Consider the following 56452-nt stretch of genomic DNA (forward strand, 5'->3'; position numbering starts at 1 on the left):
CGTATTCGGCCCACCCGGTCAGTGCGGCAGTGGCGCTGGAAGTCCTGCGGCTGTATGAGGAAGGGGGCATCCTGGCCAATGGGCAGCGTGGCGCGGCAACCTTCGCAGCCGGACTGGATGCGCTGCGCAGTCATCCGCTGGTGGGCGACTCGCGCCATCGCGGGCTGCTGGGCGCGCTGGAACTGGTCAGCGACAAGGCCAGCAAGCGCGGCTTCGACGCATCGCTGGGCCTGTCCGATCGCATTGCCGCGACCGCCTACCGCAACGGCATCGTGTTCCGCGCCTTTGGCGACAATATCCTCGGCTTTGCCCCGGCGCTGACGTACACGGAACACGAATTCGAGCTGATGTTCGCGCGCGTGAAGCAGACGCTCGACGACGTGCTCGCCTTCCCCGAGGTGCGTGCCGCGCTTGCGAGCTGAGATAGCAGCAGTCAGACCATTGTTCCAAACCAACGCCGAGCCGCCGCCCATGCCCGACAACGCTCCCCCACTGCCTGCGCGATTCATGCGGCTGGCAGAATCCGACCGTCCCGCCATCACCCTGCGCATCGATGGCCAAACTGCCACTGCACTGGCGGGTGACACCCTTCTGGTCGCCCTGCTGCTGCATGGCCGGCGCGTGCGCGACAGCGAATTCGGCGACGGCCCGCGCGCGGGCTTCTGCCTGATGGGCGCCTGCCAGGACTGCTGGGTATGGACGCCCGCCGGCGAGCGCCTGCGCGCCTGTTCCACGCCTGCCGAGGCCGGCATGGAAGTGCTGACCCGACCGCCCGCGCACCACTGGCCCGCGACGCCAGACCTGCAGGAATCGCTCGCGCGCCACGCGCCGGGAGCCGCCGCATGAACGCGCCATCAGTATCGCCCCGCATCGTCGTGGTCGGCACCGGCCCCGCCGGCGTACGCGCGGCCCAGGCACTGGTGCAGGCCGGGCTGCGCCCTACCGTGATCGACGAAGGCCGGCGCGACGGCGGCCAGATCTACCGCCGCCAGCCCGAAGGCTTCAAACGCTCCTACGCCAAGCTCTATGGCAGCGAGGCCGACAAGGCCCAGGCGCTGCACCGCGACTTCGACGCACTGCGCGCGCAGATCGACTACCGCCCTAACACGCTGGCGTGGAACCTGACCGAGGGCGAGCTGCACGTCGTGCGCGAGGACGAGCCGCAGACGCTGCCCTTCGACGCACTGCTGGTGTGCTCCGGTGCCACCGACCGGCTCATGCCGGTGCCTGGCTGGCACCGCGCCGGCTGCTACAGCCTGGGCGCCTCGCAGATCGCGCTGAAGGCACAGGCCTGCGCCATCGGTACGCAAGTCGTCTTCCTCGGCAGCGGGCCGCTGCTCTACCTGGTGGCCTCGCAGTACGTGCAGGCCGGCGCGCGCGTGGCGGCGGTACTCGACACCGCCCCCGCTAATAAATCCTGGGGCGCCATTGCCGGCCTGCTGGCGCGCCCCCGGCTGGCGCTGCGCGGGCTCGGACTGATCCGCGGCCTCAAGCATGCCGGCATACCGGTGCTGCAGGGCGTGACCCCGCTGGCGATCGACGGCGATGACCGCCTTGGCGTGCAGGCCGTGACCGTGCGCGATGCGCGCGGGCGCGAGCAGCGCTTCGAATGCGACGCCGTGGGCCTGGGCTGGCACCTGCGCGCCGAGACGCAACTGGCCGACCTCGCGCGCTGCGAGTTCGCCTTCGAACCCGTGAGCCGCCAGTGGCTGCCGCGCATCGACACGGACGGCCGCAGCAGCACGCGCGGCGTGTACCTGGCCGGCGACGGCGCGCGCATCCTCGGTGCCGATGGGGCCGAGGCCGCGGGCCGGCTCGCGGCCCTGGCGGCGCTGGCCGACCTCGGGCATGAGCGGGGCCGCGCACAATATGCCGCGGAATCGGCTGCGCTGCGCCGCACGCTGGGCCAAATGGATCGCTTCCGCCAAGGGCTGGCGCGCGCCTTTCCGTGGCCGCACACGCAGGCCGCCGCCCTGCCCGATGCCGCAGTGGTATGCCGCTGCGAGGCCGTGACGGTGGGCGAGCTGCGCCGCTGCGTGACCGAGCTGGACAGCCAGGAAGTCAATCGGGCCAAGGCCTTCAGCCGCGTCGGCATGGGCCGCTGCCAGGGACGCTTCTGCAGCCATGCCGCGGCCGAGATCGTGGCGCAGGCCTGCGGCATTCCGGTCGAACAAGTCGGTCGCCTGCGCTCGCAGGCACCGGTCAAGCCACTGATGATGAATACACATGAGGTGCAGCCATGAGTGGCACCAAAACTAGCACGACAGCGAGCACGGCAACCAGGACGCACGACGCCGATGTGCTGGTGCTCGGTGGCGGCCTGATGGGCACTACCACCGCTTTCTTCCTGCGCCAGCAGGGCCTCTCGGTGGTGCTGCTGGAGCGCGAGCTGGTCGGGCGCCAGGCCAGCGGCACCAACTTCGGCAATGTGCGCCGCCAGGGACGTGCGCTGCACCAGATGCCGCTGGCCAACCGGGCGCGCGCCGTCTGGGGCCGCGTGAAGGAACTGCTGGGCGAGGACCTCGAGTTCGTCCCGTACGGCCACCTGCGCGTGTGCTACACCGAACAGCAGGCCGCCGTGCTCGAGCAGCACGCGCGCGACGTGAAGCCGCTCGGGCTGGACCTGGAGCTCTTCAGCGCCGAGCAGTTGCGCCGGCGCTGGGGCATCTTTGCGCCCGGCGTGGTGGCAGGTTCGTACTCGCCGCAGGACGGCCATGCCAATCCGCGCCTGGCCGGACCCGCCTTCGCACGCGCCGCGCGTCGCGCCGGCGCACAGATCGTCGAGCACGCCGAGGTGATGCAGGTCGAGCGCGACGCCAATGGCTTTGTCGCGCACACCGCGGATGGCCGGCGCTTTCGTGCTCCGCAGATGCTGGTGGCGTGCGGCGCCTGGTCCAACCGTATGGCCGAACAGTTCGGCGAGGCCGTGCCGATGGACGCGCGCGGCCCGCAGATGGGCGTGACCGAGCCGCTGCCCTATGCCATCGGCCCCTCCATCGGCATTTCGTCGCCGATCGAGCATGAGGGCCTGTACTTCCGCCAGATCTCACGCGGCAACATCGTGTTCGGCGGCGGCCTCAAGGGGCCGGCCTACACCGACCGCATTCGCGCCTACGTGAAGCCCGACAACGTGCTGCGCCAGCTGCGCGAACTGCGCCGTTTCGTGCCGGCCTTCGAGCATGTGCAGCTGATTCGCGTGTGGAGCGGCATCGAAGGCTATACCGCCGACTGGCAGCCCGTGATGGGCCCCAGCGCCACGGTGCCCGGCCTGTACTACGCCTTCGGCTTCAATGGTGAAGGCTTTGCGATCAGCCCCGGCGTCGGCGAAACCATGGCGGAGCTGATCGCCACGGGGAGTACCTCGATTCCCCTGGAGCCTTATGCCATCTGGCGCTTTGCGCGTGCGCAGGTGCTGCTGGAAACGAACTGATCCGCGTGGCTTTGATCCGATGACGCGGGTGTGCGATGCGCGAGCGTGCGGTGCACGCTTGTTTGCTCCCCTCTCCCGCTTGCGCTTGCCTTTACCCACATCTCGATAGGAAAGGTTGTAAACCGGATTGGACGGTGTTAACTTCGGGTGAAGTTGACAATCAGTGGTGGCAATTTTGCCTGATACGGAAGATCTGGAAGATTGGGCCAGCGACGAATTCGGTGGCGCTCAGTTGGGCGATGCACGTCGCACGCAGCGCCTTGTGGCATTGGCGCGCGGACTGGCGCAAAAGGCCCATGTTTCGTTCCCGCAGGCCTTGAGTGGTGCCCAACTCAAGGCGGCATATCGCTTCTTTGATAATGAGGCGGTTGACCCGGACGGAATACTGGCGAGCCACGTCGCTCAAACCGTGGGTCGCATGCAGCAGGTGCCTGTCGTCCTGACGGTGCAGGACACCACGGAATTCAATCTGGCAAATTTGCCCGCGACTGAGGGACTTGGTCACGGCACGGGCGGCAATTTGCACGGATTCATGTTGCACAGCGTGCTGGCGGTGACGCCTGAGGGCCTGCCACTGGGCGTGTTGAGCATGAAGACGTGGGTGCGTGCGCCGCAAGCATCGGGCAAGGCCAGGCAGCGCCGGGCGCTGTCCATTCGTGACAAGGAAAGCGTGAAGTGGCTGGAGGGGCTGGAATGCCTTGAGCCGCTCAAGATGCAGTGTCCGGACACGCACCTTGTTGCCGTCAGCGATCGCGAGGGCGATGTGTATGACGTGTTTCTGGCGCCGCGCCCAGCGGGGGTGGACTGGTTGGTGCGGGCCGCCTGGAATCGGGGCGTGGACCACCCAGAGAAGTATCTGTGGGAGACGGTTGCCGCGGCTCCTGTACTTGGGGAGACCGTACTGCACGTGCCCAGGTCCGGCGCCAGGCAGGCACGTAGTGCCCGACTGGCTTTGCGCTGTGTGCCGGTCCAACTGCGAGCGCCGCGCAGCCGCGGTGCAGAGGGGCTACCGAGTCTCGAAGTGTTTGCCATTCACGCGCTGGAAATCGAGCCGCCCGAAGGCGTTGAGCCGCTCGAATGGATGTTGCTCAGTTCGATGCCCACCCAAACGCTGGAAGATGTGCTCGAACGGCTGAGCTGGTACGCCCGGCGCTGGACCATTGAATCCTGGCATCGTGTCCTGAAAAGTGGCTGCCAGATCGAGGCCCGGCAGTTCGGGACGCTGGAGCGGTTCCTGCGGGCCACGGCGCTGTTCGCCGTGATCGGCTGGCGCATTATGTACGCGACCATGCTGGGCCGGCTCGAAGCCGATATCCCTTGCTCGGTGCTACTGCAATCGCTCGAATGGCGGGCTTTGTACTGCCGCACGCACGGCACCACCAAGCCACCGGAGCAGGCGCCCAAACTCAGCGAAGCTGTCCTTTGGATCGCCAAGCTCGGTGGCTACCTGGGTCGCAAAAACGACGATCCCCCGGGAGCCACCGTCCTGTGGCGCGGCTTCCTCGCCCTGCACGAAATCACCGAAATGTATCGGATCTTCCAGAAAAACGAGTAAGCCGCCGGAAGTTGTGGGTAAAGGCAAGCTTGCGGGAGAGGGGCCGGGGGAGAGGGCAGGCGCTGGCAACACCGGCGCGCGTTACTTCGTTGACGCTCCAGCCCTCACCCCACCCCTCTCCCGCACGCGGGAGAGGGGTGCGTATGCGTGAACTCGCGACTTTGTCAGATGCGCGAGCGTGCAACGAGCGGCTTTCGTCCCGCTCGCGTTCCGATCACTGCAGGATCACATAGACCTTGCGCAAGGGTTCCAGAATTTCCCAGATGCCGGTCGTGTTCGCCGGGAAGAACAGCGTGTCGCCGGCCTTGATCCGGATCGGCGTGCCACCCGCCGGCGTGAACAGGCACTCACCGGCAAGGATGTGCATGACTTCGGCTTCCTCGACTTGCCGTTCGTAGGAGCCGACCGTGCATTCCCACAGTCCGGTCCGGTTCTGTCCGGCCCCCTCGAGGTCAACCTTGAAGCTGCTGGTGCGGCATGGTGGTTGGCTTAACGGCCTGCCGACAGGACCGTCGTCGGTCAGGTCGCTGCAAGTCACGGATTGCGGAATGATAGTGATGGGCATGTAGATCAGGGAGCGAGAGAAGGGAAAAGATAGGGAACGAACAAGGCGGTGCGACGCAGCGACACCGCCCCCCCGGATGGGACTGCCTTACTGGTTGTCCTCTACAGCGTCCGCCAGTTGTGCCAGCGAATGGAAGTGGTAGTCCGGCTTGGTCAGCTCCGGCACTTCCATGGTGCCGCCGAATCCCTTCTGCGCATGACGGCGCTCGATCCAGCAGGTCTTCAGCCCAAGCTTCTTCGCAATGCCGATGTCGTGGTATTGGCTCTGCGCCACATGAAGATTGTCTGCCTGCTTGTAACCCCATTTGCCGTCATAGCGGCCACGCGCATAGGCGAAGTACTGCGGATCGGGCTTTTCCGTCAGGGCATCGTCACAGGTGACGGTGTCGTCAAACGGGAAGTCCAGCGTCTTCTCGAAGTGAGTCAGTGCCCAGCGCTGGGCGTTGGTCATCGCCACCAGCTTGAAATGCTTGCGCAAACGCTTCAGCGCTTCGACCGAATCCGGGAACGCCTTCCAGTTGACCACGGAGTCCCGCAGGCCACAGGCGAGTTCGTCGGAGTCGGGGAGGCCAAGGCTCTGCGCCATCAGGTGCCAGCAACGTTCCAGGTCATCGGGATACCACATCGTCTTGTCAGCGGCGCGGGTACGGCGATAGGCGGCCAGGAAATCCTCATCGCTGATGGCGCTGCCGGGCACGGCGCGACGGAAGTAGTCGAGCATCCCGCCCTCGAAGTCAATCAGCGTGCCAACCACGTCGAACGTAAGTACCTTGAAGTCTTTGAGTGCCATGAAATACCTCTGCTAGTAAAGAAGAGAAAAAAAACTGCCTACTGGTCGCGTATGGAGGCGACCGCGGTGCCAGACATCGAAACAAAGCTTGCTTGCGCCACTTCCGTTACAGTGGGCTCACGACACCAGGTCCTTGAGCTTGAAGTACAGGCCGACGGCGGGAAGGAACCACGGCGGTCCCAGATGGCCCGGGATGGCCGGCCAGTCGCGCGTGCGCCAGGGGTTGGCCAGGATATCCCCCGCCATCACGCGGGCCATGCGCTGCCCCATCAGCACGGCCATCTGCGTGCCATGCCCGCTGAATCCCATCGCGTAGTAAAGGCCGTCGCGCTCGCCGGCGTGCGGCAGGCGGTCTTGCGTCATGTCGACCAGCCCGCCCCAGCAGTGCGTGATCGCCACGTCGGCAAGCTGCGGAAAGGCTTCCAGCATGGTTGCGCGCAGGATTTCGCCGCTGCGGCTATCGGACTGCGGTAGCGAGGCGGTAAAGCGCGCCCGGCCGCCGAACAGCAGACGGTCGTCGGGCGTGAGGCGGAAATAGTTGTGCAGGTTCGCGGTCGTGACATAGGTACGCCGCTCCGACAGCAGCGCCTGCGCGCGAGCGCGGCCCAGCGGCTCCGTGGCCATGACAAAGCTGCCGATGGGAACGATGCGCCGGCGGATCCATCCGAAGCTGCGGTAACCGCCGTGCTGCGTCGTGCCGGTGGCCAACAGCACCTGATTGGCCTGCACCGTACCGCGGGTCGTGTACAGGCGGTGTCCCTGCGCCTGCCCGATACGCTCGATCTTCTCCACGGCCGTGCGCAGATGAATTTGCGCGCCCTGGCGTGCAGCTGCCTGCGCCAGCCCGTGGGCAAAGCGGCCCATGTGCATCTGGCCGCTCTTGCGGTACAGCAGCCCGCCGGCGTAGCGGTCGCTGGCAACTTCCTGCCTGACGCGGCTTGCGCTCAGCAGCTCGACATCCGGGTCCACACCCGAACTCACCAGTTGTTCGCAGCTGCGCGCCAGCATGTCATAGTGCTCGGGCCGCGAGGCGAGCTTGAGCTTGCCATGGCGAACGAAATCGCAGTCGATGCCCTCGTCCCGAATCAGCGCCTCCACGGCATCCACGCCGGCGTCGTACGCGTGGTACCACTCGCGCGCCTGGTCGGCGCCGACGCGCGCGGCAAGCGTGGCGTAGTCGACGGCCAGGCCGTTGTTGACATGGCCGCCGTTGCGGCCGGACGCTTCCGCTGCAATGGACGCCTGCGCTTCCAGGACCACGACATTCGCCCCTTGCCTGGCCAACGCCAGCGCCGCGGACAAGCCGCAGAATCCGGCGCCGACGATTGCCACGTCGACTTTGGTGGGCAGTTCAGTCGCCGAGGTCGGGAATGGCGCGATGCCATCGTGCCAATAGCTGTCAGCAGAGGAATGCGCGCTCGACCGAGTGCGGTCTGACAGGATGCCGTTGCGGGTGATGAGAACGTTTCCCCATTTGCCGGCGCCGGGTGATGCTTGCGCCGGTTCTTGCCGGACCGTGCTGGTGCTCAATGTAATAGGCGTGTTGACGACGGCCTCGCCTCTCTTCTCGCCGGAAAAACCCACCGCCGATAACCCCATGTGACGCACAGACACGGCATTGCTCCGATAATCCGTTGTACGATGCACAAAGTGTAGGGAGCCCCCGCCAGCACGACAACTTCCTAATTGTTGGGGCGAACATAATCTGAGGTTATGGCTGATTTCCGGCGAAAACTTCCCAGCGCCAACGCATTGTTTGTCTTCGAGGCCGCCGGGCGATGCGGCAGCCTGACCAAGGCCGCCGCCGAGCTTTATGTCAGCCAGCCTGCCGTCAGCCGGATGCTGGCGCGCATGGAAGACCGCATGGGCGTGCAGTTGTTCGATCGGGTACGCGGCGGTGTCGAACTGACCGAGAATGGCCGCCTGCTACATCGCGCCATCACCGAAGGCTTCAACGTCATCCAGGCGTCGATCAGCGAGATTGAAGCGCGCGCAACGGGAATGGAGACCATCACACTCTCCGTTTCAACGGCCTTTACGACGCACTGGATCATGCCGCGCATGGAGAAGCTGCGGCGGGACTTCCCTGGCGTCGACCTGCGGTTCCAGCTGATCTCCGGCAAGGTGGGCGGGCCGATGCATGACGTCGACCTGGGGCTGCGCTTTTTCTCGCCCGGTGAAGCACCGTCGAACAGCGTACTGCTGATGCCGGAAATCATCCTGCCGCTATGCAGCCCGGCCTATCGGGACGATACCGGCCGCGACAGCGACGTGCTCATCAACCTGACCGACAGCAACCGGGACTGGCCGACGCTGTTCCCCGAGCTCGGCCAACGTAGCCGGGACTTGTACAACCTGAATTTTTCCGACTATTCGATCGTGGTACAGACAGCGATGCTCGGCCAGGGCATTGCGCCGGGCTGGCTGAACGTAGTTACCCACTGGATGAGACAGGGGGCACTGGTACCGGCCATCAACCAGGTCCACGTCGCGAACCGACAATGCTATCTGGTGCAGCAAGCGACCCCGTCACCTCGCCCTACCGTAACCAGGCTGCGCGACTGGATCCTCGAGGAGACCTACCAGGATCTGGTGGAGATCGACCGCATGTATCCGGGCCTGGGCCTGTTGAAGCTGGTCGGACGCTAATGATGCCCCTTGTGGCGCAGTCCATTGCGCAGCGCATCAGAGGCACCATCAAATAAAAAGCCCACAGGCATGACCGCCTGTGGGCAAGGCTTCACAGTGAAGCGGAGACCACCAGTGAACGTCAACGGCTCGCAATACTAATTAGGCCGGCCGGAAAATTCCATAAACCTTGGTCACCTGCTCACGGCTATCCCAGCTGCACTCCGCATTCTGTTCGACCAGGAAGATATCGCCGCGCGAAAATGTCCCGCTACGGCCGGTTTCATCTTCAAACGTCACGCTGCCTTCCAACAGATACATAAGTTCGTAGTGGGGATAGAACATCGCCCGACGATGGTAGGGAGTGGAATCCCAGGTGCCACAGACGAACTGCCCGTCCTGAGAGCGATAGTCTGTGTAGTTGCGACAAGCTGGAGTCGGCGTGAGCAGCAACTCGGCCGAAGGCGCGCCGGACGGTTCCAGTGCCGGCTCTTCCGCGATCGGCAGCAGCGCGCATACCCCAGGGCGGCTGTAGTTGTAGCGCATGAAGATGATCGACACCGAACAGTCAGCAGACCAGGCGAACTCTGCGTCATGTAACAGCACAGCGCTGTTGCCCGGACCCAGCACGGCCGTGCGATCCGGATGGGTCAGCGTCAGCTTGCCCTCGCAGACGATGATGAATTCATCTGCCGGCTGTGCCTTTACCGACCCGCGCCCGCTGTCCAGTGTGATAACGCCCACCGTTACCGGTCCCGGCGGCAAGTCCAGCATGCGACGGCGGAAAAGGAAGTCGTTCTCCTCGGAAGCGTCGGTGAAGGGTACACCGAGGGAACGGTCTTGCGCAAACGCGCGCAAATTGACAAACGTGGCCGGCGTGGCGCGCACGGTGGCACCCTGCTGCAAACTCGACATGACTTGTTCTCGCGATTCGATGAGGATTACGCTGCGTGAGACATGAGCCGCGCAAGCCTTCAATAGGAAAAAGTTCGATCGGTGTAGGTGTTGCCCGACATGGTTCAGCTTCGCCATGACGTCGCCTACGCCCCGGACAGAATTACAGCACTATCGAGCCTCTGAAGTATCGTGTTTGGACAGCGTTCAGGCATAGAAACAGTGGCATTTAACGTGCCGATCAGCAGAATTTGCTGCATCCGGAAAAAGTCGCTGATGATGGGCGTCGGTCAATCCCCTGCTGTGGGAAAGCGGGCTGCATCTCGCAAGCCCATTGCAGGTGCGCTGGCGTAGCAATTTGTGCGGTCTGGCGCGGGCCCAACGGCATAAGCTCTGCGTGACGAAGCGGCAGTCAGACGATCATGTGGAATCGCATTTCCGCCGTATAGAGGCGGGAACACTGTGGCAAGATTGCTTCAGTTCATAGCCCTGCCAGACGTGTTGCTGATTCGGCTTACTCAAAAGGAGGACACCATGCCAAGCCACGCTATCCTTGCTCCAGTTACCTACCGCGCGATGAGCGAAGAGGACGTGCCCGCGGCACATGAGCTGTCGCAAGCCTTGCGCTGGCCGCATCGTGCCGAAGACTGGCAATTTGTCCTTCGCCATGGAACCGGCTTTGTCGCCAAGGAAGCTGGCGTGGTGATCGGCACCGGGCTCTGCTGGAAGCAGGGACAGCAGGCATCGCTTGGAATGATCATTGTGTCGCCGGCGCATCAAGGCAAGGGCATCGGCAGTGAGTTGATGCGCCTGGTGCTGGAAGCGCTCGGCGACCGCTGCACGCTGCTCAATGCAACCCCCGCCGGACAGCCGCTGTATGAGCGCCTCGGCTTCGTCGCGACCGGCACCATCAACCAGCATCAGGGCACGATGAATGGCGTCGACCCGGTTGCACTTGACGGAAGGGAAACTCTGCGTCCATTCGAACCAGGCGATATCGAGACGATCATCGAACTGGGGAATCGCGCTACCGGCATGTCGCGGGGCGAAGTGCTGAAGGCATTGCTCTCCATGGCCGAGACCGTGGTGCTGGAGCGCAATGGCGAAGCGGTCGGATTCTCGGTCATGCGCCCCTTCGGGCGGGGCTATGCGATCGGGCCGGTGGTGGCCTCCGACAGTGAACGCGCGAAAGCCTTGATTGCCTGCTGGTCTGCCGCCTACACCGGGTCTTTCGTGCGCGTGGATGTCACGGGAACGAGCGGCCTGCAGGACTGGCTCACGCAGGCGGGACTGGTTCAGGTGGATACCGTCGTGGCGATGGCACGTAATGGCGTACCGCCGGCGGATAGCACGCTCAAGCAGTTCGCAATCATCAACCAGGCGCTCTGCTGAGCCACGTCGAAACAGCCGCCATCTTATGAATCGGGAAAAGGCAGGCGAATACCCAATGTCGAGTAGTCATCCCACCGATGAAGCATTCTGGGAACGCATTCGCGACGCGTATCCCAGGCAACAGCCGTTGCTGAACCTCAACAATGCCGCGGTCAGTCCCCCGCCGCTTGTGGTCGAACAGGCCATGATTGATGCCTATCGCCTCATCAGCCATAACCCGGATGTCAACATGTGGAGCAAGCTCGACGCCGCTCTCCCTGCCATCAAGCAGCAGCTCGCGCAACTGGCGGACTGCAGCCCGGAAGAAGTCGCGTTGAACCGCAATACTTCGGAGGGTCTGAGCACTGCCATTTTCGGCATACCGCTCACTGCCGGCGACCAGGTCCTGATTTCCGCGTGGGACTATCCGAGCGCGTGCGCGGCATGGCAGCAGCGCCAGCAAAGGGAGGGCATCGAGGTTGCGTGTGTCGACTTCGACCTGACGGCCAGCGACCAGGATATCTTCAAGGCGTACGAAGCGGGCATCACGCCGAAGACGCGAGTGATGCAGATCACCCACATGTATCACTGGAACGGCCGCGTCTTGCCGGTGAAGCGGCTCTGCGAGCTGGCCCGATCCAAAGGCATCATCACCATCATCGACGGCGCCCAGACTTTCGCCCAGATGCCGGTCAGCTTCCGCGATCTCGACTGCGACTACTTTGTTACAAGCCTGCATAAATGGCGCTTGGCGCACCGGTCGGCAACGGCATGTTGATCGTCAGGGAAAGCCGGATCGACAGCACCTGGCCGTTGCTGGCACCGTTCGATCCGCCGCCGCTGCGCATCAACAAGTTCGACCACTGGAATCTGGGCACCTATAACTCCGCGGTACAGGCGGGCATTGCGCCCGCGATCCACTTCCACCGGGAAATCGGCACCGAGAACATTCACGCGCGGCTGCGCGAGCTGACCCGCTATTGGGTGAACCAGGTTCGCGACCTCCCCGGATTCCGGCTATACACGCCGATCGATACGGACGAACTTGGCGCGGTAAGTTTGTTCTCCATGGATCGTCTGGATGCCAGGAAGATCGAGCAGGAACTCCGGCAGACCCACCGCGTGCACGTCAAGTTCCGCCAGGCCAGGCATGTCGCCGGACTTCGCGTATCTCCACATGTTTATATGCTGAAAAGCGATCTCGATCTCTTCGTGGATGCACTCAGGCGGGTCATCAGGCATGCCTGAGCATGCCGCGCTCCGCCGTCGACTTGGATGCTGCGGGCACGGTTCCCTGCGTTGACCAGTGCGCTGTCGGTCTTGCCGACAGCATGCACCGACGATGCAGGCGCTTACTCATCGCCTGCATGGAACTCTGATACGAATGCCGGCGCCTCTTCCATGCGATAGCGTCCGTTCTGGCACACGTAGTACATGGCCTGCTGGCCGCTGCGTGCGAACGTCACACAGCAGGAATGCTCGAAGCGTCCGAAACGGGTGATGCCGATCCCCGGCGAACCCGGCCACTCCCATACGCGCTGTTCTTCAACGCAGTCCAGCACGCGATGCTGCGTCCTGGGATGCATCGACGAATTGAGCATCATGTCGATGTACCCGAATACACCCAGCGATGGATAGCGCTGCCGCATTGCCGTCCATCGTTGCTTAGGCGACATTGCGGCCCTCCATGTCCGGCTTGATGTTCGCGGCCTTCAGCATTGCAATTGCCTGCAGATGATGGCTCCAGTGCCCGTCCTTGATCGTTTCGAGCATACGCATGGACTTGAAAACGTTCGTCATCAGTTCCTGAGTCTCTTCATATAGTCGCTTGTTGACAAACGTGCAGCGACCGGCAGCCCCGCCCGCTGTGCGGAGCGCCGGTCGGATTGCACGATTACTGCGCTTGCCTGAGTTGCTCCAGGATGCCAGCATCCTCAAGGGTCGACAGGTCTTGCGTAATCGGTTCGCCCTTTGCGATGGCGCGCAGCAGCCGGCGCATCACCTTGCCCGAGCGGGTCTTGGGCAGGTTGTCGGCAAAGCGGATTTCCTTTGGCTTGGCGATGGGGCTGATCTCCCTGGCGACCCAGTCGCGCAACTCCCTGGCGATCCGCTGCGCTTCATCGCCCTGAGGCCGAGTGCCCTTCAGCACGACATAGGCGCAGATGGCTTCGCCGGTGGTATCGTCCGGCTTGCCCACCACGGCGGCCTCCGCGACGTGCGGGTTGGCGACCAGCACCGATTCGATCTCCATGGTGCCCATACGGTGACCGGAGACGTTGAGCACGTCGTCGATGCGACCTGTAATGCTGAAGTAGCCGGTCTTTTCATTGCGCACCGCGCCGTCACCTGCCAGATAAAGCTTGCCGCCCAGCTCCTGCGGGAAATAGCTTGACTTGAACCGTTCCGGATCGCCCCAGACCGTACGAATCATGGACGGCCACGGGCGCTTGAAGACCAGGATGCCGCCTCGCCCATGCGGCAGTTCGTTGCCGGCTTCATCTACCACCGCGGCCATGATTCCCGGCAACGGCAGCGTGCACGAGCCCGGCAGCAACGGCGTCACGCCAGGCAACGGGCTGATCATGTGCCCGCCGGTTTCGGTTTGCCAGAAGGTGTCGACGATCGGGCATTTCTCGTTGCCAACATTCTTGTGGTACCACATCCACACTTCCGGATTAATCGGCTCGCCCACCGAGCCGAGCAGCCGCAGGCTGGACAGATCGTAGTGCTTCGGATGCAGGTCCGGGTCCTTGTCGCAAGCCTTGATCAGCGCGCGGATCGCCGTCGGGGCGGTATAGAAGATCGTGGTTCGATGCTTGCGGACCATGTCCCAGAAGCGATCGGCATTGGGGTAGGTCGGCACACCTTCGAACACGACCTGGGTCGCGCCCACCGCAAGCGGGCCGTAGGCGATATAGGTGTGGCCGGTGATCCAGCCGATGTCGGCCGTGCACCAGAATACGTCAGAGGGCTTAATGTCGAAGGTCCACTTCATCGTCAGCATCGCCCACAGCAGATAGCCACCGCATGCATGCTGCACCCCTTTGGGCTTGCCGGTAGAACCTGACGTGTAGAGGACGAACAGCGGATGCTCGGCTCCGACCCATTCCGGCTCGCAGGTGGTGAGCTGATCGACGATCAGCGAATCCAGCCAAAGGTCACGTCCGGGGACGAGATCGATGCTGGCGCCGGTGCGCTTGTAAACGATAACGTTGTTGACAGTGTCGCAACCGCCCAGGTCCAGGGCTTCGTCGACGATGGATTTCAGCGGCAGATGCTTGCCGCCACGCACCTGCTCGTCGGCCGTGATCACTGCCACCGCGCCAGCATCCGCAATCCGTTCGCGCAGGGACCTGGCCGAGAAGCCGGCGAAGACCACGGAATGCACCGCACCGATGCGCGCGCAAGCCTGCATGGCGGCGATACCTTCGATGGACATCGGCATGTAGATGACTACGCGATCACCCTGCCCGATGCCAAGCGCCCGCAAGCCGTTGGCAAACTGACAGACCCTTGCGTGAAGCTGCGCATACGTGATCCGCGTGACATGGCCGTCGTCGGCCTCAAAGATGATGGCTGTCTTCCCGGCATTGCCGTTCGCCAGATTCCGGTCCAGGCAGTTGTACGAAACGTTAAGCTCACCGTCCTCGAACCAACGGTAGAACGGGGCTCGCTCCTCATTCAGCGTCCTGGTGAACGGCTTATGCCAGCTGATGAGGTCATGCGCCTGCCGGGCCCAGAAGCCTTCGTAATCTCCTTCGGCTGCGGCGCATATCGCCCGGTAGCCATCCATGCCGGAAATGTTCGCGTTGTTGACAAACAGCGCGGACGGATTGAACAGCTCGGGTTCCCGTTTCAGGGGGGCGATGTCGGACATGGCTACTTCTCTGAGCGTTTTAGAAAATTTCCAACCGATGATCCAGCGTGCTGGTATCACCAGTAGCGATGTCTAAATGGCATCATGGCGACGAGGGGATCGGCGCAGCGCATGACAGTGATGGCTGTCGGCTACGGCGGTACGTACTTTGTATGTCCTCGGCATGAAGAGCGAGAGCAGGCTCGCGATCCGGATGAAGTATCGCATCGCAGCTCTGGCAGAAGCTGCCGAATACGCTTTGAACTTGCAATTTCCGGTGTTTTCTCGCCCGCTGTTGGAGGCCTGAACGCTGCGCCCCTGTGGCTGACAGGATGCGGAGGCCGGCGGCCAACGCGAAGCCGTCCCGGGACGGACGGCGCTCCAAACCTGGCAACCCTGAAGCAGAGCGGACTTGTATCAAAAACCCGGAGATGCCCCGGGTCTGCACTAACGGACTTAAGCTCAGAACTTGTGGCGGATGCCAACGACAGCGCCAAACTGGTTTGCACCCGGCTGCACGGCTTCGCTGCTCGCACCCAGCTGGTCATTGAACCCGTTCACCCCCAGGTTCGACTTGCCGCGGTTCAGTGCGTACGAAACCGTGGTGTAAAGATCCGTGCGTTTCGACAGTGCATAGTCAACCAGCGCAACGAACTGCCACGGGTTGCCGGCGTTCGACTGACGCAGGTTCTGGTAGTACGCAGAGCCGCTGACCGACAGCGCCGGCGATACCTGGTAGCCAACGCCGACCCAACCGAGGTTCGACACTGTGTTGGTCAGCGCAACGCCAGGCAGGGTGGCACCGTTGAACGCGTGGGCATATCGGTAACCGCCGTAGAGCTTGGCAGGACCGAATGTGTATGTCCCGGCGACTGCGGCCCGTCTGATCAGACTATTGGTCGACAGAGCCGTGGCCGCCGACCGGTTCGACTGGTCGTAAATGGCACCAACGGCGAATCCGCCTGCGGCATAGTTCACGGCGAACGAGTACTCACGCCCGTTGGTGAAATTGCCGGCGCGCTCCTGGTTGTTATTGTTGAAGCTATACAGGGCAGTCACGCTCAGGCCGCCGAACGTCCCCATATACTTGGCGGAGTTGTCGGCACGAGCCCCGCCCATGAAGGGGTCCTGTGCACCGATAGAATAGCGGCTCGCGATCGACATCGGGTCGTAGGTTACGCCAAAGTCATAGAATGGGGTCGTGTGCCGGCCCAGGGTCAGCTGGCCCCACTGGTTCTGCAGACCGACGTAGGCGCCGCGGCCAAAGAGTCGACCACCCTGCCCCGAGGCGCCGGTATCGAGGTTGAAGCCGCTTTCCAGCAGGAAAATGCCCTTCATGCCGCCGCCCAGGTCTTCTACGCCGCGCAATCCCCAGCGCGACCCGGACTGGTTGCCCGATTGCAGGGCCCACAGATTGTTGCCTTGAGCACCGGCGGGTACGGTACCCGTCGAAGCAACAGCCTTGTTCAGGTATTCAATACCCACATCAGCAACACCGTACAGCGTGACGTTCGATTGCGCATACGCGCTGGGGACCACCAGCAAGGCAGCCGCAATGGCTGACAGTTTGAATTTCATGAAATGATTTCCTCGAATAATGGTAAGTAGCCCATTCGCATCGGTTCGAATTCGGGCGAAGCAGATTCTGCATTAAATCCTCAAGACTTAACAATCTGCATTCAAGCCAGAATGTTGGTATTACATCTAAAGCTATTTTTAGGCCGGTGCTTATTTTCTTTTCAGAATTATCAGCCTAGAATGTGCGGGAGCTCTGCTGTCGCGTGTATGTCATCAGCATATATCGACACTTTCCATGGCTTTGCGGTAGAGCCCGTCCGGGGCTGCCCTTGGGCAGCCCTTCTTTTTATCAGCAACGGTTACACACTGCAGCGCTTGTAGTCAGGACGGGATCACCGCATGCCTGTGCTTCACCAGATACAACGCCAGTTCTATTTCATTTCGCAGCCCGAGCTTGCTCATGGCCGAGCACTTCTGGACGCTGATCGTCTTGACGCTGCGCTGGAATTTCCGTGCAATCTCCTGCAGCGGATAGCCTTGCACCAGAAGGCGAAGAACCTCGCGTTCGCGTGGGCTAAGACGATCGTCGCGCTGGTCTGCGCAATGGCGGGTCGGAGCAATCAACAACCCCTCAGTGGCCGGGTCTATGTACTTGGCACCTGAGAGGACGGTTTGGCATGCATCGGCCACGAACTGCAGACCCATCGATTTTGCAACAAACGCGTCGGCACCTTTCGCCAGCAATTGACGAACCAGACCGTGTGGACGCTCCCCCGAGAAGACCACGATCTTCACCTTCGGGTACATCCGGTGTAGCCGTTCGATCAAGCGCAACCCGTCGACCTCTCCACCATAGTCATAGCCGGTGATCACGATATCCGGCAGTAGCAGTGCATGCTTCCTGAGCTCCGAGAGAAGCCCATTGACGCTATCCGCGATGGCTATGACGTCAATGCCTTGACGGGCCATGTACGGCGCCAGTCCGGCGAGCACCACGGGATGATCGTCGGCAATCACAGCGGTAGTTTTGGTGCTCATTGCCCGGAAGCAGAATAGAGCCGCACAATCTTTCAGTATCCGTTTGCACGGTCGGCAAGACCGCTGAGCGGCTCACCGCGCTCGCCGCGGCGCAGATTGTCCAGGTCGGCCAGGACTGCCGTATCGTCTACCTCGTGCGGGGTCGTGGCGTATGTCATCGCAGTCGTAGCAGCGCCGGGCGAAAAAGGGGAAATCATGATGCGATGAACACGCCAGCATCTGATAGGAAAAAATTACTGCATCCGGGCACGCACCAAGATGACGCACTCCTAGGGTAAATCCCGACGAATATTGCGGTGCACATGTACGCGCGCTGTGCGCACGGCATGCAATGCCAAACGGGACACATGAAACCGCAGCTATTACTGTCATGGCCCGGAATACCCCACCAAGCGCGTGGGCGCACATGCTTCAATGTCGCATCCCACAAAGACCCTGGCCCCCGGTCCAGGAGTCGTTGCCATGTCAGAGAAGAAGCCGTTCGAGAGCTTTATCGGCCAAGACGAATCAACCCGGATCATGAGCGCCCTGCACCACCGGATTTCGGGATCTTGCAGCGCGAGGCGTTCCACACTGCAGCGGAAGCCGATCCAGGGCATTTGCCTGATCCCGCCGGGCGTCTGATGGGTGATTCGTCAGTCGATCACGTGCGACTCGCGGCCTGATTTATCCACTAAGAAAGGAGACACCGTGAACCCCTTCATCTTGCGTCTGCTGGCGCGGCGCATCGGTCTGGCGCTGATCTCGCTGCTGGCCGTCTCGGCCATCGTCTTCGCCATCACCGCGGTATTGCCCGGCGATGCCGCGCAGGAACAACTCGGCCAGGACGCCACACCCGAAGCCCTGGCCGCGCTGCGTTCCCAGATGGGCCTCGATGTCCCCGCGCCGGTGCGCTACGCGCAATGGCTGGGCGGTATGGTGACCGGCAATGCCGGCGAGTCGCTGGTCACCCGCATGCCGGTCTCGGAGGCCATCGGCAGCCGCCTACCCCAATCGCTGCTGCTGGCCGGCCTGACCGCGCTGATCTCGGTGCCGGTGGCGCTCGGCCTCGGCATCCTGGCGGCGGTCTACCGCGGGACCTGGTTTGACCGCAGCGTCAGCCTGGGCGCGGTGGCAGTGGTTTCCGTGCCGGAGTTCCTGGTCGCCACGCTGGCCGTATTGCTGTTCGCGGTCCACCTGCGCTGGCTGCCGGCGCTCGCCTATATCGGCACCGACGATTCCTGGGACAAGATCGTGCGTTCGCTGGCCATGCCGGTGCTGAGCCTGTGCTGCGTGATCGTCGCGCAGATGCTGCGCATGACCCGCGCGGCGGTGATCGACCAGCTCAACGCGCCCTACATCGAGATGGTGCGGCTCAAGGGCGCATCCTCGACCCGCATGGTGCTGTTCCACGCGCTGCCCAACGCCATCGGCCCGATTGCCAATGCCGTGGCGCTGAGCCTGTCTTACCTGCTTGGCGGCGTCATCATCATCGAGACCATCTTCAACTACCCGGGGATCGCCAAGCTGATGGTGGACAGCGTCGCCCAGCGCGACATGCCCGTGGTCCAGGTGTGCGCCATGATTTTCTGTTGTGCGTACCTGATCCTCGTCACGCTTGCCGATGTGTGCGGCATCGTCGCCAATCCGCGTCTGCGCCACCGCTGAAGCCTTGAACGCCATGCAGGAGCTGCAACTCATGTCCCCTACCTCCAACACGCACGCCACCCCCGCCGTGAGTGCCCCCGACCAAGGCGGTCGCCGCCCGCGCCTGCCCAAACTGGGCATCACCGGCTGGATCGGCAGCCTGATCCTCATCGGCTGGCTGGTCGCCGCCATTGTTGGCCCGATCCTGATCAGCCATGACGGCACGCCCACGGGCGAGATCCAGGTCTTCGGCCCGATCAGCGCCGCGCACTGGCTCGGCACCGACTACCTGGGACGCGACATGCTGACGCGCGTGATCCTGGGCGCGCGCTACACCGTCTGCGTGGCCCTGGTCTCGACCCTGTGCGCCAGCGGCATCGGCATCACGCTGGCATTGCTGGCCACCGTCAGCGGCCGCTGGATCGATGCCGGCCTGAGCCGCGGCCTCGATACGCTCACGGCGATCCCGAGCAAGATGTTCGCGCTGATCATGGTCGCGGCCTTCGGTTCGTCAGTCTGGATGCTCGCCCTCACGGCGGCGATCATCTACATCCCGGGCGCCTATCGCATCGCGCGCTCGCTGGCGGTCAACATCAATGCGATGGACTACGTGACCGTCGCGCGCACCCGCGGCGAAGGCACTGCCTACATCATGCGGCAGGAAATCCTGCCGAACATCCTCGGCCCCATGCTGGCTGACCTGGGGCTGCGCTTCGTCTACGTCGTGCTGCTGCTCGCGAGCCTCAGCTTCCTGGGCCTGGGCATCCAGCCGCCCGATGCCGACTGGGGTTCGCTGGTGCGCGAGAACATCGGGGCACTGTCCGAAGGCAGCATGGCCGTGGTGGCGCCGGCGCTGGCCATCGCCAGCCTGACCCTCGCCGTCAACCTTGTTATCGACAACCTGCCGGGTCGCTCGGCACGTAACGGAGTCAAATAAATGGGCACGTCCGTAAAGGTCAGCAATCTGCGCATCACCGCAGGCCAGGCGACGTTGGTAGATGGTGTGGACTTCGAGATCGAGCCCGGCAAGGTGCTGGCACTGATCGGTGAGTCCGGCTCGGGCAAGACCACGACCGCGCTGGCGCTGATGGGCTTCGCGCGCCACGGCTGCGAGATCTCCGGCAGCATCCGGGTCGGCACCACCGACGTGCTGCACCTGTCGCCGGGCGAACAGCGCCGGCTGCGCGGGCGCGAGATCACCTATATCGCGCAGAGCGCGGCGGCCTCGTTCAACCCGTCGCGCACCATCATGGACCAAGTGGTCGAACCGGCGCTGATCCACCGGCTCATGGATCGCAAGGCTGCCGAGAAGAAGGCGGTCGCGCTGTTCCGCGAACTGGCGCTGCCCGACCCTGATTCCATCGGCGAGCGCTACCCCCACCAGGTTTCCGGTGGCCAGCTACAGCGCCTGATGGCCGCAATGGCCCTGATCACCGATCCCGACCTGGTGATCCTGGACGAGCCGACCACGGCACTGGACGTCACCACGCAGGTCGAAGTGCTGCGCGTGTTCCGACGCGCGGTGCAGGAACGCCGCACCACCGCGGTCTATGTCAGCCACGACCTGGCCGTGGTGGCCCAGGTGGCGGACCACATCCTGGTGCTGCGCGAAGGCAAGATGCGCGAGCTGGGCGAGACCGACCAGATCCTGTACCAGCCCGCCGACGACTACACGCGCTGCCTGCTGGCCGCGGCGCGGCCGACCGAGCGTCCCGGCGCGCCGGTGGACCCGGACAAGAGCCCCCTGCTGCTCGAGGTCCGCGATCTTTCCGCCGGCTACGGTGCCGTCGATGCGCACGGGCAGCCGGCCTCGAAGATCCTGGAGGGCGTGGGCCTGAAGCTGTACCGGGGCCAGGCGATCGGCGTCATCGGCGAGTCGGGTTCGGGCAAGACCACGCTGGCGCGCGCGATTGCCGGCCTGGTGGCGCCGTGCTGTGGCAGCATCGCGTTCAACGGCCGTCCGCTGAAGCCGACAGTGGCCGAACGCAGCCGCGATGAGCTGCGGCGCATCCAGATCGTGTTCCAGATGGCCGACACCGCGCTCAATCCCGCGCGCACCATCGAGGAGATCCTGGCGCGGCCGCTGCAGTTCTTCCACGGCTTGCGCGGCGAAGCCCAGCGGGCGCGGATTCGCCAGTTGCTCGATCTGGTGCGGCTGCCGATCGGCGTGGCCCAGCGCACGCCCGGTGGCCTGTCCGGAGGGCAGAAGCAGCGCGTGAACCTGGCCCGGGCACTCGCGGCCGATCCTGAGCTGATCCTGTGCGACGAGATCACCTCGGCGCTGGACACCGTGGTCGGCGCGGCCATCCTCGACCTGATGGCCGAGCTGCGCAAGGAGCTGGGTGTCTCGTATCTCTTCATCAGCCACGACCTGCACACCGTGCGCTCGATCTGCGACGAGATCGTGGTGATGCAGCATGGCCGCAAGCTGACCCAGGTCGCGCACCAGGACTACGACCGCGGTCCGCACCACCCCTACTACGCGCTGCTGGCGCGCTCGGTGCCCGAGTTGCGCCGCGGCTGGATCGATGAAGTCGATCTCCATGGCGAAAGTGGGATCGCGGTTGGGGTCGCCGGCCCCGAATTCCACTACAAACAGCCGCGCATTGCATGCCCGCGCATCTGAACAAAGCCACGAGCCGACGCATACACTCCCCTCTCCCGCAAGCGGGAGAGGGGAGCAAACCATCATCCAGGGCTTGTCAGTAATCCGGGCCGGCTTGCGCCGGCCGCTTGTGAGGACTTCTTTTAAAGTCACTGGGTTCCCGCGCACGTGCCCCGGAGGGGTATGTGCGGGAACGACGGTCGTTAGCTAAACGACGTTAGCGCCGTCGCGCCGGATCTGCGAGAGCACGGTGGAGCCAAGGCCTACCGCACTCCCTGCCCCTTCAAGCTCAGGCATCCAGCCAGACGTTCTCAGCAAACGAATAGCCCATCAGCCCACCCAGCGGGATCGGCGACAAGCCTTTGAGCTTCGACGAATGTGCGTCGATGCTGGCCAGGAACAGCGGGATGCCGATGCCCGCTTCCGCATGGATCATGGTCTGCATGTCGGCATACAACTGCTTGCGTTTGGCGGTATCGGTTTCGCCCCGCGCGGCCACCAGCAGTTGGTCGAACTTGGGGTTCTTCCAGCGCGATTCGTTCCAGGGCGCATCGGACTTGTAGAACTGCGTGAGGATGGTGTCGGCGCTGGGGCGCGGGTTGACATTGCCGAAGCCCACGGGGCTGTTGAGCCAGTGGTTCGACCAGTAGCCGTCGGCAGGCATGCGCTTGATGTCGAGGTCCAGGCCGACGCGCTGCGCTGTCTGCTGCAACACCGTCGCAATCTCCACCGAATACAACGCGGCCGGCGAGGTCACCACCGGCACCTTGCCCGTCACGCCGGCTTTGCGGAAATGAAACTTCGCCTTCTCCGGATCGAAGGGTCGCTGCGGCAAATCCTTGAAGAAGAACCGGTTGGTGGGGTCGATTGGCTGGTCGTTGCCGACCATCGCATAGTCGAGCGCGATAGCTTTTTTCATCTGTTCGCGGTCTTGCAGGTACTTCATGCCCATCAAGAAGTCCGGGTTCATGCCTGGACCCGCGTCCTTGCGCATGATCAGGTCTGTGTACTGCCCCGATTGCGTGACGAGGATGCCAAAGCCCGGTGTACCTTTGACGCGGGCCACGGCGCGGGGGTTGACCATGGCCACCAGGTCCATGCCGCCCGACAGCAGCGCGTTGACACGCGCACTGTCATCGGCGATGCCGACGAACTCGATTTCGTCGAGATAGGGCTTGCCGGGCTTCCAGTAGGCGCCGTTGCGCACCACGAGCGTGCGCACGCCGGGCCTGAATTCCTTGATCTTGTAGGGTCCGGTACCGATGCCGGCACTGAAGTCGGTGGTGCCGTCCTTGACGATGTGGAAATGGAAGGTCCCAAGGATCACCGGCAGGTCGGCATTGGGGCTGGTGAGCACCACCGTGACCTCGTTCGGGCCGGTGGCTTTCACGCTCTCGATCTGCTCGGCCAGCACCTTGGCCTTGGAAACGGTGGCGGGATCCTTGTGGCGCATGATCGAATACACCACGTCAGCCGGGGACAACGCCTTGCCGTCGTGGAAGGTCACGCCCTTGCGCAGCGTGAAGATCCAGGTCTTGGCATCGGTGGTGTTGAACGACTCGGCCAGGGCAGCCCGCGGCGTCAGGCTTCTGTCGAGCGAGGTCAGCCCGTTGTAGACCATGTTGCAGCGCACGTAGTCGCTCTGGTTCGACTGCTTGGCCGGATCGAGCGTATCTGAGGCGGCTGCGGTGGCGACGGCCACGCGGATACGGCCGCCGCGCTTCGGCGTCTCTGCATGGGCCGTGGCGGCTACGCCGGCAAGGCTGCCAGCCAGCGTGGCCTGCATGCCGCCTGCCAGCAGCATCGCCAGCACGTCACGCCGCGTGGCGCCGCGCTTGAGCAGATCCATCACACGAAGGCTTTCGCCGGGGCCGACAATGTTCTCGAACTCGTTACCGCTATCGTTCATGGTTGGTTGTGCTCCTGATTATTCTAAGAGGGGAACAGGGGGACCGCGGCGAAAACCCAACAGCTGCGCAAGGCTTAGGCAAGCCGGTCCTTGAGCTGGTAGTACAAGCCCACGGCCGGCAGGAACCAGGGCGGGCCGAAATGCCCGGGAATGGCAGGCCAGTCGCGCTCGCGCCATGGATTGGCAGCCGCGTCGCCGGCCATCACCGCAGCCATGCGCTCGCCCATGTGCACCGACATCTGCGTGCCGTGGCCGCTGTAGCCCATGGAGTAGAAGAGGCCGTCGCGCTCGCCGGCATGCGGCAGGCGGTCCTGCGTCATGTCGACCAGTCCGCCCCAGCAATAGTCGAGCCTGACGTGGCCGAGTTGCGGGAAAATCTCGGCCAGGCCGGCGCGCAGGATCTCCCCGCTGGCGGCATCCTGCTGGGGGCTGGAAATGGCAAAGCGCGCCCTCCCGCCGAACACCAGCCGGTGGTCCGGCGTGAGGCGGAAGTAATGGTGAATGTTGGCCACCGTGACATAGGTGCGGCGTTTGGCCAGCAGTGCATTAGCACGCTTGGCGCCCAGCGGCTCCGTGGTCACGATGAAGCTGCCGATCGGCACGATGCGCCGGCGCAGCCACCCGAAGCTGCCGTAGCCACCGTGGCGCGAAGCCCCGGTGGCGAGCAGCACCTGCCGGGCCAGCACCGTGCCGCGCGCGGTGTGCAGGCGGTGCACCTGCCCCTGCACGCGTTCAATGCGGCTTACGCAGGTGCCAGTGTGGATCTGTGCGCCGTGGCGCTCTGCGGCCACGGCCAGGCCTTGCGCGAAACGGCCCATATGCATCTGGCCGCTGCGCTTGTACAGCAGGCCGCCATGGAAGCGCTCGCTCTGTACCTCGGCACGTACGCGCGCCGCGCTGAGAATTTCCACATCGGTATCCACGCCGTCGGCGATCAGGCGCTCGGCGCTGCGCCGCAGCGCGTCCATTTGGTGAGCCTTGGTGGCGAGCTTGAGCTTGCCGTTGCGCTGGAAGTCGCAGGCGATGCCCTCGTCGCGCACGATGCGCTCCACTGTATCGACTGCGTCGTCATAGGCGTGGTACCAGCCGCGGGCGCGTTCCACGCCCACCCGGGCGGCCAGTTCCGCGTAATCCACCGCGAGCCCGTTGTTCACATGGCCGCCATTGCGCCCCGAGGCCTCGGGCGCCACGGTGGCGCCGGCCTCCAGCACCACCACGCTGACGCCACGCCGCGCCAGCGCCAGCGCCGCCGAGAGCCCCGTGAAGCCGCCGCCGATGATGGCCACGTCGACCTGCGGCGGCAGATTGTGCGCGTCCAGTGCCAGTGTTGGCACTGAATCGTTCCAGTAGGAATCAAGCTTCATGGTGGGGACGGAGCTGTGGAAGCTAAATTCAAAGGCCGACGACGCCGGGCAGGCCACCGATGTCCTGGATCTCGGTGTAGCGGTACGCCGCGTTGCCCGGGCCGTGGCCGCGGTTCACGAATACCTTGTTGACGATGCCGATGTCGTCGGCCGACATCAGGTCGTAGCGCAGGCTCGACGACACGTGCAGCACATCTTCGGGATTGCAGCCCAGGGAGTCCAGCATGTACTCGAAGGCCTTCAGGCGCGGCTTGTAGGCCTGGGCCTGCTGCGCGGTGTAGACGCGGTGGAACGGCGCGCCGAGCATGGCCACATTCTTCTGGATCTGGGAGTCCGAGGCGTTCGACAGGATCACCAGCGGAATCTCCTTGGCCACCTTGGCCAAGCCGGCGGGCACATCCTCATGCGGGCCCCACGTCGGCACGGCGTCATAGTACTGCTGGCCATCGGTGTCGAAGTACTGGATCTTCCACTTCTTGCACAGGCGGCGCACGGCGTTCTTCAGCACCACTTCGTAGGGCTGCCAGTCGCCCAGCACCTCGTCGAAACGGTAGGCGCTGAAATCGGCGATGAACTGCTCCATCTGCTCGGCAGGGATGCGATCGGCGAACAGTTCGCGCGTCATTTCGCTCATGCGGAAACGCGTAAGCGTGCCGTAGCAGTCGAAGGTCACATACTTGGGACGGAAGGTCATGGTCTCTGATCCTCAGGGTTTACCGGTCGTCGACCGGGGTGGAGCCGCGCCTTGTCCGGCGCAGGCGACAGAATTATTGCGAAGGAATTAAAGCACGCGGCCGAACAGTGTTTGTACGGAAATGAGAGCGTGGCACGCGGCGAAACTGCGGTTTGTCATGGGTCCCGCGGCATGTCATGCGGTCGGCACCGCGGGCGAGCGCAGGCGAGTGATGACGCACCGCTAACGCGCCGCAGCAAAATCGATCAGCACGCTTTTGAAGCGCAAATTCGCCTCTACGGCCTGGCGCCCCAGATCCTTGCCGATGCCCGACTGGTGGTAGCCCCCGGTGGGAATCACGAAATCCGAACTGCGCCCGTAGCGGTTGATCCACACCGTGCCGGCGGCGATGCCGCGCATGGCGCGCAGCGCTCTTCCGATATCGGCCGTGTGTACGCCGGCGGCCAGGCCGTAACGCTCGTGCGAGGCGAGCGCCAGGCCCTCTTCTTCGTCGTCGAAGGTTTGCACCGTGAGCACCGGACCGAAGATTTCCTCCTGCACGGCAGGATTGTCCGCGCGCACGCCCTCGATCAGCGTGGGCTGGAAGTATGCGCCGCCCGGCCCGCCGTCGAACAGCCCGCCGCCGCTGCGCACCTGCGCGCCCGGGCCGCACGCGCGCTCGACGATGTCGAGGATGCGCGCCGCTTGCGCTGCGGAGATGATGGGCGGCAGCGTCGCCGCGTCATCCCAGGTCGCACCGGGCCGCAGCGCGGCAAAGCGCGCCGCGATGCGCTCGATCAGCGCCTCGGCGATGCCGCGCTGCACAATCAGGCGCGAGCCCGCGACGCATACCTGGCCGGCATTGCCGGTGATGGCGCCGGCAATAATGCCAGCCAGCCGATCGAGGTCCGGCGCATCATCGAATACCAATTGCGGGCTCTTGCCGCCCAGCTCCAGCGTGACTGGCTTGGGGCCGTGTAACGCGCAACTGGCCATGATCGCGGCGCCCGTTTGCGTCGATCCCGTAAAGGTCATTTTCGAGATCAGCGGGTGGCGCGTGAGCGCATCGCCCGTGGTCCGCCCGTCGCCCTGCACCACGTTGAACAAGCCCGGCGGCACGCCCGCCTCGATCGCCAGTTGGGCCAGGCGCACGGCGGAGAACGGCGTCAGCTCGGAAGGCTTGAGCACCACCGCGTTGCCGGCGGCAAGCGCCGCACCCACCTTCCACGACACCATCACCAGAGGGAAATTCCACGGGGTGATCGCACCCACCACGCCGTACGGCTCGGCCACCACCATGCCCAGGTGATCGTGCTGCGTGGCCGCCACGTCGCCACCGAGCTTGTCGGCATATTCGGCGAAGAATCGCAGGCCTTCGGCGGTGAAAGGCACATCCCAGGCCGAGGCAGCCCGCACCGGCCGCGTGGAGCACACGGCTTCGAGCGGCGCGAGACCCTGCACATCCGCTTCGATCAGGTCGGCCCAGCGGCGCAGCACGCGCGCCCGCTCACGCGGGGCACGGCGCGCCCAGTCGCTGGTGCGCCAGGCCTTCCACGCGTCCTGCACCGCTGCATCCACGGCGGCGGCGTCAGCCAGCGGCAGCTCGGCATGCACCTCGTTATCGGAGGGGCGCCGCACGGGGATGCGGCCGGCATCAGGCACGAGCCGTCCGCCGATGAAATGGCCCGAGGGAACGGAGACAGTCTGGGGGTCGAATAGTTGCACGGAAAGCGGGGCGCCGGGGGTCGGCACCGATAGTGGATTCATGCCTCCATGCTAGACAAGAAGCCTCAGCATTTGTCTCCGTTACGGACCGCGCTACCGCATCGAATTGCGAAACTGCCACCCCACGCGGACGATTCTTGCATCCTCCGGATAAACCCGAGGGCGTCCTGGCTCCGCGCGAACGATATGGTCCAGGATAAGTCCGATCGATCACCACAACGACATCGCCATGCCTGCGGCAGCGGGCCGGCCCAATGGCTGGACAGCTTTGACCTGCCGCGCCAGGCTGCCGGAAGCCTTCTGCCAAACATTCTGCTGCCACGGCCCGCATAACAGCAGCGTGCTTCATTCAGTCCCCTGAATGCAGCACCACGCCATGTGCCACCCGTCCTAAGCTTGAGGCAAAGACCTGCCTGTTGTGAAGTCCGCAAAGCGCGTTCTGTCAGTCCGGTCAGACCCTTGTTCCAAACCAACGCCGAGCCGCCGCCCATGCCCGACAACGCTCCCCCACTGCCTGCGCGATTCATGCGGCTGGCAGAATCCGACCGTCCCGCCATCACCCTGCGCATCGATGGCCACAGTGCCACCGCACTGGCGGGCGACACCCTTCTGGTTGCACTGCTGCTGCATGGCCGGCGCGTGCGCGACAGCGAATTCGGCGACGGCCCGCGCGCGGGCTTCTGCCTGATGGGCGCCTGCCAGGACTGCTGGGTATGGACGCCCGCGGGCGAGCGCCTGCGCGCCTGTTCCACGCCTGCCGAGGCCGGCATGGAGGTGCTGACCCGACCGCCCGCGCACCACTGGCCCGCGACGCCAGACCTGCAGGAATCGCTCGCGCGCCACGCGCCGGGAGCCACCGCATGAGCGCGCCGTCAGCATTGCCCCGCATCGTCGTGGTCGGCACCGGCCCCGCCGGCGTACGCGCGGCCCAGGCACTGGTACAGGCCGGACTGCGCCCTACCGTGATCGACGAAGGCCGGCGCGACGGCGGCCAGATCTACCGCCGCCAGCCCGAAGGCTTCAAACGCTCCTACGCCAAGCTCTATGGCAGCGAGGCCGACAAGGCCCAGGCGCTGCACCGCGACTTCGACGCACTGCGCGCGCAGATCGACTACCGCCCTAACACGCTGGCGTGGAACCTGACCGAGGGCGAGCTGCACGTCGTGCGCGAGGACGAGCCGCAGACGCTGCCCTTCGACGCACTGCTGGTGTGCTCCGGTGCCACCGACCGGCTCATGCCGGTGCCTGGCTGGCACCGCGCCGGCTGCTATAGCCTGGGCGCCTCGCAGATCGCGCTGAAGGCACAGGCCTGCGCCATCGGTACGCAAGTCGTCTTCCTCGGCAGCGGGCCGCTGCTCTACCTGGTGGCCTCGCAGTACGTGCAGGCCGGCGCGCGCGTGGCGGCGGTACTCGACACCGCCCCCGCTAATAAATCCTGGGGCGCCATTGCCGGCCTGCTGGCGCGCCCCCGGCTGGCGCTGCGCGGGCTCGGACTGATCCGCGGCCTCAAGCATGCCGGCATACCGGTGCTGCAGGGCGTGACCCCGCTGGCGATCGACGGCGATGACCGCCTTGGCGTGCAGGCCGTGACCGTGCGCGATGCGCGCGGGCGCGAGCAGCGCTTCGAATGTGACGCCGTGGGCCTGGGCTGGCACCTGCGCGCCGAGACGCAACTGGCCGACCTCGCGCGCTGCGAGTTCGCCTTCGAACCCGTGAGCCGCCAGTGGCTGCCGCGCATCGACACGGACGGCCGCAGCAGCACGCGCGGCGTGTACCTGGCCGGCGACGGCGCCCGCATCCTCGGTGCCGATGGGGCCGAGGCCGCGGGTCGGCTCGCGGCGCTGGCGGCTCTGGCCGACCTCGGGCATGAGCGGGGCCGCGCACAATATGCCGCGGAATCGGCTGCGCTGCGCCGCACCCTCGACCAGATGGACCGCTTCCGCCAGGGGCTGGCGCGCGCCTTCCCGTGGCCGCACGCGCAGGCCGCCGCCCTGCCCGATGCCGCGGTGGTATGCCGCTGCGAAGCCGTGACGGTGGGCGAGCTGCGCCGCTGCGTGACCGAACTGGACAGCCAGGAGGTCAACCGGGCCAAGGCCTTCAGCCGCGTTGGCATGGGCCGCTGCCAGGGCCGCTTCTGCGGCCATGCCGCGGCCGAGATCGTGGCGCAGGCCTGCGCCATCCCGGTCGAACAAGTCGGTCGCCTGCGCTCGCAGGCACCGGTCAAGCCACTGATGATGAATACACGTGAGGTGCAGCCATGAGTGGCACCAAAACTAGCACGACAGCGAGCACGGCAACCAGGACGCACGACGCCGATGTGCTGGTGCTCGGTGGCGGCCTGATGGGCACCACCACCGCCTTCTTCCTGCGCCAGCAGGGCCTCTCGGTGGTGCTGCTGGAACGCGAGCTGGTCGGGCGCCAGGCCAGCGGCACCAACTTCGGCAATGTGCGCCGCCAGGGACGCGCGCTGCACCAGATGCCGCTGGCCAATCGCGCGCGTGCCGTCTGGGGGCGCGTGAAGGAACTGCTGGGTGAAGACCTCGAGTTCGTCCCATACGGCCACCTGCGCGTGTGCTACACCGAACAGCAGGCCGCGGTGCTCGAGCAGCACGCGCGCGACGTGAAGCCGCTCGGACTGGAGCTGGAGCTCTTCAGCGCCGAGCAGTTGCGCCGGCGCTGGGGCATCTTTGCGCCCGGCGTGGTGGCGGGTTCGTATTCACCGCAGGACGGCCATGCCAACCCGCGCCTGGCCGGCCCGGCCTTCGCACGCGCCGCGCGTCGCGCCGGCGCACAGATCGTCGAGCACGCCGAGGTGATGCAGGTCGAGCACGACGCCAATGGCTTTGTTGCCTACACCGCCGATGGCCGGCGCTTTCGTGCTCCGCAGATGCTGGTGGCCTGCGGCGCCTGGTCCAACCACCTGGCCGAGCAGTTCGGCGAGGCCGTGCCGATGGACGCGCGCGGCCCGCAGATGGGCGTGACCGAGCCGCTGCCCTATGCCATCGGCCCTTCCATCGGCGTTTCGACGCCGATCGAGCATGAGAGCCTGTACTTCCGCCAGATCGCACGCGGCAACATCGTCTTCGGCGGCGGCCTCAAGGGGCCGGCCTACATCGACCGCATTCGCGCCTACGTGAAGCCCGACAACGTGCTGCGCCAGCTGCGCGAACTGCGCCACTTCGTGCCGGCCTTCGAGCATGTGCAGCTGATTCGGGTGTGGAGCGGCATCGAAGGCTATACCGCCGACTGGCAGCCCGTGATCGGCCCCAGCGCCACGGTGCCCGGCCTGTACTACGCCTTCGGCTTCAATGGCGAGGGCTTTGCGATCAGCCCCGGCGTGGGCGAAACCATGGCCGAGCTGATCGCCACGGGCCGTACCTCGATTCCGCTGGAGCCCTATGCCATCGGGCGCTTTGCCCGCGCGCAGGTGCTGCAGGAAACAAACTGATGCTTCCCTCGCCCGCTTGCGGGAGAGGGACCGGGGGTTGAGGGCAGGCGTTGGCAACAACACCGAAGCGCGTTACTTCGTTGACGCTCCAGCCCTCACCCCTCTCCCACTTCGCGAGAGGGGGAAAAAAACACTCGCAGCTATCAGGCCCTTGCTACCGCACGAGGCGCCACCATGTTCTCCGGGCGCAAGATTTCGGCCAGAAGCTCACTACTGATGAGCCGCTCGGATTGCACTAGCTCCACGACGGTGCGACCAGTCTCCTGTGCTAGCCTTGCGATCCGCGTAGCATTCTCATATCCGATGTACGGATTGAGCGCTGTCACAATACCAATCGACCGCTGAACCAGCGCGGAACACCGATCCGGGTTCGCGGTAATGCCCGCGATGCACTCGCGGTCCAGCATACGCACCGCCCGATCGAGTAGCCGGATGGAGTCAAAAAGCTTATATGCAATGAGGGGTTCCATGGCATTAAGTTGCAACTGACCGGCCTCGGCGGCCAGGGTCAGCGCCGCATCGTTGCCTGCGATTTCATAGGCCACCTGGTTCACCGCTTCTGGAATAACCGGATTGACTTTTCCGGGCATGATCGAGCTACCAGGCTGGCGCGGAGGAAGGTTGAGTTCCCCAAGGCCAGCCCGGGGACCGCTCGACAGCAAGCGCAAGTCATTGCTGATTTTCGAGAGCCGCAGGGCGGTCTTCTTGATCAGGCCTGAAAGCAGTACGAAGTCGCCCATGTCCGATGTTGCCGCAATGAGGTTGGCTGCGGAACGAATCGGGAAGCCGGAGAGCGCCGCCAGTTCCTCGATGGCGATCGCCTGATAGCGCGGGTCTGCGTTGATGCCAGTGCCGATCGCCGTACCACCGAGATTAACGGCGCACAGCGCAGCGGGGATGAGCGTGTGAAGCTGCTCGAGGTCCGCGGATACGGTGTCAGCCATGGCCCGGAACTCCTGTCCAAGCGTCATGGGAACCGCATCCTGGAGCTGGGTGCGGCCCATCTTCAGGATGGTGTCGAACTGCTCCGCCTTGCTCGCCAGGGTCGTGGCGAGGTGGCTGAGGCTCTCCAATAGCGGGAGATGGGCAAGCAGCAGCCCCACGCGGATGGCGCTCGGATACGCATCATTCGTCGATTGCGACATATTGATGTCGTTGTTGGGATGGAGGTGCCTGTAATCGCCTTTTTCTTGTCCCAGGTGTTCCAGTGCACGGTTGGCGAGCACTTCATTGACATTCATGTTCGAGGAGGTGCCAGCGCCGCCCTGAATCATGTCAACGACAAACTCGTCATGTAAGGCACCGTCGATGACTTCCGCGCACGCCTTTGCAATGGCCGCATGCTTGGCCGCATCCAGCAGGCCGATCCGGTAATTGGCATTGGCGGCCGCATGCTTGACAAGGGCCAGTGCCTTGACAAATTCTGCGTACTCGCCAATGCGGCGGCCGGAGAGATGAAAATTCTCCTTTGCTCGCAGCGTTTGAACGCCGTAGTACAAAGTGTTATCGAGATTTCTGACGCCCAGGAAGTCCTTTTCCTGGCGAGTGGATTGAAGTGCGGTCATAGTATGGCTGGAGTGCTGATCTGTTGAATTACGGCGCGGCCACCAGCGCCCGCCGGGCGACTTCGCAGAACCAGCGCACGCCCAACGGCAGCGCATCGTCGTTGAAGTCGTAGCAAGGGTGGTGCAGTGGACGCTCGCCGTCGGGCCCCGGTTCGGCACGGCCCTGGCCCAGCCAGAGATAAGCGCCGGGCTTGCGCTGCAGCATGAAGGCGAAGTCCTCCGAGGTGAAGGCGGCACGCGGAGCGATCTGTGCCTGCAAACCGATGGCGCGTGCCGCGTCCAGGGCCAGCGCCGCCTCGGGCGGCGTATTCACGGTGGCCGGATAGTAGCGGACGTAGTTGACTTCAACCTGCGTGCCGCTCCCCCGCGCCACGCCCTCGGCCATGGCACGCAGCGCGCTCTCGATGCGGTCCTGCGACGCGGCATCGAAGCTGCGCACCGTGCCGGTAATCTGCACTTCGGCCGGCAGCACGTTGTGGCTGTGCCCGCCCTCGATACGCGTGACCGACAGCACGGCCGATTCAGCGGGGTCGATGCAGCGCGCCACGATGGTGTGCAATTGCGACACCAGTTGGCTGGCGGCAAGAATGGCGTCGGGGGTGTGGTGCGGTTGCGCGGCATGTCCGCCGCGCCCGCGCAGCACGATGTCGAACCGGTCGGCAGCCGCCATGATGGCGCCTGGGCGCGTCTGCGCGTGGCCCAGCGGCAGGTCGGGCCAGTTATGCAGCGCATAGACGCTGTCGCAGCGAAAGCGCTCGAACAGGCCGTCTTCGATCATCCGGCCCGCGCCACCCTGCCCTTCCTCGGCCGGCTGGAAGATGAAGTGCACCGTACCGTCGACGCCGGTGCGCGCGAGCTGGCGCGCGGCGCCGACGAGCATGCTGGTGTGGCCGTCGTGCCCGCAGCCGTGGTGCTTGCCGGGCGCGCGGCTGGCATGGGCCGCACGGCCAAGTTCCATCATAGGTAGCGCGTCCATATCTGCGCGCAGGCCCACGGTCCGCTTGCCCTGGCCGCCGCGCAGCGTGCCCACCACACCGGTGCCGCCAATGCCCTCTTGCACCGTAAGACCAAGCAGGCGCAACGACTGCGCCACGATGCCTGCCGTGCGATGTTCCTCGTAGGCCAGTTCAGGATTGGCATGGAGGTCGCGGCGCAGCGCGACCAGGTCCGGCAGCAGATCGGCCACCGGTTCGGCGATCATGCTCCAGGTCACAGGCCGGCCTCCGCAGCATCAGCGAGTTGCGCCAGCGTGTGAAAGTGATAGTCCGTAGTAGGGACTTTGAAATCCCGAAGGGCCATGAGAACGCTCCTGAAAGGTTGGATGCCAAGAAGACACAGCACAGCGGCGCAGTCATGCTGCGTAACCCAAGCTTAAGAGCAGTCGCACCGACGATGGTACCGATCGCAGCGCACCGCACCGCAGTGAATTGCGTTTTGCCGCACCGTACGAGCAGATTGTTGGGCGCCTCAAATGGATCGCTTGTTGGCGTCGAAGCGTCGCGCCTGTTCATGGGTATGGATATCGCCTATTCGAACCTGGCGACGAATCCGTACGCGATTGATATCTACGAGCCGGTGTACGGGCAAGCGAAACCGCCGGTATCGCCAAACATACCGACGCGTGAAAACCAGCGTAATGTCGGCGCCTATCTTCAGGATGAGGTTTCGCTTGGAGAGCGATGGAAGCTGCTGGCAGGCGTCCGGTTCGACAACTACCACCAGTCGGTCGATAACCTCCTCACCGGGAGGTCGACCAACCAAAGCCAGACAGCCGTTTCGCCAAGAATCGGGCTGACGTGGTTGCCGACCGCCCAGCTCTCGGCGTACCTGTCCCTTGGCAAGTCTTTCCGCCCCAACAGCAGCGTGGACGAAGCTGGCAATGCGTTCGATCCTCAGCATGCACGCGCCGTCGAGGCGGGCCTGAAGTGGCAGTCCAGCGACGCGCGACTGGGAGCGACACTTGCGGCATTCGATATCCGCAAGAACAACGTCCTGACGCGCAGCCCCACCAACCCCAACTTCAACGTCGCCGCCGGCGAAGCCACGAGCCGCGGGCTGGAGGTGGACGCATTCGCGCAGCTCGATCAGCATTGGCGCATCAGCACCAGCTTCGCCCTGGCCAACGCCAAAGTCACCGAGGACAACTTCATTGCGCCCGGCACCCGCCTGACCAACATCCTCAAAGGTCAGCGCCAGTCTGCTGGCGATTCGGGAAGATGCCATGCCTTGGTCCGGCGGACGCTATGGCGTCGGCACGGGTATCGTCTATGTGGGATCGCGCTCGGGCAACGCCACTGATACGTACTCGCTACCCGCCTACGCCACCGTGAAGCTGATTACTTACTGGCAGATCGATCGCCGCACGCGCGTCTTCATGGACGTCCATAACGCGTTCAACAAGAACTACTATCCTGCGTCGTGGGGCAACCTTGCGGTCATTCCGGGACTCGGCCGGCAATTTGTCGCCGGACTGCGATATCAGTTCTGATTTCGGACCGATGCCATCGGCAAAGGATGGCCCGGTGCCAGCATGCAAGCATGCCAATGCACCGGAACGCTCGGACTGGCGCCTTCAGCCAATCTGGAATCCGGAGCGCAGGTTCCCGTCGCTGTTTGAGCCGGTGCATGGCTCTGCGCCCGACATCTATGGGAAGAATCTGGCGAACCCCATCGGGATGATCTGGTCAGGCGCCATGATGCTCGATTTCCTCGACACGGATGGCGATGCAGGGCGGAAGGCGCACGATGCCATTCTTGCCGCCATTCAGCATGTGCTGGTTCACGGCCCGCGCAGCGCCGACCTCGGCGGCAACGCGTCGACAACGGAACTGGGCATGGCCATCGCTGCCGAAGTGGAAAACGCCGGGCTGTGAAGCCAAGGGTAACCGTTGCGTTTCAGTGGCCCCGGCGGCCACGCTTCCGAGTCCTTCGGCATCAGGACAAAATCTCTTGCAGCTCTTTTGCCTGACGCCAATCCACGGAATCAAGCCCCTCCCTGAAGAGGCCTTGTATCTCGGCAAGCATCTGCCGCGCTGCACGGTTCCTGCCCTGGCTGTGCCAAAGCCGGGCCAGGCTCAGCGCGCACCGGAACTCGATCGACCTGGCCCCTTCGTCCCGGGCGAGGGCAATCGCTTTCCGAAAACACGCTTCCGCTTCCTTGTCCTCCGCCGTCATCAGCAGCAGCTCTCCTTTAAGCCGAATCAGTGTCGGTTCATCGAACCGCTCGCCGGTGCAGCTTACCAGTGTCAGCGCCTCGCTCAGCACGCGAAGTGCCGCCTCGCCTTGTCCGGCCCTTCCATAAGCATCGGCTAGCAGTCCCAGAAGCGAGGGCCGCCCGAGTACCGCTCCGGTGGCTTCGAGAGCGCGGAAGCCTTGCCGCATTTGGGCGATACCGTCCTCATGGGAACCGTGTTCGGCGAGCGCCCAGCCGCGGAGGATCGTTCCCCACGCCAGATAGAGCTGGAACCCATGGTCATTCGACAGTGCGATCGCTGCGTCTGCACACTCCAGTGCCCGTTGCACGTCGCACCGGCGCTGATGCAATTCGGCCGCGAAAATCAGGCTCAGCGCCAGGCCGAACGGATCGGAGGCCTTCCTGGCCAGGTCCATTGCCTCCTCACTTCGGGTGCAGGCCTGGTCCGCCAGGCCCAGATACCAAAGAATCCAGCTCAAGGTGCTGCGCATATGAACGGCCGGGTTTCGCGCATAACGCAGCAGATGTCCGTATGACTGCCGATCGGGGCGGTGCAGTGTCAGCGCCTCTTCCATGTGGGTGCGGGCCATGCTTATCTTCCCCTGGCGGAACAGCGTGACTCCCAGAACGCGGTGCGCCTCCGCGAGCTGTTCCGGTTCCTGCGTGTCCTGCGCGAGACCGTGCAGCCGCTCTGCCAGAGCCTGTGCCGTTTGGAGCTGTCCCCGCAACAGGTAAAAAGACCACATCCCCAACTGCGCGGAGAACACCTGTGGTGTTTCCCCGCCCTGTTCGCACAAGGCTAATGCACGTGTGTAGATCGTCTGCACCTCCGGCGCTCCGTGACCTCGAGCAGTGATGCAGGCAATGCCAAGGCTCAGCAGCAGGCTGAGTTCCTGGCGTGCGCGTTCGGGAGTGTCAGGCAACGACTTGAGGAACTCGAGAGCTGCGCTGAGATGACGGATCGCTTCGAGATGAGCCGACTGCTGCAAGGCCTGCTGGCCCGCCAGGTGCAGATATTCGATTGCCTTCCGGGTATTTCCGCTCTTGCTGTAATGGTGAGCCAACTCGCTACAGTAGTCCCTCAGCCGGCCTGGAAACAGTATCTCAATGGCCCGGGCCGTGCGTTCATGCAGCACACTGCGCCGGTCAGTCAGCAGCGAATTCGCGGCTACCTCCTGGGTAAGCGCGTGCTTGAACGCGTACTCCACTTCGGGGAATGCGGGACGCTCATAGATGAAATCGCCGGCCTGCAGGTCGCCCAGAAGCGAGCGCAGTTCATCATCCGGCAGTGCGGTGACATGTTGGATCAGACTTAAGGGAAACTCTTTGCCGATGATCGCGAGCGTCTGCAGCAACTCCTTCTGCGCGACAGCAAGCCGGTCCATGCGCGCTGCGAGCACCCCCTGCACAGTGGTCGGAATATGAAGTGAAACCAGGCCCTTCTCGACATGGAAGCTGCCCGGCTGGCCAAGCAAGACGTTTTCTTCGGCCAGCGTCGTGACGACTTCTTCCATAAAAAATGGGTTGCCCTCCGTCTTCGCCAGGATTTGCAGTTTCAGCGGCTCGAGCGAGAGATGCTCACCCAGCAGTGCCGTGAGGAGGCCCCGTGCCTCCCCTTGCCCCAGTGGTTCCAGATGCAATCGGGTGTAATAGGGCTTCCGGCCCCAGTCATGGGCGTATTCGGGACGGTAGTTGACAAGCAGAAGCATTCTCGCGCCCGACACATGTTCGATGAGGAGTTTGAGAAAGGTCTCCGTCTCACTGTCCAGCCATTGCAAGTCGTCGAACAGCACCATCAGCGGCTGATTCTGGCTCTCGCGCACCAGCAGCCTGGCAATGGCTTCGAACGTGCGCTGGCGCCGAAGGAAGGCGTCCATCGCGGGCAATGCCGAGCCCGGTTCGCTGATACCCAGCAGATAGAGCAGATAAGGAAGTTGGTCCTCCAGCGTACGATCCAGAGTGAGCAGCCTGCCGGTGACCTTCTCGCGATTCAGCCGTTCGTCATCCTGCGCGGTGATCTGAAAGTAGTTTCTCAACAGATCGATCAACGGCAGATAGGGAAACGCCTTGCCATGCGAAACCGAGAAGGTTTCGAGCACCTTGTATCCCTGCTGCGAGCGTGCCTTGAACTCGTGAAACAAGCGCGACTTGCCAACGCCCGCCTCGCCGACCACGCCGATGATCCGCCCATGCCCAGCCTTGGCCGACTCCAGCGCCTCGTGCAGGCACCCCAGTTCGGGCTGCCGGCCGACAAACCGCGCCAGCCCGCGATGCGCCGCCACTTGCAGGCGTGTGCGCAACACGCCGGGGCCAAGCACCTCATACACCGAAAGCGGATCCCGGAGGCCCTTTACGCGCGTAATCCCCAGGGCTCTGAATTCGAAGTACCCCTCGGTGAGCTTGTGGGTCGATTCGCTGACGAGGATCGACGACGGTGTCGCGACGCCTTCCATCCGGGAGGCGATATGGATTGTGTGCCCCACCGGATCGTAGTCCGTGCGCAGGTCATCCTTGCGAATCGAGCGCACCACGACTTCGCCGGTATGCACGCCAACCCGGACCTGCAGCGGGATACCCATCTCCAGGCGGACCCGGTCACCATGGCGGCGCATCGCTTCCTGCATGCGCAGCGCTGCGTACAACGCCCTCAGAGCGTGATCCTCGTGCGCAATCGGCGCACCGAACAGCGCCAGGATGCCATCACCCAGGCATTTGGCGACGTAGCCCTCATAGTGGTGAACGGCCTCCATCATCAGCGCCACCACGGGGTCGATCAGCCCGCGCGCCTCTTCCGGGTCGAGGTCCTGGATCAGGGCCGTCGAGCCGGCCATGTCCGCAAACAGCGCGGTTATGGTCTTGCGTTCGCCGGCAGCCTGTCCCCTGGCTTCCATCGCCGCATGCTCGGCAAGAATGCGCTCGGCGAGACGGGAGGGCGTGTAGTGAACCGGTGCAGGAACGACGGGCGTTGCGGCTGCGGCCGGCCTCGTAAGCAGTACGCCGCACGCGCCACAGAATTTTGCGGTCGGACCTGACTCGTAGCCGCATTGCGCGCAGATCTGCACAAGGCGTTCCCCACACTCCTCGCAGAATTTTCCTCCCGCAGGGTTGTCGAACCCGCACTTGCTGCAGCGCATATCACCCTCTGACAGTTACTGCCTGTCAATAGCCCATTAGAGGCGCAAGGATCGCGACGCGCAAGAGATAGGCGGCGCGCTTGCCACCTTGCCACGGGGGCAGGGTCTGGTGAGAGGGCCTGGAGCCGGGAGTGAACAGAGTCATCATGTATCATCCCGCTTCCGCTGACTATTCGGTCCTACGGGCCAGAACGAAGGAAGTCAGGTTCGCGTCACTCGTGGCGTCGGACTGAGAGGCTGTTCCGTTCCGTGGTGGTAGGCGATGTAATCAACAGTTCTCCTACATCACTACCCCAGGTGGTCTTGGCTGCCCCGGGGCTCTTCGGCAGCTCGTAACAGCTAGCAAGAACAGACCCCATCGGAACGCTGTGCCGACATTGCCGAGCGCGGCCTGATGCTGACCGGCGATGGCGCGCAGCCGCGTGACCTGGATCGCCTCCTGGCCGGGGAAACCAGCCTACCCAATGCTGGTGGCCGAAGATCCGTTGACCTGCGCAGTGCGGGGCGCCGCCATGGCGCCCAAACGCATTGACAAGCTCGGCAGCTTCTTTCTCGTACGAGTAATGACTACGCCGCAATGCGCCGAGCACGTACTGCTTGATCGCGAAGTGCTGTCGAATCGGTCCGACGCACGGACATGAATAGCCTTCGATCTGAAATTCGGATTTAAATCAATAGAAATCAATATGGATGTGAAATTTATTTACCCTTTGCATGGCCGTCCCTCCAGGGGATTGGTGCTCTTGACCGCTCTTTCGATGGCGCTGGCCGGTTGCGGCGGCGGCGACTCTTCAGAATCCACCGCGGCGCCTGCCGGTTCAACCGCAACGCATCAGCTTGCCAACGCAAATCAATCCGGATTCGATGTCCTCGCGAATTTGGACGCATTGAAGATTACCACCGGACCCTTTGCCGGGGCCTATCAGGTTGGCGCCGGAAGCCATTGGCTGAATTGGTACTTCGCAAATATTGGCTTGTTCGCATTCATCAAGGACCGCCCGAACGAGGTGCGGACTTACATGGATTTGTACATCAAGAACGTCAATCCCGCGAACCACACCATCAACGACATTAAATTTGCCGGTGATTTTAATTCGCCAATCCAGTGCCCCGCCGACTCTAACGATTCGTATGCGTCGACCTTCCTGTCGCTGGCGGCAGAGTATATGCGAGTGACGGGCGACGTCGCATGGTTTCGGAATAACCTGCCGCAGCTGAAAGCCATCGCCTACGCCAATCTGGCCGTTCCACAAAAGCCGGATGGCCTGATTTCGGTTTTCCGGCAAGACTACACGCCACCGACCCATCCGACTTATTGTGCGAGCTTTACGTCATCCAGCATTGCTTACACAGAGGACAATACGGAAAATTACCGGGGACTGGTGGACTTTGCCAATGCGCTCAATGCACTCGGCGATGCGGACTCGGGCTATTACAACCAGATTGCCGCATCGGTAGCCGTCGGCATTCAGGGGCGATCCAATGGCGCGGCCCTTACTGTCGCGGATTCCGAGAACACGATCAATCCGAATTTCTATCCCGGCACGGTCACGCAAGTTTTCCCGCAGCTTTATGAAGTCCCGCTATCGCCGGATACCCAGCGCCACTATGACAATGGCTATGCCTATTTGAACGCGCATGCGCCGGCCTGGTCCACGCAGATCGACCCAGGCGCAGGCTACCCATGGATGCTTTTGGGCTACGTGGCGGCGAAACGAGGCGATACGGCGCGCGCGCAGCAGCAGATGGCATTGCTGCGAGCCAATAGTGGCAAGGCGATCATCAACGAACTCGGCTTTTACAAACGCATTCTTAATGCAGGCGTTAGCGAAACGAGCTAGCGAACCGAGTTCGGCGCGCTGGAATGCACACGCCTACCCGCCGCAGACGCCGGACGCGGCATCGACCCTCGCTGTCGTCCGGCTTTCCACTACGCGTATTTATCGCCGACCGTACTACGGATCGGATGCGTATCGTAGACGATGACCATCCGCTCGATCAGTCCGTTCACGTCGAACTCGAACACGTCGACACATTCGAAGCGCACAGTCGATCCGTCTTTCAACATCCAGTCGTAGATAAAGTAACCGGTCGCACGTCGAGCTCCGGTCGTGCTCACACAGACGTCGATAGGCGTAATCGTGCTGCGGCCCGATGCTTCACTGACTTTGGCAAAGAATGGCGCAGGCGCCATCCAGCCGAGAAACGGCGAGTAGATCTGCGCATCCGGTGTAAACAACGCACAGATGGCAGCGACATCGCCGCGCTCCAACAACCCGAGGTAGGTGCGAACTTGCTGCGTGTATAGCGCTTCCGGTGGTGTGACCACAATAGTCCTCCGATCATTCGTTGAAAACGCAGACCGTCGGCAGCGTGGGCGAAAAGCTGCTGGTGTTCGCTGGCGACACGTCGCAAGAACGCCCTGGCACCTGCTGCACGATGGCGGCTTCACATATTAAGTGTTTCCATGAGGTCAGCCCAGCGCGCAATACCCTCGCATTCGCGCCTCCTGCGCCATCGCCGCAATTGGCAGATAGTGGGCCACGGTGCTTGGCACGATGTCTTCCAGGCGCAGCCGGGAGCGCAGGCCCGCGTCATCGCGCAATACCTCCCGCATTGCCACCCTCAGCTGCGTCACCAGCGAAGCACCAACCCGGCGTGAGGCGATAAACGGCAGCCCGGCGACCGCCTGCGTCGATCCGATCTGCCGGAGCCCAGCCACCAGCGCCGGGAAGTGTTCGGCGGCAAACGCCAGCGTCACGCAATCGATGGCTGCCACATCCGCCTCGCCATTGGCGACGGCGGCCAGCGACCCGAGATGCGAACCCGTGTGCAGGATTGCCCCGAAAAACCGGCCCGCCTGCGCGAGCGGCGCTACGGCATGGCGCAGCGCATTCATGCCGCTATGCGAGTCGGAGCTGTTGCAGGCAGCGCGTGCTCCTCTGCATGCGGCCAGCGTAGCGGGACCATCATTCGCGCGAACGACGATCGCGCTGCTATATGTCCCCCGGTCGCAACCCGGCACCGCAAACCGGGGCGTGCCGATCAGCCGCACATGCGGTGCGAGCCCGTGCACCAGCGGATAGCCACACGTATGCGACAGCAGTACATCCTCGCGCCGCCAGAACGCGTGCAGCGCGTCTGGCTCCTCCCCCGGGTCCACCGCCGTCAGGATCAACTGTGCATTGGTACGCTGCAGCGTCTCGGCGACGCGATCGATCAGCGTGAGCCAGTCCGCTCGCAACGACGGCGAGACGTTATACATCGGTAGCGCCGCTACCCAGCGCTCAGGCTTCGCCATAAGGATGCCGACCCGAGGGCCCATGGAACAACGGATGCGCAACCGGCGCCGCCGCACGCAATCCATACCGGACCAGCCATTCGCCATAGCCCCGGACGATAAAGCCGTCATTGCGCGCGAGGTAGTCATCGGCGCGGCGGCGATAGACCCAGGCCAGCGCGAACCACGGCACCGACGGAAGATCGTGGTGAACCAGGTGGTAATTGTTGTTGAGGAACAGCAGGCGCCACGCCAGCCCAGCGTCATTGATCACGCTGCGTGCCGCATGCGAGTCGGTGGCGCGATGCTCGTGGAAGGAACGGATCGCCGACAGCGACAGCGCCGGATAGGCTACGCCCGCAAGCATCAGCCACGCCGGCATGCCGCAGGACGTTTGCAGCCATGCAAGCAGCCAGGCCAGCGCCAGCAGGTGGGCCAGCCACATCGGCAGGTCGCGCCAGTCCCCGGCCCGCAGCCTGGTCCAGGCATCGGCAGCAATGGCGAAGATCGAGAAAGCCGGTTGCAGCAGCACCCGCCCCGCCAACGTATTGCGGGCCGCATATAGCCTGCGCATCGCGGGTCCCGTGGCATGCCAGTCCACCGCGTACAGGAAATAGCTTTCGGGATCGCTGGCCGGATGCGTCAGCTCGGCGTCGTGGTGCTGCAGGTGCGAGCGACGGTACAGGCCATATGGCAGCCAGACCCCGAGCGGCGCAGCGCCAAGCAGCGCATTGAGCCACGGCAGGCGCGTCGGATGGCCATGCAGCAGTTCGTGTTGCAATGACAGGTACCATGTGGTGCACAGTGTCAGCAGCACGCATGCCAGCGGCAATCCAAGGCGGCTCGCATTCGCGGCCACGCCAAACCAGGCGGCATACACCGCAGCGATAAGCAGCCACGTCGGCAGTTCGCTGCGCCACAACCAGTGACGGGCAGCGTGCGCGAGCTCCGCGCGCTGTCGTTCGTCGAGATAGTTGGCCATCGGTCCGGGATTGCGCTGTGAAACGAAGGCACAGCATACGGGCGCCGTGCGCGCAGCCGGAACGAAGGATTGCCGATAACGATATGACCCGCCGGGCGGGCAGCGCACATCGCGTGCGCGAACGCATCAGGTCAGATGGAATCTTTCTTTGGCGTGATGAGAGGGGGGCTTCCCTCCCCTCGCCACAACTCAGACCACCAGATCCGGCCCCGGCGTTGGCCTGCGCTCCAGCAACGCCGCCAGTTTGCGCAATGCCTGTGACAGCTGCGCACGGTCTTCGACGCCGCCGAGCGAGATACGGATCGCGTTCGGCGGACCAGGCCCGTCCCAGAATGCGTCAGAAGGCGTGACCCGCAAATCCTCCGCCAGCGCTGCCTTGGTGAGCTGATGCGTTGACCAGTGGTCCGGCAGGCGGTGCCATGCGTGGATCGCGCTCGGGGGCAGTTGCCCGATCCCGCTCAGCCATCGCCTGGCCAGTTCACATCGCGCGAAGGCCTCGGTGCGGATGCCGTCGAGCAATTGCATCGCCGAGCCGTCGTGCATCCATTGCGTCGCCAGGGCCGCCGTCATGGGTGCGGCCATCAGGGCAAAAGCGCGCAGTGCCGCGAGCAGGTCGTCGCCACCGCGGCCTTCCGGCAGCAGGACATAGGCGGTCCGCAATCCGGGGCTGAGCGTCTTGGACAGTGTCGATACGTAGTAGGTCCGTGCGGGCGCAAACTGCGCCAGCGGCGCAGGCGCGGCGGGCGTCAGCAGCCAGTAGGGATCGTCCTCCAGCAGGGTGATGTCGCATCGCGCGGCAGCGCGGGCGATTTCCTCCCTGCGCGAGGCCGGCATGGTATGCGTGGTCGGGTTCTGCGTCGTGGGGTTCAGGTAGGCCAGCGTCGCACCGTCGGCGCTGGCCGCTTCGAGCGCGCCAGGCAGCATCCCGTCTGCATCGCATTTCGCCGTGATGACGCGCCGCCCGAGCCGGGCCGCAGCCGCGCGAATGCCTGGATAAGCCAGTGGCTCGGTCACGATCGCATCACCAGGCCGGGTCCGGGTCAGGATCAGGGCGGCCAGGGCGGCCTGCGCACCGGGGCAGACTACCAGCCGCGACGTATCGGTGTGCCCGAAGATCTGACCGAGCCAGAGCGCACCCGCCGCCCGGTCGGAAGCGCTGCCGCCGCCAAGCTGGTAGGTCATCAGCAGATGCGGGTCACTGCGCAACAAGACCTGCGACAGGCCGCGCCGCAACAGGTCCTGGAAGTCCAGCCCGGCTGGTGGCGGCGGCACGTTCATGCTCATGTCCACCACCCTGGCCAGTTCGGCGCGCGGGGCGGCAATGAAGGTGCCAAGCGCCCCCCTGGCATCGATCAGGTGCCGCCGCTTGGCCTCGGTATAGGCGCGCGTCACGGTGGTGAGATCGACACCTAGCGCCTTGGCGAGACTGCGTTGCGGCGGCACGCGGTCTCCGGCGACGAGCCGCCCCTCCCCGATGGCCCGCTCGATGAACTCGACGATCTGCACGTACCGGGCACCGGCCCCACGCGTGATCCTTAAATCCCATTTTGTGTCGGAATCCGCCTCTTGCATGGCTTCCATGGAGAAAAATGTCCTCGATGTATGGGTTTTGTCTTCCGCTAGCATGCCAGACATCATCACGGTAATCCATACAACCTTCCCCTCACGCCGGCGTGACCGTCGCGCAGCGGGTACGGGCTGATGCCGACACGGCAGGCGCTTGCGCCGGACGACAAGGTTCGACGGATACCGCAGTGATGCGTAACCAAGGTGTCCGAAATGCTCAAACCTCCCGCCGGGCCGGCAGACAAGAACCGACATGGCCCGTTCCCCCTTACGTCCCCGCAATCGCCCCCTCGCTTCGCCACGCTTGCCCTGGCCGCTGCCGGCAGCGCGCTGCTGGCTGGCTGCGACCTGGAATTGCTCTCGCCCAAAGGCAGCGTCGGCGAACAGGAGAAGTCGCTGATCCTGATCGCCCTGTTCGTGATGCTGATGGTCGTGATCCCGGTGATCGTCCTGACGCTGTGGTTCGCCTGGCGCTACCGCGAGACCAACACGCGCGCCACCTACGCCCCGAAATGGGCGCACTCCACCAGGATCGAGATCGTGGTCTGGGGCATCCCCTGCGTGATCGTGGCCTGCCTGGCCGTGCTGATCTGGGACTCGACGCACAAGCTCGATCCTTTCCGGCCGCTGCAGTCGGAGGTCAAGCCGATCCAGGTCGATGTGATCGCGCTTAACTGGAAGTGGCTGTTCATTTATCCCGAGTACGGCGTCGCCTCGCTGAACCAGCTTGCGATCCCGGTCGGCACGCCGGTCAATTTCCGGCTGACCTCGGAATCGATGATGAACTCGTTCTTCATTCCGCAACTGGGCAGCATGGTCTACGCCATGGCGGGGATGCAGACACGCCTGCACCTGATTGCCGACACGCCAGGCGTCTATCTCGGGCAGTCTGCCGCCTACAGCGGCCCAGGCTTCTCGGACATGCATTTCAAGACCCTGGCCACCTCGCGCGAGGAATTCGACGCCTGGATCCGCGCCGCCAGGGCTTCGTCCCAGGCGCTCGACCTCAAGACCTACCGCTCGCTGGAACTGCCCAGCAGCAAGGACCCGGTCACGCTGTACGCCTCCGTCGCGCCGAAGCTGTTCGACCAGGTCGCCGACAAATACATGATGGCAAACGGCCAGGTCTGCCGCGCGGACGCCCCCGAATCTCTGCAGGCCTTCCAGCGCGTCCCGTCGGCGCCCGTGGGCCGCATGGAGCAATAACATGCTTGGAAAACTCAACCTCGACGCCATCCCGCTGCATGAGCCAATCATCATGGGGACCCTGGCCGTCGTGATCGTGCTGGGCGCCGCACTGATGGGCGCCATCACGTACTACGGCAAGTGGAAGACCCTGTGGAGCGACTGGATCTGCTCCGTCGACCACAAGAAGGTCGGCGTGATGTACATCATCCTGGCGCTGGTGATGCTACTGCGCGGCTTTGCCGACGCCATCATGATGCGCGCCCAGCAGGCGATCGCCTATGGCGATGCCGCGGGCTACCTGCCGCCGCACCACTACGACCAGATCTTCACGGCGCACGGCGTGATCATGATCTTCTTTGTCGCGACGCCGCTGGTGCTCGGGCTGATGAACGTGATCGTGCCGCTGCAGATCGGCGCGCGCGACGTCGCCTTCCCGTTCGTCAATTCCCTGAGCTTCTGGATGTCGGCAATGGGCGCGGTGCTGGTGATGATGTCGATGTTCGTCGGCGACTTCGCGGCCACCGGGTGGGTCGCCTACCCGCCGTTGTCCGAGCTCGGCTACAGCCCCACGCCAGGCGTTGACTACTACATCTGGTCACTGCAGATATCCGGGCTTGGCACCACGCTGACGGGCATCAACTTCATCGTCACGATCCTGCGCATGCGCGCACCGGGCCTGAACCTGATGAAGATGCCGGTCTTCACCTGGACCGCCCTGATCACCAACATCCTGATCGTGGCGATCTTCCCGGTACTGACCGCCACGCTCGCCCTGCTCACCGCCGACCGCTACCTCGGCATGCATTTCTTCACCAACGAGCTCGGCGGCAACGCCATGATGTACGTGAACCTGATCTGGATCTGGGGCCACCCGGAGGTCTACGTGCTGATCCTGCCGGCGTTCGGCGCCTTCTCCGAGATCATCGCCACGTTCTCGCGCAAGCCCCTGTTCGGCTACAAGTCGATGGTGTACGCGACCTCCTCGATCGGCGTGCTGTCGTTCTTCGTCTGGCTGCACCACTTCTTCACCATGGGGTCGGGGGCGAACGTCAATGCCTTCTTCGGCATCATGACCTCGATCATCTCGATCCCCACCGGCGTGAAGCTCTTCAACTGGCTGTTCACCATGTACCGGGGACGGATCCGCTTCCATACCTCGACCATGTGGACCATCGGCTTTATGGTGACGTTCGCGGTCGGTGGCATGACCGGCGTGCTGCTCGCCATTCCGGGCGCCGACTTTGTCCTGCACAACAGCCTGTTCCTGGTCGCGCACTTCCATAACGTGATCATCGGCGGCGTGCTCTTCGGCTGCCTGGCCGCGATCAGCTTCTGGTTCCCGAAGGTGTTCGGTTTCAAGCTCAATGAGTTCTGGGGCAAGGTGTCGTTCTGGTGCTGGCTGACCGGCTTCTTCCTGGCCTTCATGCCGCTCTACGTGCTCGGCTTCAAGGGCATGACCCGCCGGATGAACCACTATGCCAACGTCGACTGGCATCCCTACCTGGTGGTGGCGCTGGTGGGCGCCTTCGTCATCGGCGCAGGCATCCTGGCGATGATGGTGCAGTTCGCGGTCAGTATCCGCGACCGCAAGCAGAACCAGGACCTGACCGGCGACCCGTGGGATGGCCGCAGCCTGGAATGGTCGACGGCATCGCCCGCGCCGTTCTACAACTTCGCCCATGTGCCGCAGATCACGTCGCTGGAACAGCACTGGGATGACAAGGAAGCCGGGCGCGCGTGGCGCCAGCCCGCCCGCTACGAAGACATCCACATGCCTCGCAACACCTCGGCAGGCTTCATCGTGTCGGCGTTCGGGCTGCTGTGCTGCTTCGCGCTGGTCTGGCACATGTGGCTGGTTGCCGTTGTCGGCCTGGTCGGCGCCATCGCGACCTTCGTCGTGCGCAGCTATGACCGCGACGTGGACTATTACGTGCCGGCCGCCGAAGTCGAGCGCATCGAGCGCGCGCGCTATGCACAACTGCAGGAAGCTGCCTGACCATGAACCCGACTCTCTCCCCTACCCTGCACCATCCCGGGCACGAGGCGGCCCACGACGCGGCGCACCACCATCACGAAGCCGGCTCGCACACCCCGCTGGGGTTCTGGCTCTACCTGATGAGCGACTGCCTGATCTTCGCGGTGTTGTTCGCCACCTTCGGCGTGCTGTCCGGAAACACCGCCGGCGGCCCCGGCGGGCGGCAACTGTTCGAGCTGCCGTTCGTGTTCGCCGAAACCATGGTGCTGCTGCTGAGCAGCTATACCTTCGGCCTGGCCATGCTCAGGCAGGGCGCCGACGACGCGCCGCGGATGATCCGCTGGCTGGCGGTGACGTTCGCGCTCGGCGCACTGTTCATCGCCATGGAGGTCTATGAGTTCGCGCACCTGCTGCACCAGGGCGCGGGTCCCGGTGTCAGCGCCTACCTGTCGGCCTTCTTCACGCTGGTCGGCACGCACGGGCTGCATGTCACGTCTGGCCTGCTGTGGCTTGCGGTGATGATCCACCAGGTCAGGCATTTCGGGCTGGACGATATCGTGCGCCGCCGCCTGGCCTGCCTGAGCCTGTTCTGGCACTTCCTGGACCTGGTCTGGATCTGCGTCTTCACCTTTGTCTACCTGCGGGAGTTCGCATGAAGCCGTCCCATCTGCATTCCGTCCATGCGGACGAGCCAGCCGTGCATGGCAGCGTGCGCGGCTACACCGTCGGCCTGCTGCTGTCGGTCGCGCTCACCATTGCGTCCTTTGCGGCGGTGATGACCGGATCGCTGCAGACGCATGCCGCGATCGCGCTGGTGGTCGGCCTTTGCGTCGCGCAACTGCTGGTGCAGCTCGTCTACTTCCTGCACCTCGGCACCGGTCCTGGCCAGCGTGGCAACACCGCCATCTTTGCCTGTACCGGTTTCCTGATCGTCATCGTCGTGGCCGGCTCGCTGTGGGTGATGCACAACGCCGATATCAACATGATGCCGACCGACATGTCCATCGAACGGGCCCGTGCCAAAGACTAGCGCGCTTGCGCAAGGAGCTTTCCACCATGTATGTCTATGACGCCATTGACCAGCAACTGGTCGACGAACGGGTCGTACAGTTCGCCGACCAGACCCGCCGCTTCCTGCGCGGCGAACTGACCGAGGACGAGTTCCGCGTGCTGCGGCTGCAGAACGGCCTCTATATCCAGCGCCATGCGCCCATGCTGCGCGTGGCGATTCCATACGGCATGCTGGCGTCGCGGCAGTTGCGCAAGCTCGCGGAGATCGCTCGGCGCTGGGATCGCGGCTATGGGCATTTCAGCACGCGCCAGAACCTGCAGTTCAACTGGCCGAAACTCGAGGATGCTCCCGCCATTCTCGCGGAGCTGGCCACGGTGCAGATGCACGCGATCCAGACCAGCGGCAACTGCATCCGCAATACCACCACCGATCACTTTGCCGGCATCGCGCCCGATGAACTGGTGAACCCGCTGGTGTGGTGCGAGATCGTGCGGCAATGGTCGATGCTGCATCCCGAGTTCGCCTTCCTGCCGCGCAAGTTCAAGATCGCCATCAGCGGCGCGCAGACCGACCGGGCGGCGGTCGGCGTCCATGACATCGGACTGCAGGCCGTGGCGCAGGACGGGCAGACCGGCTTCAAGGTCTGGGTCGGTGGCGGCATGGGCCGCACGCCGATGGTCGGCAAGCTGATCAACCCCTTCGTGCCGTGGCAGGACCTGCTGACCTACCTGCAGGCCACGCTGCGCGTCTACAACCTGCACGGCCGCCGCGACAACAAGTACAAGGCGCGCATCAAGATCCTGGTGAAGGACCTGACTCCGGAGGTTTTCCGGGCGCAGGTCGACGAGCAGTGGCAACGCATCCGCGGGGGCCCGGACACCGTGTCCGAAGCCTTCGTCGCGTCCATCGCCGCGCGCTTCACGTTGCCGCCGTATGACCCCGCTGCCGCGGACGAGCCGGACGAGTCAGCCGAACTGGCAAAGACTGACCGCGCCTTCCGCCTCTGGCTGAAGAGCAACGTGCATCGGCACCGGGTACCTGGCTACGCGGCCGTCACGGCATCACTGAAAGCCACGGGGCAGGCGCCCGGTGACATCACCGCCGACCAGATGGAAATCATGGCCGATCTCGCCGAGCGTCACGGCTCTGGCGAGCTGCGCGTGTCGCACGAGCAGAACCTGATCCTTGCCGACGTCCGCCGCAGCCGCCTGCACGCCTTGTGGCGGGAGCTGGATGCCGCCGGGCTGGCCACGCCGAACGTGGGCCTGATCACCAACATCATCGCCTGCCCCGGCGGCGACTTCTGCTCGCTGGCCAATGCCGTCTCGATTCCGCTGGCCCAGGCCATCCAGGAGCGCTTCGAAGATCTCGATCACGTGCACGACATCGGCGAGCTGGACCTGAACATCTCGGGCTGCATCAACTCCTGCGGACACCATCATGTCGGCCATATCGGCATCCTCGGCGTCGACAAGGCCGGCGAAGCCTGGTACCAGATCACCATCGGCGGGCGCCAGAACGGCGCCGACGACCCGGGCCGCACGGATGGCGTGGCGGCCGGCGGCGCGGCCATCGGGCGCATCATCGGGCCCTCCTTCGCCCAGGAGCAGGTTCCTGATGTGGTCGAGCGGCTGATCGAGACCTACCTGGCGCACCGCGACAGCGAAGCCGAGCGCTTTGTCGACGTGGTGGGCCGCATCGGTCTCGAGCCCTTCCAGCGGGCCGTATACCCGGACGCCGGCAACGGCACGCGGCGCCCGCGCCAGGAGGCGGCGAATGTCTGAGCATGACCAACCCATCGGCAAGGTCCGGCCCAACGTGATCCGGGACGGACGCCTGACCACGGATGACTGGCGCGCGCACCTTGGCGATGCCTGCCCCCCTGACGAGCCCGGCTACCTTGTGACGCTGGAGAACTGGATCGCTTGCCGCCACCTGTACCGGGTGCGCCGGCATCCGGTCGCGGTATACCTGTCGCCGGATGCCGAGCCCGAGCACTTGCTGGAACCCGGCGCCACCATCATCGACCCGACCGGCATCGCGATGATCGCGATCGACTTCCCGGTCTACACGGACGGCCGTGGCTATTCGATTGCGCAGCTGCTGCGACGCCAGCTCGGCTGGACCGGCGAGCTGCGCGCCGTGGGCGACGTGATGATCGATACCGTGCACTACCTCGCGCGCTGCGGCTTCAACAGCTTCGCGGTCAAACCGGGGCACGATCCGGAAGCGGCGTTGCGCGCCCTGACGACGTTCTCTGCGTCGTACCAGCGCGCGTACGACGCGGTGCGTCCATAGTTCACGATACGGACGCGTCCGGGCCGGATGTCCATGCGGCCCGTCGCCCGTCGTCGCGAAGCGCCCTCAACTCACCACAAGCCGCGGATCCAGCTGCGCCACAGCAAATTCGCGCGTATGGGTAACAAAGGACTTCAGCAGGATCGAAGGGACCCGCTGCGCCGAGAACAGGACTGAAAAGTCCGTCGTCAGCAGCGGTTCAAACATGCGGAAGCAGACGCCCTTGCCCTGATAGTCCAGCGCCGTAATCGGATCGATCAGCGCCACCCCTAGCCCCGCCTCCACAAACGCGCAGATGCTCCACGACACCTGCGTCTCCACCTGCAGCTTGCGCTCGATCCCGTAGGACGCAAACAGCGCGTCGATCTGCAGGCGCGAATCCAGCACCCGCGGGTGCGACACAAAGCTCTCGCCCGCCAGGTCGTGCGGCGTGATCACCTCCTGGCTGGATAACCGATGCCCCACCGGCAATGCGCAGACCATCCGCGTGGTGATCAGCCGCTCCCCGTGGGTACTGGGGTGGTTCATCGACAGGATGGCGAAGCCCACGTCGCAACGCTGCTCCGACACCATGTTCACCACCGTGCGCGACGAATGCGCGAGCAAGGTGATCTGCGTCTGCGTGTGTTGCTGCATGAATGCCGCGATGGCCCGCGGCAGGAACGACAGGGCCAGCGCCGGCGCTGCCGCGATCTGCAATGACCCGCGCCGCATGTCGCGGATCTCCAGCGCGGTCTGGGCGATGCGGTCGATGCCGACCAGCGAGCGCTGCACTTCCTCGAATAGCGCCTGCGCCTCGGCCGTCGGGTGGAGCCGGCCGCGCATCCGCTCGAACAGGGTAAACCCCACACCCTCTTCCAGATCGGCGATCAGCCGTGTCGTGGCCGGCTGCGAGATATGCAGCATCTCGGCGGCGCGCGTGACCGTCTGGCAAAGCATCACGGCCCGGAAGGCTTCGAGCTGGCGGATCTTCATGCGGCAATTCTATAGCACGATGTTATGGACGTCGAAAAAAAAAGAATTTTCCACTGCCAATGCATCGCCCTACTCTATGCCGAGGCCGCATTTCTTCAGTCATTTTTCGTTGCGGTGCAACCATAACCCGTATGCATGGATTTTGTGATCGTTTGCATTTAGATGGTGCACAGGAGGAGGAGGAAAAACATGAAGCAACAAATTCTGGCAGCAGCCCTTGTCACGTTGTGCGGCACGTCCGCCGCACTGGCCCAGCAGCCCACGCTGTATGTCGGCTCTTACGGCGGCTCGACCGAGAAGGTGTTCAAGGAGAAAATCCTTCCGCCCTTCGAGGCGAAGCACAAGGTCAAGGTGGTATATGTGCCCGGCAATTCCACCGACACGCTGGCGAAGCTGCAGGCGCAGAAGGCCAGGCAGGAACTCGACGTGGTGCTGCTTGACGATGGCCCGATGTACCAGGCCATGCAGTTCGGCTTCTGCGACACCATCAAGGACGCGGCGGTCTACAAGGACCTGTACCCGCTGGCGAAGATGGGCGACAAGGCCACGGGCATCGGCGTGGTGGCAACCGGCCTCGCCTACAACGCCGAAGCCTTCAGGAAGGCCGGGCTGCCGAAGCCGGATTCCTGGGAAGTGCTGACCGACAAGAAGTACCGCCAGAAGATCGCGATCCCGCCCATCAGCAATACCTACGGCCTGCAGACGCTGATGCTGTTCGCCAAGATGCGCAAGGGCAGCGACCAGAACATCGATCCCGGCTTCACGGCGCTGACCAGGGAGGTCGGACCCAATGTGCTGGCATGGGAGCCGTCGCCGGGCAAGATGACGGAGCTGTTCCAGAACGGCGATATCACCCTGGCGGTCTGGGGTAGCGGCCGCGTGCAGAGCCTGAAGGACACGGGGTTCCCGGTCGAGTTCGTCTATCCGAAAGAAGGCGCCCCGGCACTGCTGACCGCCGCCTGCCCGGTGGTACAGAGCGACGTGCCCGAGCAATCGCAGGCACTGCTGCAGTACCTGCTGTCGCCCGAGGTGCAGGCCATCCTGGCCGACAGCCAGGGCTGGGGCCCGATCAACGGCAAGGTCAGGCTCGAACCGAAGGTGGCGGCGAAGGTCCCGTATGGCAAGGAGCAGATCGACAAGCTGCTCCCCACCAACTGGACCCTCGTCAACGAGAAGCGCGCCGAGTGGACCAATCGCTGGAACCGCACGGTGGAACGCTAGTACGGCATCCCATCAAGACCGCCCCCCCACACGACAGCCTCCGGATGACCATGAGCTTCCTCACACTGACCGGCCTCGCCAAGGCCTACGGCAGCGCCTTTGCCGTCGAGAACCTCAGTCTCGAAGTCCAGCGCGGAGAATTCCTTTCGCTGCTCGGGCCTTCGGGCTGCGGCAAGACCACCACGCTGCAGATGATCGCGGGATTCATCGAACCGACGCGCGGCCGCGTCGTGCTGGACGGGCGCGACATCACCGCGCTGCGCCCGGAGAAGCGCGGCATGGGCGTGGTGTTCCAGAGCTATGCGCTGTTTCCCCATATGACGGTGGCAGCGAACATCGGCTTCGGGCTGGAAATGCGCGGCGTGGCAGCGGCCGAGCGCTCGCGTCGCATCGACGAGGCGCTGGAGCTCGTGCGCCTTGGTGGTCTGGGCAAGCGTTATCCGAAGGAACTGTCCGGCGGCCAGCGCCAGCGCGTGGCGATCGCCCGCGCGCTGGCCATCCGGCCGGAAGTGCTGCTGCTCGATGAACCGATGTCCAACCTCGATGCCAAGCTGCGAGAGGACATGCATATCGAGCTGCGCGCAATCCAGCGGCATCTCGGCATCACCACGATCCTGGTAACGCACGACCAGGTCGAGGCCATGACCATGAGCGACCGCATTGCAGTGATGCATGGCGGCCGCATCGTGCAACTGGCCACGCCCTTCGAAGCGTACGAGCGACCGCAATCGGCGTTTGCTTCCGGCTTCCTCGGCAAGACCAACAGCATCCGGGGCGTGGTCGAGAACACCAATCCACGTTGTTGCGAGATACGCCTGGGCGAGACCCTGGCGCACGTACCGCACGAGGGCCGCGAGGTCGGGCGCGACGTCCATGTCTACGTCCGTCCAGAGAAGATCCGCCTGGGCCAGGCCGGCGACGGCGGCATTCCCGCCACGGTACAGACGCGCCTGTTCCTCGGCAATCACTGGATGCTGGAAGTGGACAGCGCGCTGGGCCCCCTGCGCGTGAGCCAGCCCAACCTCGGCGTGGCGCCGCCGGCGGAAGGCGCGGCGGTAAGCGTGCTGTGGTCCGATCACGACCTGCGCGTGCTGGCAACGGAGTCGCACCATGGCTGATACCGCCACGCCGAACCTGCCCGGCGGCAATATCGCCGCCCCTTCCTCCACATCGACCAACAACCGCAGGCCGCTCGCCAATGCCGCGCCGTGGCTGCTGTCGGCCCCGGCCCTGCTGCTGTTCTGTGGCTTGCTGCTGATCCCGCTGGCGCTGACGGCGTTGCTGTCCTTGCACGCCTTCGACGGCACGCGCGGCGTGCTGCCGGAGATGACGGCGGCCAACTACCTGGAGATCCTGGGCGACAGCTATTACCACGAGATCTTCCTGCGCACGGCGGGCATGGCGCTGGCGGTCACGTTGCTGTCGATCCTGTTCGGCGTGCCGGAGACGATCATCCTGTCGCGCATGGGCAGCCCCTGGCGCGGCCTGTTCCTGATCGTGATTCTCGGGCCGCTGCTGATCTCGGTGGTGGTGCGCACGCTGGGCTGGGCCATCCTGATGGGCAACAACGGGCTGATCAACGAGGCGCTGCAATGGCTGGGCATCGTGGACGGACCCGTGAAGCTGGTCTTCACGCAGACCGGCGTGATCGTCGCGCTGACGCACGTGATGATGCCCTTCATGGTGATCTCGGTCTGGGCCTCGCTGCAGAAGCTCGATCCCCAGGTCGAGCAGGCCGGCCAGGCCTTTGGCGCCTCGCCCTTCACCGTGTTCCGCCGCGTGGTGCTGCCGCAGATCATGCCGGGCATCCTGTCGGGCAGCATCATCGTCTTCGCGCTCTCGGCATCGGCCTTCGCCACGCCGGCGATCCTGGGCGGGCGCCGCCTCAAGGTGGTGGCCACGGCCGCCTACGACGAGTTCCTGAATACGTTGAACTGGCCGCTGGGCGCCTCGATCGCCGTGCTGCTGCTGATGGCCAACGTGGTCGTGATCGTCGGCTGCAACCGGCTGGTGGAGCGTCGCTTCCGCCAGGTATTCGAAGGGTAAGGAGTCGCAAGCATGCGCAAGAATGGACTGGTCTCGCTGCTGTACCACAGCCTCTTCATCGCTTTCATGGTCGCGCCGCTGCTGGTGGTGGTCGCGGTGTCCTTCACCGGCAAGGGCTATATCTCGATGCCGACCGACGGCCTATCGCTGCGCTGGTTCCGCGCCATCGGGGATGCGCGCGAGATCGTCGATGCGTTCCGGCTGTCGCTGATGCTCGGCCTGGTCAGCGCCACCATCGCCGTGGCGCTGGCCGTGCCGGCGGCGCTGGCACTGGTGCGCCACCGCTTTCCCGGCCGGGGTGCGCTGATGGGGTTCTTCCTGTCGCCGCTGATGATTCCGCACGTCGTGCTCGGGGTGGCGTTCCTGCGGTTCTTCACCACGCTGGGCGTGACCGGATCGTTCTTCTGGCTTGCGCTGACGCATGTGGTGGTGGTGATGCCCTACGCCTTGCGGCTGGTCCTGGCGGCTGCCACCGGGCTGGATCGCGATGCCGAACGGGCCGCGCTGTCGCTGGGCGCGACCCGCTTCACCGCGTTCCGCCGCGTGGTGCTGCCGCTGATCCTGCCCGGCGTTGCCGGTGGCTGGATGCTCGCCTTTATCCAGAGCTTCGACGAACTGACCATGACGGTGTTCGTGGCCACGCCCGGCACCACTACGTTGCCCGTGGCGATGTACAACCAGATCGCCCAGACCATCGACCCGCTGGTGGTCTCGGTTTCCACCGTGCTGATCGTGGGCACGCTGGTGCTGATGGTGCTGCTTGACCGCATCGTGGGCCTTGACCGCGTGCTGATCGGCCGCCATTGAGCGCCGTTCCCGAAACTTCCATTGACATGACGACAAGCGATCTGATCGTGATCGGCGGCGGCCTGGTAGGCACCGCCATCGCCTATGGCGCGGCACGCCAGGGCGCGCGCGTAACCATGCTCGACGAGGGCGACGATGCCTTCCGTGCCTCGCGCGGGAACTTCGGCCTGGTCTGGGTGCAGGGCAAAGGCTTCGGCATGGCGCCCTATGCACGCT

General features: G+C 64.3%; 51 protein-coding genes and 2 pseudogenes (2 of these 53 cut by a window edge). 32 read left to right on the forward strand and 21 right to left on the reverse strand.

The features are described 5' to 3' along the window. The 5 genes from ABNX08_RS12365 to ABNX08_RS12385 all read left to right on the forward strand — a co-directional run. Positions 1–422: the 3' end of an aspartate aminotransferase family protein gene (locus tag ABNX08_RS12365; protein WP_022535537.1), read on the forward strand. The gene continues 982 nt to the left of window position 1, outside the view; 422 of the gene's 1404 nt are visible here — the last part of the coding sequence; its start codon lies off the left edge, out of view; its stop codon occupies positions 420–422. Between the two features lie 49 nt (positions 423–471). Further along, a complete protein-coding gene (locus ABNX08_RS12370; RefSeq protein ID WP_041681495.1) occupies positions 472–846 on the forward strand; it encodes a (2Fe-2S)-binding protein in 375 nt (124 codons plus the stop codon). Then, entirely contained in the window at positions 843–2243 is a 1401-nt protein-coding gene (locus tag ABNX08_RS12375) for an NAD(P)/FAD-dependent oxidoreductase (RefSeq protein ID WP_022535539.1), read from the forward strand. The genes ABNX08_RS12370 and ABNX08_RS12375 overlap by 4 nt, the downstream gene beginning before the upstream one ends. Then, positions 2240–3430 (forward strand): FAD-binding oxidoreductase, encoded by a 1191-nt coding sequence (locus ABNX08_RS12380; protein ID WP_022535540.1) that lies wholly within the window; start codon positions 2240–2242, stop codon positions 3428–3430. The genes ABNX08_RS12375 and ABNX08_RS12380 overlap by 4 nt, the downstream gene beginning before the upstream one ends. Before the next feature lie 166 nt (positions 3431–3596). Continuing rightward, entirely contained in the window at positions 3597–4985 is a 1389-nt protein-coding gene (locus ABNX08_RS12385; RefSeq protein ID WP_374063601.1) for an IS4 family transposase, read from the forward strand. A 214-nt stretch (positions 4986–5199) separates the two neighbouring features. Here ABNX08_RS12385 and ABNX08_RS12390 read toward each other — a convergent pair whose 3' ends face one another. From ABNX08_RS12390 to ABNX08_RS12400, 3 genes are all read right to left on the reverse strand, one after another. Beyond that, a complete protein-coding gene (locus tag ABNX08_RS12390; protein ID WP_022535543.1) occupies positions 5200–5550 on the reverse strand; it encodes a cupin domain-containing protein in 351 nt (116 codons plus the stop codon). An 87-nt stretch (positions 5551–5637) separates the two neighbouring features. Next, entirely contained in the window at positions 5638–6339 is a 702-nt protein-coding gene (locus tag ABNX08_RS12395) for an HAD-IA family hydrolase (protein ID WP_022535544.1), read from the reverse strand. Between the two features lie 117 nt (positions 6340–6456). Continuing rightward, positions 6457–7953, reverse strand: a complete 1497-nt coding sequence (locus tag ABNX08_RS12400; RefSeq protein WP_349607189.1) for an FAD-binding oxidoreductase — start codon at positions 7951–7953, stop codon at positions 6457–6459. A 99-nt stretch (positions 7954–8052) separates the two neighbouring features. On the opposite strand from ABNX08_RS12400, the gene ABNX08_RS12405 reads away from it, so the two are divergent. Then, on the forward strand, positions 8053–8988 hold the full coding sequence (locus tag ABNX08_RS12405; protein ID WP_022535546.1) for a LysR family transcriptional regulator: 936 nt from the start codon (positions 8053–8055) through the stop codon (positions 8986–8988). A gap of 141 nt (positions 8989–9129) precedes the next feature. Here ABNX08_RS12405 and ABNX08_RS12410 read toward each other — a convergent pair whose 3' ends face one another. Beyond that, entirely contained in the window at positions 9130–9999 is an 870-nt protein-coding gene (locus tag ABNX08_RS12410) for a cupin domain-containing protein (protein WP_349607188.1), read from the reverse strand. Between the two features lie 396 nt (positions 10000–10395). On the opposite strand from ABNX08_RS12410, the gene ABNX08_RS12415 reads away from it, so the two are divergent. From ABNX08_RS12415 to ABNX08_RS12425, 3 genes are read left to right on the forward strand one after another with little or no spacing between them, the layout of a single operon-like run. After that, positions 10396–11253 carry a GNAT family N-acetyltransferase gene (locus tag ABNX08_RS12415; RefSeq protein WP_022535548.1) on the forward strand — a complete coding sequence of 286 codons (858 nt, stop codon included), beginning with the start codon at positions 10396–10398 and terminating at the stop codon, positions 11251–11253. 55 nt (positions 11254–11308) lie between these two features. Beyond that, positions 11309–12010: an aminotransferase class V-fold PLP-dependent enzyme gene (locus tag ABNX08_RS12420; RefSeq protein WP_349607186.1), complete on the forward strand. Its 702-nt coding sequence runs from the start codon at positions 11309–11311 to the stop codon at positions 12008–12010. Beyond that, the gene (locus tag ABNX08_RS12425; RefSeq protein ID WP_374063602.1) at positions 12004–12480 is read left to right on the forward strand and encodes an aminotransferase class V-fold PLP-dependent enzyme; all 477 of its coding nucleotides are present in this window, start codon (positions 12004–12006) and stop codon (positions 12478–12480) included. The genes ABNX08_RS12420 and ABNX08_RS12425 overlap by 7 nt, the downstream gene beginning before the upstream one ends. 104 nt (positions 12481–12584) lie before the next feature. On the opposite strand, the gene ABNX08_RS12430 is transcribed toward ABNX08_RS12425, so the two are convergent. From ABNX08_RS12430 to ABNX08_RS12450, 5 genes are all read right to left on the reverse strand, one after another. After that, positions 12585–12908, reverse strand: coding sequence for a hypothetical protein (locus ABNX08_RS12430; protein ID WP_022535550.1), 324 nt, complete (start codon positions 12906–12908; stop codon positions 12585–12587). Next, on the reverse strand, positions 12898–13032 hold the full coding sequence (locus ABNX08_RS12435) for a hypothetical protein (protein ID WP_349607184.1): 135 nt from the start codon (positions 13030–13032) through the stop codon (positions 12898–12900). Before ABNX08_RS12435 ends, ABNX08_RS12430 begins: the two co-directional genes overlap by 11 nt. 94 nt (positions 13033–13126) lie before the next feature. Next, positions 13127–15109, reverse strand: coding sequence for an acetate--CoA ligase (gene acs / locus ABNX08_RS12440; protein ID WP_349607183.1), 1983 nt, complete (start codon positions 15107–15109; stop codon positions 13127–13129). A 441-nt stretch (positions 15110–15550) separates the two neighbouring features. After that, on the reverse strand, positions 15551–16666 hold the full coding sequence (locus tag ABNX08_RS12445; RefSeq protein ID WP_022535555.1) for a porin: 1116 nt from the start codon (positions 16664–16666) through the stop codon (positions 15551–15553). Between the two features lie 321 nt (positions 16667–16987). Beyond that, on the reverse strand, positions 16988–17644 hold the full coding sequence (locus tag ABNX08_RS12450; RefSeq protein ID WP_022535556.1) for a response regulator transcription factor: 657 nt from the start codon (positions 17642–17644) through the stop codon (positions 16988–16990). A 462-nt stretch (positions 17645–18106) separates the two neighbouring features. Here ABNX08_RS12450 and ABNX08_RS12455 point away from each other — a divergent pair, with 462 nt between their 5' ends. The 4 genes from ABNX08_RS12455 to ABNX08_RS12470 all read left to right on the forward strand — a co-directional run bounded on the left by ABNX08_RS12455 (position 18107) and on the right by ABNX08_RS12470 (position 21896). Then, positions 18107–18268 (forward strand): hypothetical protein, encoded by a 162-nt coding sequence (locus ABNX08_RS12455; protein WP_022535558.1) that lies wholly within the window; start codon positions 18107–18109, stop codon positions 18266–18268. Positions 18269–18334: 66 nt separating this feature from the next. Next, complete coding sequence (locus ABNX08_RS12460) at positions 18335–19291, forward strand: ABC transporter permease (protein WP_022535559.1); 957 nt, start codon at positions 18335–18337, stop codon at positions 19289–19291. 31 nt (positions 19292–19322) lie between these two features. Beyond that, positions 19323–20207, forward strand: coding sequence for an ABC transporter permease (locus ABNX08_RS12465; RefSeq protein WP_041681494.1), 885 nt, complete (start codon positions 19323–19325; stop codon positions 20205–20207). After that, the gene (locus tag ABNX08_RS12470; protein ID WP_022535560.1) at positions 20208–21896 is read left to right on the forward strand and encodes an ABC transporter ATP-binding protein; all 1689 of its coding nucleotides are present in this window, start codon (positions 20208–20210) and stop codon (positions 21894–21896) included. A 268-nt stretch (positions 21897–22164) separates the two neighbouring features. On the opposite strand, the gene ABNX08_RS12475 is transcribed toward ABNX08_RS12470, so the two are convergent. From ABNX08_RS12475 to ABNX08_RS12490, 4 genes are all read right to left on the reverse strand, one after another. Further along, positions 22165–23784, reverse strand: a complete 1620-nt coding sequence (locus ABNX08_RS12475; RefSeq protein WP_022535561.1) for an ABC transporter substrate-binding protein — start codon at positions 23782–23784, stop codon at positions 22165–22167. Between the two features lie 74 nt (positions 23785–23858). Continuing rightward, positions 23859–25148, reverse strand: a complete 1290-nt coding sequence (locus ABNX08_RS12480) for an FAD-binding oxidoreductase (protein WP_041681501.1) — start codon at positions 25146–25148, stop codon at positions 23859–23861. Between the two features lie 28 nt (positions 25149–25176). After that, positions 25177–25842 (reverse strand): haloacid dehalogenase type II, encoded by a 666-nt coding sequence (locus ABNX08_RS12485; RefSeq protein WP_022535563.1) that lies wholly within the window; start codon positions 25840–25842, stop codon positions 25177–25179. A gap of 222 nt (positions 25843–26064) precedes the next feature. Further along, positions 26065–27588, reverse strand: a complete 1524-nt coding sequence (locus ABNX08_RS12490; RefSeq protein WP_022535564.1) for an aldehyde dehydrogenase — start codon at positions 27586–27588, stop codon at positions 26065–26067. 447 nt (positions 27589–28035) lie between these two features. On the opposite strand from ABNX08_RS12490, the gene ABNX08_RS12495 reads away from it, so the two are divergent. From ABNX08_RS12495 to ABNX08_RS12505, 3 genes are read left to right on the forward strand one after another with little or no spacing between them, the layout of a single operon-like run. Then, positions 28036–28410 (forward strand): (2Fe-2S)-binding protein, encoded by a 375-nt coding sequence (locus tag ABNX08_RS12495; RefSeq protein WP_041681503.1) that lies wholly within the window; start codon positions 28036–28038, stop codon positions 28408–28410. After that, positions 28407–29807 carry an NAD(P)/FAD-dependent oxidoreductase gene (locus ABNX08_RS12500; RefSeq protein ID WP_022535566.1) on the forward strand — a complete coding sequence of 467 codons (1401 nt, stop codon included), beginning with the start codon at positions 28407–28409 and terminating at the stop codon, positions 29805–29807. The genes ABNX08_RS12495 and ABNX08_RS12500 overlap by 4 nt, the downstream gene beginning before the upstream one ends. Next, entirely contained in the window at positions 29804–30994 is a 1191-nt protein-coding gene (locus ABNX08_RS12505) for an FAD-binding oxidoreductase (protein WP_022535567.1), read from the forward strand. The genes ABNX08_RS12500 and ABNX08_RS12505 overlap by 4 nt, the downstream gene beginning before the upstream one ends. A gap of 143 nt (positions 30995–31137) precedes the next feature. Here the strand turns inward: ABNX08_RS12505 and ABNX08_RS12510 are convergent, their stop codons facing one another. Further along, a complete protein-coding gene (locus tag ABNX08_RS12510; RefSeq protein ID WP_349609259.1) occupies positions 31138–32559 on the reverse strand; it encodes an aspartate ammonia-lyase in 1422 nt (473 codons plus the stop codon). A 28-nt stretch (positions 32560–32587) separates the two neighbouring features. Further along, on the reverse strand, positions 32588–33772 hold the full coding sequence (locus tag ABNX08_RS12515) for an amidohydrolase (protein WP_022535569.1): 1185 nt from the start codon (positions 33770–33772) through the stop codon (positions 32588–32590). A gap of 104 nt (positions 33773–33876) precedes the next feature. Between ABNX08_RS12515 and ABNX08_RS12520 the strand changes: the two genes are divergently transcribed. The 3 genes and pseudogenes from ABNX08_RS12520 to ABNX08_RS12530 all read left to right on the forward strand — a co-directional run. Then, positions 33877–34857, forward strand: a complete 981-nt coding sequence (locus ABNX08_RS12520; protein ID WP_374063603.1) for a TonB-dependent siderophore receptor — start codon at positions 33877–33879, stop codon at positions 34855–34857. A 28-nt stretch (positions 34858–34885) separates the two neighbouring features. Further along, positions 34886–35047: a hypothetical protein gene (locus ABNX08_RS12525; protein WP_374063604.1), complete on the forward strand. Its 162-nt coding sequence runs from the start codon at positions 34886–34888 to the stop codon at positions 35045–35047. Positions 35048–35107: 60 nt separating this feature from the next. Next, positions 35108–35432, forward strand: a pseudogene (locus ABNX08_RS12530) (isocitrate/isopropylmalate family dehydrogenase); the annotation flags it as partial. A 61-nt stretch (positions 35433–35493) separates the two neighbouring features. Here ABNX08_RS12530 and ABNX08_RS12535 read toward each other — a convergent pair. Next, a complete protein-coding gene (locus ABNX08_RS12535) occupies positions 35494–38886 on the reverse strand; it encodes an adenylate/guanylate cyclase domain-containing protein (protein ID WP_022535574.1) in 3393 nt (1130 codons plus the stop codon). Positions 38887–39232: 346 nt separating this feature from the next. On the opposite strand from ABNX08_RS12535, the pseudogene ABNX08_RS12540 reads away from it, so the two are divergent. Further along, positions 39233–39437, forward strand: a pseudogene (locus ABNX08_RS12540) (rod shape-determining protein); the annotation flags it as partial. A gap of 135 nt (positions 39438–39572) precedes the next feature. Continuing rightward, positions 39573–40727: a hypothetical protein gene (locus ABNX08_RS12545; protein ID WP_022535575.1), complete on the forward strand. Its 1155-nt coding sequence runs from the start codon at positions 39573–39575 to the stop codon at positions 40725–40727. Between the two features lie 89 nt (positions 40728–40816). Here ABNX08_RS12545 and ABNX08_RS12550 read toward each other — a convergent pair whose 3' ends face one another. The 4 genes from ABNX08_RS12550 to ABNX08_RS12565 all read right to left on the reverse strand — a co-directional run bounded on the left by ABNX08_RS12550 (position 40817) and on the right by ABNX08_RS12565 (position 44729). Then, positions 40817–41215 carry a nuclear transport factor 2 family protein gene (locus tag ABNX08_RS12550; RefSeq protein WP_022535576.1) on the reverse strand — a complete coding sequence of 133 codons (399 nt, stop codon included), beginning with the start codon at positions 41213–41215 and terminating at the stop codon, positions 40817–40819. A gap of 144 nt (positions 41216–41359) precedes the next feature. Continuing rightward, positions 41360–42187: a PhnD/SsuA/transferrin family substrate-binding protein gene (locus ABNX08_RS12555; RefSeq protein WP_041681087.1), complete on the reverse strand. Its 828-nt coding sequence runs from the start codon at positions 42185–42187 to the stop codon at positions 41360–41362. Beyond that, on the reverse strand, positions 42174–43148 hold the full coding sequence (locus tag ABNX08_RS12560; RefSeq protein ID WP_349609256.1) for a fatty acid desaturase: 975 nt from the start codon (positions 43146–43148) through the stop codon (positions 42174–42176). Before ABNX08_RS12560 ends, ABNX08_RS12555 begins: the two co-directional genes overlap by 14 nt. 189 nt (positions 43149–43337) lie before the next feature. Then, positions 43338–44729 (reverse strand): PLP-dependent aminotransferase family protein, encoded by a 1392-nt coding sequence (locus tag ABNX08_RS12565; protein ID WP_041681088.1) that lies wholly within the window; start codon positions 44727–44729, stop codon positions 43338–43340. Positions 44730–44927: 198 nt separating this feature from the next. Here ABNX08_RS12565 and cyoA point away from each other — a divergent pair, with 198 nt between their 5' ends. From cyoA to ABNX08_RS12595, 6 genes are read left to right on the forward strand one after another with little or no spacing between them, the layout of a single operon-like run. Beyond that, complete coding sequence (gene cyoA / locus ABNX08_RS12570; RefSeq protein WP_022535580.1) at positions 44928–45920, forward strand: ubiquinol oxidase subunit II; 993 nt, start codon at positions 44928–44930, stop codon at positions 45918–45920. A 1-nt stretch (position 45921) separates the two neighbouring features. Next, positions 45922–47898, forward strand: coding sequence for a cytochrome o ubiquinol oxidase subunit I (cyoB, locus tag ABNX08_RS12575; protein ID WP_022535581.1), 1977 nt, complete (start codon positions 45922–45924; stop codon positions 47896–47898). Between the two features lie 2 nt (positions 47899–47900). Then, positions 47901–48533: a cytochrome o ubiquinol oxidase subunit III gene (gene cyoC, locus ABNX08_RS12580; RefSeq protein WP_022535582.1), complete on the forward strand. Its 633-nt coding sequence runs from the start codon at positions 47901–47903 to the stop codon at positions 48531–48533. Continuing rightward, the gene (gene cyoD / locus ABNX08_RS12585) at positions 48530–48907 is read left to right on the forward strand and encodes a cytochrome o ubiquinol oxidase subunit IV (protein ID WP_022535583.1); all 378 of its coding nucleotides are present in this window, start codon (positions 48530–48532) and stop codon (positions 48905–48907) included. Before cyoC ends, cyoD begins: the two co-directional genes overlap by 4 nt. Positions 48908–48933: 26 nt before the next feature. Then, positions 48934–50673, forward strand: coding sequence for a nitrite/sulfite reductase (locus ABNX08_RS12590; protein WP_022535584.1), 1740 nt, complete (start codon positions 48934–48936; stop codon positions 50671–50673). Beyond that, the gene (locus ABNX08_RS12595; RefSeq protein WP_022535585.1) at positions 50666–51187 is read left to right on the forward strand and encodes a DUF934 domain-containing protein; all 522 of its coding nucleotides are present in this window, start codon (positions 50666–50668) and stop codon (positions 51185–51187) included. Before ABNX08_RS12590 ends, ABNX08_RS12595 begins: the two co-directional genes overlap by 8 nt. A gap of 66 nt (positions 51188–51253) precedes the next feature. On the opposite strand, the gene ABNX08_RS12600 is transcribed toward ABNX08_RS12595, so the two are convergent. After that, entirely contained in the window at positions 51254–52162 is a 909-nt protein-coding gene (locus ABNX08_RS12600; RefSeq protein WP_022535586.1) for a LysR substrate-binding domain-containing protein, read from the reverse strand. Between the two features lie 189 nt (positions 52163–52351). Between ABNX08_RS12600 and ABNX08_RS12605 the strand changes: the two genes are divergently transcribed. The 5 genes in view from ABNX08_RS12605 to ABNX08_RS12625 are tightly spaced (at most 50 nt apart) and all read left to right on the forward strand, a layout consistent with a single transcriptional unit that may run on beyond the window. Next, positions 52352–53383, forward strand: a complete 1032-nt coding sequence (locus ABNX08_RS12605) for an ABC transporter substrate-binding protein (protein ID WP_022535587.1) — start codon at positions 52352–52354, stop codon at positions 53381–53383. 50 nt (positions 53384–53433) lie between these two features. After that, positions 53434–54501 (forward strand): ABC transporter ATP-binding protein, encoded by a 1068-nt coding sequence (locus ABNX08_RS12610; protein WP_041681505.1) that lies wholly within the window; start codon positions 53434–53436, stop codon positions 54499–54501. Further along, complete coding sequence (locus tag ABNX08_RS12615; RefSeq protein WP_022535589.1) at positions 54494–55429, forward strand: ABC transporter permease; 936 nt, start codon at positions 54494–54496, stop codon at positions 55427–55429. Before ABNX08_RS12610 ends, ABNX08_RS12615 begins: the two co-directional genes overlap by 8 nt. Positions 55430–55441: 12 nt before the next feature. Continuing rightward, positions 55442–56236, forward strand: a complete 795-nt coding sequence (locus tag ABNX08_RS12620; protein ID WP_022535590.1) for an ABC transporter permease — start codon at positions 55442–55444, stop codon at positions 56234–56236. Between the two features lie 26 nt (positions 56237–56262). Continuing rightward, a protein-coding gene (locus ABNX08_RS12625; protein WP_022535591.1) for an FAD-binding oxidoreductase crosses the window boundary here: on the forward strand, positions 56263–56452 show its beginning. It continues 938 nt past the right edge of the window; 190 of the gene's 1128 nt are visible here — the first part of the coding sequence; the start codon lies at positions 56263–56265; its stop codon lies beyond the right edge, outside the window.

The organism is Cupriavidus sp. DF5525, assembly GCF_040149425.2.
GTDB lineage: Bacteria > Pseudomonadota > Gammaproteobacteria > Burkholderiales > Burkholderiaceae > Cupriavidus > Cupriavidus pickettii_A.

What these genes read in the sequence shown, in the direction of transcription:
- ABNX08_RS12370 (WP_041681495.1), top strand. Translation starts at nt 472, where the DNA reads ATGCCCGACAACGCTCCCCCACTGCCTGCGCGATTCATGCGGCTGGCA.
- ABNX08_RS12375 (WP_022535539.1), top strand. Translation starts at nt 843, where the DNA reads ATGAACGCGCCATCAGTATCGCCCCGCATCGTCGTGGTCGGCACCGGC.
- ABNX08_RS12380 (WP_022535540.1), top strand. Translation starts at nt 2,240, where the DNA reads ATGAGTGGCACCAAAACTAGCACGACAGCGAGCACGGCAACCAGGACG.
- ABNX08_RS12390 (WP_022535543.1), bottom strand. Translation starts at nt 5,550, where the DNA reads ATGCCCATCACTATCATTCCGCAATCCGTGACTTGCAGCGACCTGACC.
- ABNX08_RS12395 (WP_022535544.1), bottom strand. Translation starts at nt 6,339, where the DNA reads ATGGCACTCAAAGACTTCAAGGTACTTACGTTCGACGTGGTTGGCACG.
- ABNX08_RS12405 (WP_022535546.1), top strand. Translation starts at nt 8,053, where the DNA reads ATGGCTGATTTCCGGCGAAAACTTCCCAGCGCCAACGCATTGTTTGTC.
- ABNX08_RS12410 (WP_349607188.1), bottom strand. Translation starts at nt 9,999, where the DNA reads ATGGCGAAGCTGAACCATGTCGGGCAACACCTACACCGATCGAACTTT.
- ABNX08_RS12415 (WP_022535548.1), top strand. Translation starts at nt 10,396, where the DNA reads ATGCCAAGCCACGCTATCCTTGCTCCAGTTACCTACCGCGCGATGAGC.
- ABNX08_RS12420 (WP_349607186.1), top strand. Translation starts at nt 11,309, where the DNA reads ATGTCGAGTAGTCATCCCACCGATGAAGCATTCTGGGAACGCATTCGC.
- ABNX08_RS12425 (WP_374063602.1), top strand. Translation starts at nt 12,004, where the DNA reads ATGTTGATCGTCAGGGAAAGCCGGATCGACAGCACCTGGCCGTTGCTG.
- ABNX08_RS12430 (WP_022535550.1), bottom strand. Translation starts at nt 12,908, where the DNA reads ATGTCGCCTAAGCAACGATGGACGGCAATGCGGCAGCGCTATCCATCG.
- ABNX08_RS12435 (WP_349607184.1), bottom strand. Translation starts at nt 13,032, where the DNA reads ATGACGAACGTTTTCAAGTCCATGCGTATGCTCGAAACGATCAAGGAC.
- acs (WP_349607183.1), bottom strand. Translation starts at nt 15,109, where the DNA reads ATGTCCGACATCGCCCCCCTGAAACGGGAACCCGAGCTGTTCAATCCG.
- ABNX08_RS12445 (WP_022535555.1), bottom strand. Translation starts at nt 16,666, where the DNA reads ATGAAATTCAAACTGTCAGCCATTGCGGCTGCCTTGCTGGTGGTCCCC.
- ABNX08_RS12450 (WP_022535556.1), bottom strand. Translation starts at nt 17,644, where the DNA reads ATGAGCACCAAAACTACCGCTGTGATTGCCGACGATCATCCCGTGGTG.
- ABNX08_RS12455 (WP_022535558.1), top strand. Translation starts at nt 18,107, where the DNA reads ATGTCAGAGAAGAAGCCGTTCGAGAGCTTTATCGGCCAAGACGAATCA.
- ABNX08_RS12465 (WP_041681494.1), top strand. Translation starts at nt 19,323, where the DNA reads ATGTCCCCTACCTCCAACACGCACGCCACCCCCGCCGTGAGTGCCCCC.
- ABNX08_RS12470 (WP_022535560.1), top strand. Translation starts at nt 20,208, where the DNA reads ATGGGCACGTCCGTAAAGGTCAGCAATCTGCGCATCACCGCAGGCCAG.
- ABNX08_RS12475 (WP_022535561.1), bottom strand. Translation starts at nt 23,784, where the DNA reads ATGAACGATAGCGGTAACGAGTTCGAGAACATTGTCGGCCCCGGCGAA.
- ABNX08_RS12480 (WP_041681501.1), bottom strand. Translation starts at nt 25,148, where the DNA reads ATGAAGCTTGATTCCTACTGGAACGATTCAGTGCCAACACTGGCACTG.
- ABNX08_RS12485 (WP_022535563.1), bottom strand. Translation starts at nt 25,842, where the DNA reads ATGACCTTCCGTCCCAAGTATGTGACCTTCGACTGCTACGGCACGCTT.
- ABNX08_RS12490 (WP_022535564.1), bottom strand. Translation starts at nt 27,588, where the DNA reads ATGAATCCACTATCGGTGCCGACCCCCGGCGCCCCGCTTTCCGTGCAA.
- ABNX08_RS12495 (WP_041681503.1), top strand. Translation starts at nt 28,036, where the DNA reads ATGCCCGACAACGCTCCCCCACTGCCTGCGCGATTCATGCGGCTGGCA.
- ABNX08_RS12500 (WP_022535566.1), top strand. Translation starts at nt 28,407, where the DNA reads ATGAGCGCGCCGTCAGCATTGCCCCGCATCGTCGTGGTCGGCACCGGC.
- ABNX08_RS12505 (WP_022535567.1), top strand. Translation starts at nt 29,804, where the DNA reads ATGAGTGGCACCAAAACTAGCACGACAGCGAGCACGGCAACCAGGACG.
- ABNX08_RS12510 (WP_349609259.1), bottom strand. Translation starts at nt 32,559, where the DNA reads ATGACCGCACTTCAATCCACTCGCCAGGAAAAGGACTTCCTGGGCGTC.
- ABNX08_RS12535 (WP_022535574.1), bottom strand. Translation starts at nt 38,886, where the DNA reads ATGCGCTGCAGCAAGTGCGGGTTCGACAACCCTGCGGGAGGAAAATTC.
- ABNX08_RS12545 (WP_022535575.1), top strand. Translation starts at nt 39,573, where the DNA reads ATGGATGTGAAATTTATTTACCCTTTGCATGGCCGTCCCTCCAGGGGA.
- ABNX08_RS12555 (WP_041681087.1), bottom strand. Translation starts at nt 42,187, where the DNA reads ATGGCGAAGCCTGAGCGCTGGGTAGCGGCGCTACCGATGTATAACGTC.
- ABNX08_RS12560 (WP_349609256.1), bottom strand. Translation starts at nt 43,148, where the DNA reads ATGGCCAACTATCTCGACGAACGACAGCGCGCGGAGCTCGCGCACGCT.
- ABNX08_RS12565 (WP_041681088.1), bottom strand. Translation starts at nt 44,729, where the DNA reads ATGGAAGCCATGCAAGAGGCGGATTCCGACACAAAATGGGATTTAAGG.
- cyoA (WP_022535580.1), top strand. Translation starts at nt 44,928, where the DNA reads ATGCTCAAACCTCCCGCCGGGCCGGCAGACAAGAACCGACATGGCCCG.
- cyoB (WP_022535581.1), top strand. Translation starts at nt 45,922, where the DNA reads ATGCTTGGAAAACTCAACCTCGACGCCATCCCGCTGCATGAGCCAATC.
- cyoC (WP_022535582.1), top strand. Translation starts at nt 47,901, where the DNA reads ATGAACCCGACTCTCTCCCCTACCCTGCACCATCCCGGGCACGAGGCG.
- cyoD (WP_022535583.1), top strand. Translation starts at nt 48,530, where the DNA reads ATGAAGCCGTCCCATCTGCATTCCGTCCATGCGGACGAGCCAGCCGTG.
- ABNX08_RS12590 (WP_022535584.1), top strand. Translation starts at nt 48,934, where the DNA reads ATGTATGTCTATGACGCCATTGACCAGCAACTGGTCGACGAACGGGTC.
- ABNX08_RS12595 (WP_022535585.1), top strand. Translation starts at nt 50,666, where the DNA reads ATGTCTGAGCATGACCAACCCATCGGCAAGGTCCGGCCCAACGTGATC.
- ABNX08_RS12600 (WP_022535586.1), bottom strand. Translation starts at nt 52,162, where the DNA reads ATGAAGATCCGCCAGCTCGAAGCCTTCCGGGCCGTGATGCTTTGCCAG.
- ABNX08_RS12605 (WP_022535587.1), top strand. Translation starts at nt 52,352, where the DNA reads ATGAAGCAACAAATTCTGGCAGCAGCCCTTGTCACGTTGTGCGGCACG.
- ABNX08_RS12610 (WP_041681505.1), top strand. Translation starts at nt 53,434, where the DNA reads ATGAGCTTCCTCACACTGACCGGCCTCGCCAAGGCCTACGGCAGCGCC.
- ABNX08_RS12615 (WP_022535589.1), top strand. Translation starts at nt 54,494, where the DNA reads ATGGCTGATACCGCCACGCCGAACCTGCCCGGCGGCAATATCGCCGCC.
- ABNX08_RS12620 (WP_022535590.1), top strand. Translation starts at nt 55,442, where the DNA reads ATGCGCAAGAATGGACTGGTCTCGCTGCTGTACCACAGCCTCTTCATC.